Here is a 49,618-nt window from a genome sequence, read left to right on the forward strand (position 1 = left end):
GCGTCAGGCCATGCTCGTGCGGCGGCCCGATGCCGAAAACGAGACGGTAGAAGGCATCCTCGATGTCCTCGGCCGGCACGGCGCCCGGGATAGCCTCGCCACCGATGGCGACGGGAGGAACGGCCAGCGGTACCTGGATGCGCTCCTGCGCGGAGGCGGCGGCCTTGGAGCCGGTGCCAAACCACTTCCTGAAGAACCGGCCGATCACGCGGGAGCTCCCGGCATAAAGTTGGGGACGATGGACGGAGTATAAGCCGGCCGCCGCGCGGAAATTGCAGGAGCCGGCCCTGATGCACAATGCGGCGATGGACAGTCATTTGCCCGTAAGCCGCGTCTCGCTGCCGCCAGGCAGCTGGCCGACGGTGCTCGATTTCCTCTGTGAGCGCTTCCCGGCCGTGGGCCGGGAGGTGTGGCTGGAGCGCATGGCGCGCGGCGCGGTCAGCGTGGACGGCATCGCGGTGCAGCGACTGGCGCCGTACCGGCCGGGCGCCGTTGTGACGTATCGCAGGGAGGTTCCCGACGAGGCCCGCATTCCCTTCGAGGAAACCATCGTCCACATCGACGACGACCTCGTGGTGGCCGACAAGCCGCATTTCCTTCCGGTGATGCCCGCGGGCCGCCATGTGGAGGAGACCCTGTCGGTGCGCCTGGTGAGGCGGCTCGGCAATCCCGATCTGGTGGCGCTGCACCGGCTCGACCGTGCCACGGCGGGGCTGGTGGTGTTCTCGGCCCGGCGTTCCAGCCGCGATGCCTATACGCGACTGTTTCGCGAGCGCGCGATCGCAAAGATCTACGAAGCCGTGGCGCCGCCGCTGCCGGAGCGCGCCTTCCCGTTCGTGTACGAGAGTCGCCTCGAGCGCGGCGAGCCGTTCTTCCGCATGCGCGAGGTGGCGGGTAAGCCGAATGCACGTACGGCCATCGATGTGATCGAACGCGGGGACCGGCATTGGCTGTACCGGCTGGAGCCCGTCACGGGCCGCAAGCACCAGCTGCGCGTGCACATGTCGGCGCTTGGCGCGCCGATCCTGGGCGATCCGGTGTACCCCTCGCTTCGCGATGAGGCGCCCGGTTTCGCGGAGCCGCTGCGCCTGCTGGCACGGGAGCTGCGTTTCACCGATCCGCTGAGCGGAGCGGAACGCGTCTTCCGCAGCGGGCGGGAGGTAGCGCTCGACTAGCCGGTACGCCGCGGCCACGCGCTGCCCGGATATCGACCTTTCACACGGACGGGCGCAAACTATGCGCTTCCCCGTTGCCCGTCCCCGGATGAACGCCGCCCCAGGCTTCCGCACCGTTGCCCTGATCATCGCGAGCGCGATGTTCATGGAACAGTTGGACGGGACCATCCTCGCCACTGCCTTGCCCGCCATGTCGGAATCGTTCGACGTGTCGCCGCTGCACATGAGCGTGGCGCTCACGTCGTACATGCTCAGCCTCGCGGTGTTCATTCCTGCCAGCGGGGCCATCGCCGACCGCTACGGCTCACGCAACGTCTTCCGCGCCGCCATCGCGCTTTTCACGCTCGGCTCCGTGCTTTGCGGCATCTCAGGAAACCTGCCGCTGCTGGTGCTTTCGCGCCTGCTGCAGGGCATCGGCGGCGCGATGATGGTGCCGGTGGGGCGGCTGGTGCTGCTGCGCTCGGTGCCGAAGTCCGAGCTGGTGTCGGCCATGTCGTGGCTGCTGGTGCCGGCGCTGATCGGCCCTGTGGTCGGGCCGCCTCTCGGCGGCTTCATCGTCACCTGGGCCTCGTGGCGCTGGATCTTCTACATCAATGTGCCCATCGGCATCGCCGGCATGTGGCTCGCGTCGCGCTACGTGCCCGACATCCGCCTGCCGGACAAGGTGCGCTTCGACAAGCTGGGCTTCGTGCTGTCGGGTGTCTCGTTGTCGTGCCTGGTGTTCGGCCTGGAGATGGCGAGCCATGGCGCCACGTCGCTGCTCGGATCTACCGGCCTGGTTGTCGCGGGCCTCGTCACCGGCGCGCTCTATGTGTGGCATGCGCGCCGTGTCGAGAATCCCATCCTCGACCTCTCGCTGATGCGCTTCACCACCTTCCGCCTGTCGGTGGTGGCCGGTTCGCTCACGCGCATCACCGCCGGTGGCATGCCCTTTCTCCTGCCGCTGATGATGCAGTTGGGCTTCGGTCTCTCCGCCGCACACAGCGGCGTGGTCACGTTCGTTTCCGCGTTGGGGGCGATGTTGATGAAGGCCACGTCCTCGCCGGTGCTGCGGAAGTGGGGTTTTCGCAGCACGATGGTCTGGAACGGCGTGCTGTCGATGATCTGCGTGGGGCTCTGCGCGGCGTTCCGTCCCGACTGGCCGCTGTGGACGATCTACACCATCCTGCTGCTGAGCGGCTTCTTCCAGTCGCTGCAATTCAGTGCGTACAACACCGTGGCGTACGCGGACGTGCCGAGCGAGCGATTCTCCGCCGCCACCAGTTTCTATTCGACGTTCCAGCAGCTGATGCTTTCGCTGGGGATTTGCGTGGCCGCCGCTTCGTTGCAAGCCTCGGTGGCGTGGCATGGGTACGAGCGGGCGCAGCTGCCGGACTTCAGCGTGGCCTTCATCGTCATCACGCTCATTTCGCTGGTGGCGGCCCCGGTATGCCTGTTGTTCCCGCGGAACGCGGGCGCGGAAATGAGCGGGCATCGGGCGCGCTAGAAAAGTGATGATGGGTTCTATGTGGGAGCTGCTTCAGCAGCGATGGGTGCTTGCGGCAAGTTTGCCCGCTGGAGCGGGATGGCCGCTGAAGCGGCTCCCACAGTCAGGGCAGGGTTAGGGGATACTTTACCCATGGCCCGACGATGCCCGGCATCGCCGCCAGCTGGCGCGCTTTCGCCACGAACTCGCGGCGCGGAATTTCTATCGCGCCCATGCTCAGCAGGTGGTCATTGGTTACCTGCGCGTCGAGCAGCGGAAAACCCCAGCCGTGCAGCAGACCGCATAGCGCGGCGAGGGCCACCTTGGAACCGCCGGTGCGGGCGCTGAACATGGATTCCCCGCAGAACAACCGGCCTACCGCCACGCCGTAGATGCCGCCTACCAGCGAGCCCCGATCCCAAACCTCCACGCTGTGAGCGTGTCCACGCCGATGCAGTTCTTCATACGCGGCGATCATGTCCTCGCCGATCCACGTGCCCGGCTGTCCGTCGCGTGGGGCGGCGCATGCGCGCATCACGCGACTGAACGACGTGTCCGCGGTCACGCGCCAGGCAGAGCGGCGCAGTTGCTTGCGCAGGCTGCGGCTGATGTGCACGCCGTCGGTGCGGAAGACGCAACGCGGGTCCGGCGACCACCAGAGGATCGGTTCGTCCGCGTTGAACCAGGGAAAGATACCTTGGCTGTACGCCGCCAGCAGTCGCTCGGGCGACAGGTCGCCGCCCCATGCGAGCAAGCCGTTCGGCTCGTCCAGCGCGGCTTCCGGGTCAGGGAACAGCCCGAGGCGCGTACGATGCAGTTGCGGCAGCTGGATCATCGGTCGGCGTACGGCGAGTGGGCCATGAGTTCTTCGCGATAGGCCTCGCGATGCGCGGCCTCCTGTTGCAGCGCGTCGGCCACGGCGCGGCGGAAGCCTTCATGGGCGATGTAGTGGCGTGAATGCGTCAGCGTGGGCAGGAATCCGCGGGCGAGTTTGTGCTCGCCCTGCGCACCTGGCTCGAAACGCGAAAGCCCTTCGCGAATGGCGTAATCGATGCCGCGGTAGTAGCACAGTTCGAAATGCAGGCCGGACACTTCGACACTCGCTCCCCAATAGCGCCCGTAAAGTGCATCGCCGCTGCGCAGGAACAACGCCATGGCGACGATGTCGCTGGCGTCGCGAGCGAGCGCCACCTGCACATTCGGCCCCATGGTCCGGCCCAGGTATTGGAAGAACCGCGCGGTGAGCGCCGCGTGGTTGCCCTTCATGTCGAAAGTGAGCTCGTAGAGGGCGTGGATCTGCCGCCACTCGGCGTCCGAGAATTCGTCGCCGCCGCGCATTTCCAGCGTGAGACCCGACGCATGCGCATGCGTGCGTTCGTGCCGGATGTTCTTCCGCTTCTTCGCGGTGAGCGCGGCGAGGAACGCATCGAAATCAGCATAACCACGGTTATGCCAGTGAAACTGGTAGTCCGAACGGGCCAGCCAGCGATCGTCGAAGGCGTCGAGGTCGGCGTCGGCCAGGAAGTTCGCGTGCACTGAGGAAAGGCCTAGGCGGTCGGCTTCGTCGACGAGCGCGGCGGTGAGCCGGTTCCGCGTGACTTCGGCTTCGATGCCGTCGCGAACCAGAAGGCGCGGGCCGGGTACGGGCGAGTAGGGCGAGGCGACGAGCAGCTTCGGATAGTAGTCGCCCCCGGCGCGTTCCCAGGCGGCCGCCCAGCTCCAGTCGAACACGAACTCGCCGTGCGAATTGCCCTTGAGGTAGGTCGGGGCGGCACCGATGAGGCGGCCGCCCTCGAAGAGTGCCAGGTGGTGCGGCCGCCAGCCGTAGTCTTCGCGCAGGCAGCCTTTCGCTTCCATGCCGTGCAGGAAGGCATGCGACACGAACGGATTGCCGTCGGGCACGAGCGCGTCCCAGTCGGCGGCCGGAATGCCGCCGAGGCTGTCGAGGAAGCGCGTATCCGTCATGGCCTCACCAAGGTTGTAGGAAGCGCGCCAGCGCGCTTCCCACGTCAGGCGAGCAGGTGCTGCTGGTCGAGCCAGCGCTCGGCATCCAGGGCGGCCATGCACCCGAAGCCCGCCGAGGTGATGGCCTGGCGGTAGACATGGTCGGCCACGTCGCCCGCCGCGAACACGCCGGGCACCGAGGTGGCGGTGGCCATGCCGTTCAGGCCGGACTGGATCTGGATGTAACCGTCCTTCATCTCGAGCTGGCCTTCGAAGATGCCGGTGGCCGGGGTGTGGCCGATGGCCACGAAGAAGCCCTGTACCTCGAGGTCGCGCTTGGCGCCGGTGTTCACGTCCTTGACGCGCACGCCGTTCACGCCGCAATCGTCGCCCAGCACCTCATCCACATGGTGGTTCCAGAGGAGTTCGATCTTGCCGGCGGCGGCCTTCTCGAACACCTTGTCCTGCATGATCTTCTCGGCGCGCAGCTTGTCGCGGCGGTGCACCAGGTAGACCTTGCGGCAGATGTTGGACAGGTACAGCGCCTCTTCCACGGCCGTGTTGCCGCCGCCCACCACGACCACGTCCTGGTCGCGGAAGAAGAAGCCGTCGCAGGTGGCGCAGGCGGACACGCCGCGGCCCTTGAACTTCTCTTCCGAGGCGATGCCCAGGTACTTGGCGGTGGCGCCGGTGGTGATGATCAGCGCGTCGGCGGTGTATTCGCCGCTGTCGCCCTTCAGGCGGAAGGGGCGGTTGGACAGGTCCACGCTGTGGACGTGGTCGAAGACCATCTCCGTCTCGAAGCGCTCGGCGTGCTCGGCCATGCGGCGCATGAGGTCGGGACCCTGCACACCCTTCTCGTCACCCGGCCAGTTGTCCACTTCGGTGGTGGTCATGAGCTGGCCGCCCTGCTGGAGGCCCGTGATCATCGTCGGCTTCAGGTTGGCGCGGGCGGCGTACACCGCCGCGGTGTAGCCGGCGGGGCCGGAGCCGAGGATCAGCAGGCGGCTGTGCTTGGGGGTGCTCATGTATAATCCTTGGGTTTACTGCGGCGCGTTAAGTCGTATCAGTCCGCGAGGACGCTGTCGACCCGGAAGAATGGGGAAGACGCGGGTGCGATTCAAGCCATGCGCCTCAACGACGGCGGCCGGTCCGTCCCCACGGGCCGGCTTTATTCTGTACTTTCAGGATCCTCCATAAGATGCGCATCGGTATTCCCTCCGAAACCAAGACCCTCGAAGGCCGCGTTGCCCTCATCCCGGCGGCCGCCGCCGATCTCGTCCGCCGTGGCCACGAGGTCTTCATCCAGGCCGGTGCCGGCAGCAAGAGCGGCTACGCCGACGCCGACTACGCCGCGCTGGGCGTCACCGTGGTTCCCGACGCCGCCGCCGTCTACGAGAAGGGCGAGCTGATCGTCAAGGTCAAGGAGCCGATCGCCGGCGACCTCGCGCTGCTGAAGAAGCACCACCTCCTGTTCTGCTACCTGCACCTGGCCGCCGAACCGGCGCTCACCAAGAGCCTGCTCGACATCGGCCTTACCGGCGTGGCCTTCGAGTCCGTCGACGAGAACGGCGTGCTTCCGCTGCTGCTGCCCATGTCCGTCATCGCCGGCCGCATCGCAACCCAGATCGGCACCACGCTGCTGCACCAGCCGAATGGCGGCAAGGGCAAGCTCCTGGGCGGCATGGCGTCCACGCCGCGCGGCAAGGTGGTGGTGCTGGGCGCCGGCGCCGCCGGTGGCAACGCCGCCGCGCTGGCCGCTTCGGCCGGTGCCAACGTGGTGGTGTTCGACAAGCGTCCGGACCGCATGGCCGAAATGATGGCCCTGGGCCCGAACGTCACCGCCCTGTACGCCTACGAGTCGTCGGTGGCCGAGGAAGTGCGCAACGCCGACATCGTCGTCGGTGCCGTGCTGATCCCCAGCGCCAAGGCGCCGCGCGTGGTTACGGAAGACATGGTCAAGACGATGGAGAAGGGCTCGGTGCTCGTCGACATCTCGATCGACCAGGGTGGCTGCTTCGAGACCTCGCGTCCCACCACCTGGAAGGAGCCCACCTACGACGTGCACGGCGTGACGCATTTCTGCGTCACCAACATGCCGGGCGCCGTGCCGCAGACCTCGTCCACCGCCATTTCCGCCGCCATCCTGCCGTACGTGCAGCGCCTGGCCGCCGGTAACGAGTGGCGCGACTACGCCCCGCTCGCCGCGGGCATCAACATCGAGAACGGCAAGATCGTGCACCCGGCCCTCCAGGGCATGGCATGATGCCGAAAACCGGGACCGAGGTCGTTCGTTAGTGGCGCGAAGCGCGAAAGTCGTAAAGAGGCAAGCCAAGGCGCAGGTCAAGGCCCAGCGGGAGGGCTTGAGCGACGAGCTCAAGCGCCGCCTGCGTGAGGCCGGGGCGCTGCTCCTGCTGCCGCTCGCCCTTTACCTCCTCGTGTGCCTGCTGAGCTACAACGACCAGGACCCGAGCTGGGGCCACATGGGCGTCGCCGACCATGCCACCAATTTCGGTGGCGCGGTCGGCGCGAACATCGCCAACCTGCTCAGGTACATCTTCGGCCTGGTGTCGTACGGCTTCCCGTTACTGCTCCTCGCGCTGGGCATCCAGGTGCTCCGCCACCGCGGCGAGCGCAACGTGCAGCCCTGGGAGCCGTCGCTGCGGCTGATCGGTTTCGTTTTCTTCTTCATTACCGCGCCGGCGCTGGTCTACCTGAACGTCGATTCGACGGTGCTTCCTGAAGGCCCCGGCGGCATCGTCGGCAAGTGGGTGGGCCACGGCCTGCACAACGCCTTCGGCGACAAGGGCGCGCCGCTGCTGCTCCTGGCCGTGTGCCTCATCGCCATCACCCTCGCCACGGGGCTGTCCTGGTTCCGCCTGATGGACGCCACGGGCGAGCTGGTCATGCGCTTCGGCGGCTGGTTGGGCGGCAAGCTGCGCCGCGCCCCCGACGTCATGGCCGCACGGTCCGCCCGCGCCGAGCGCGAGGTGGTCAAGAAGGCCGAAGCGGTCAAGCAGGCCAAGCGCGAACCGGTGCGTATCGAAACCCCCACGCCGATGGTGGTGAAGAGCGATCGCGCCACGCGCGAAAACCAGATTCCGCTGTTCACCGGCGCGTCGATGGACGGCGAGGTCCCGCCGCTGTCGTTGCTCGACGAGGCACCGCCGCAGGGGCCGGGTTACTCCGAGGAAACCCTCGAGGTCCTTTCCCGCCAGGTGGAACTGAAGCTCAAGGACTTCCGCGTCGAAGCGCGCGTGGTCGGCGTCTATCCGGGCCCGGTCATCACCCGTTTCGAACTCGAACCCGCCGCCGGCGTGCGCGGCAGCCAGGTGTCCAGCCTGGACAAGGACATCGCGCGTGGCCTTTCGGTAGTCAGCGTGCGCGTGGTCGACGTCATTCCGGGCAAGAACGTCATCGGCCTGGAAATCCCGAACACCAAGAAGCAGATCGTCTACCTTTCCGAGATCCTGCGTTCGGAGCGCTACGACCAGGTGAAGTCGCCGCTGGCGCTCGCGCTGGGCAAGGATATCGGCGGCAAGGCCGTGGTCACCGACCTCGCCAAGATGCCCCACCTGCTGGTGGCGGGCACCACCGGCTCCGGTAAGTCCGTGGCGGTGAACGCCATGGTGCTGAGCCTGCTGTACAAGTCCAGCCCCAAAGACGTCCGGATGATCATGATCGATCCGAAGATGCTGGAGCTCTCGGTCTACGAGGGCATTCCGCACCTCCTGGCGCCCGTGGTCACCGACATGAAGGAAGCCGCCAACGCGCTGCGCTGGTGCGTGGCCGAGATGGAGCGCCGCTACAAGCTCATGGCGGCGGTGGGCGTGCGCAACCTGGGCGGCTTCAACAAGAAGGTGAAGGACGCCGAGAACAACGGCCAGCCGCTGCTTGATCCGCTGTTCCGCGCCAACCCGGACATGCCGGGCATGGTCGCCGAGCCGCTGGAGGCGCTGCCGCACATCGTCATCATCATCGACGAATTCGCCGACATGATGATGATCGTTGGCAAGAAGGTGGAAGAACTGATCGCGCGTCTCGCGCAGAAGGCGCGTGCCGCGGGCGTGCACCTCATCCTCGCCACGCAGCGTCCTTCCGTCGACGTCATCACCGGCCTCATCAAGGCGAACATTCCCACGCGCATCGCCTTCCAGGTGTCGTCGAAGATCGACTCCCGCACCATCCTCGACCAGTCCGGCGCCGAAGCGCTGCTGGGCCACGGCGACATGCTCTACCTGCCGCCGGGCACCGCCACGCCCGAGCGCGTGCATGGCGCCTTCGTGGACGACCACGAGGTGCACAACGTCGTGGAATGGCTGCGTGCCCAGGGCTCGCCGAACTACATCGAAGGCGTGCTTGAAGAAGTGCAGTCCACCGGCGACGGCAAGATCATCAACGACGCCGGCCTGCCGCAGGACGCCGACGGCGATGGCGACAGCGACAACGCGCTCTACGATCGCGCCGTGCGGGTGGTCACCGAGACTCGCCGCGCGTCCATCTCCGGCGTGCAGCGCCACCTGCGCATCGGCTACAACCGCGCCGCCCGCCTCGTCGAGCAGATGGAGCAGGACGGCATCGTCAGCGCGCCGCAGCACAACGGCAACCGCGAAGTGCTCGCGCCGCCGCCTCCGAAGGACTGATTCCGCATGAACGCCATGAAGCCGGGCGCGCTCCGCCAGCGTCCCTGGGGCCTGCTCGTCACCGGCGACCTCGCACCTTCCGCCGAGGTGCTGGACGAGGTCGAAAGCATCTTCGAGCTCAATCCCTCCATCCCGGGACTGGAGCTGCGCGCCGACGACGGCCGCGCCTGCTTCGTTACCCGCGACTATCCCAATGGCCATACCGCCGGGGTGGACGATGCGCTGGAAGTGATCTTCGCCGAGCAGCCTGAGATCGCCGAAATCGCCGTGCTGGGCCAGGAGGCCAGGCCCGTGCATACGGCCACGCGCGACGCCCCGTACTGGCACAAGGACGGCAAGGCCATCGCCGACATCAGCGAGAAGATGGAAGCCGGCGAGATCACGCCGTCCGAGGCCATCGACATGCTTAAGTCGCTGTTCGAAACCGATCGCTGACAATCGCGCCGACACCCACGGAATCCATGCCATGAAACGCTTCCTGCTTGCCGCGACGCTTGCCCTGCTGAGCCTGCCTGCCTTCGCCGCCGGCCCGGCCCGCGAGCGGCTGGACGCGTTCGCCAAGGGCATGCACTCGCTCACGGGGCGTTTCAGCCAGACCATGTCCAACGCCAACGGAGACCAGGGCAAGACCAGCTCGGGCACCATGGCCCTGCAGGCGCCGCGGCAATTCCGCTGGGAAACCACGGCGCCGTACAAGCAGACCATCGTGGCCGACGGCAGCCGCGTGTGGCTCTACGACCCGGACCTGGAACAGGTTACCGTGCGCAAGCAGAGCAGCGAGGAAGCGCAGAGTCCGCTTACGGTGCTGACCAACCTCGCGCTGCTCGACAGGGACTTCAAGGTGTCGGAGCAGGGCGAGCGCGACGGCCTGCAGTGGCTGCGCCTCACCTCCACCGGCAAGGACCCGCAGTTCGAATACGCCGACCTCGGCTTCGACGCCGGCGGCCTCGCGCGCATGGTGTTCCGCGACCAGCTCGGCAACACCACGCGGATCGACTTTGCGGGCTGGAAGCGCAACGCCGATCTGCCGCCGGAAACGTTCACCTTCGTGGCGCCGGAAGGCACCGACGTGATCGGCGACGCGCCGGTTATCGAGACGCAGCCGGCAAAGTAGGGCGCGTACCGACCGGACGATGAGCGGCCGAGCGCCGCCATCAGTCCACAAAATCCTGCGGTTCTGCCAGACTCCGCCGAACATCGGATGTGTCGGGGAGCAAGGGCATGTATCTGGTATGGGCAATTGTCGGTGCGATCATCGGCGCTTTCGTGGGCGAGGGCGTCGCCGGCGGCGTGGCCGGTTTCGCCATCGGCTTCCTCTGGGGACGCACGTCGCAGCTGCGGCGTGACCTCGACGATGCGCGACGGCTGATCGATCGCCTAGGGCCGGCGCAGGCCACCGAGCCTCTTGCTGCACCTGAACCGCCGCCACTTAGCGTGCAGCAGGCCCGTGCCGCCGCCCCTGAGCCTCTGCGGACGCAGGCGCCGGCTGCCACCGAATCCTTGCCACTCCCGCAGACGCCGGCGGCCGGTTTGCCGTCGCACGTGCCGGCAGAGGAACCTGGTTCCCCGTCGCCGCCGCGCATGCAGGAACCCACGGCACCCGCCGGCCCCACACTGGCCGACCGCCTTACGGCAGCCATCAAAGGCTGGTTCACCGAGGGCAACGTGCCGGTGAAGGTGGGTATGCTTGTGTTGTTCGCGGGCATTGCCGCCTTCCTCAAGTACGCCGCCGATACCGGATTGCTGCGCGTTCCGTTGTCCGTTCGCTTGAGCCTGGTCGCGCTGGCGGCCATTGCCGGCGTGGCGTTCGGCTGGTGGCAGCGGGAGAAGCGGCGCGCATTCGCCTTGTCCTTGCAGGGCGGGGCGATCGGCGTGCTGGTGATGACGGTGTTCGCGGCCTACAGGCTCTACGGCCTGCTGCCCGCAGGCTGGACCTTCGCCTTGCTGATCGTGTTCGTCGGCGCGCTCGGTGTGCTCGCTGTGATGCAGGACGCCCTGGCGCTCGCGGTGCTCGGCCTCGTCGCCGGCTTCGCCGCGCCCATCATCGCGTCGACCGGTGAAGGGAACCATGTCGCGCTGTTCTCGTACTACGCCGTGCTCAATATCGGCATCCTCGGTATCGCGTGGAAGCGCGCATGGCGCGTGCTCAACGTGCTGGGCTTCGTCGCCACGTTCGGCGTGGGTACGGCGTGGGGCGTATTGAGCTATCGGCCGGCATTGTTCGCCAGCACCGAGCCCTTCCTCATCCTGCATTTCCTCCTGTACCTCGCCGTGCCCTGGCTGCACGTGCTGCGTTCGCCGAAACGGGGGCGCGCGATCCTCGACGGCTGCCTGATGTTCGGCAACCCCATCGCCTGCCTGCTGCTGCAAGGCGCGCTGCTCGACTGGCGCCCGCTGCCGTTGGCTTTCTCCGCGCTCGTGGCCGCGACCATCTACGTGGCCATCGCCTTCGCCATCCGCCGGCGCGACGACTTCGCGCTGCTGCGCGAAACCTGGGCGGTGCTGGCCGTGGCGCTCGCCACCATCGCCGTGCCGCTCGCCTTGAGTGCGAGCGTGACCGCGAGCGTGTTCGCACTGGAAGGTGCCGGCCTGATCTGGCTCGGATTCCGCCAGGGCCGCCGCCTGCCGCGATGGGCCGGTGTCTTCCTGCAGATCGCCGCCGGTGCGGCGTGGACGTTCGCGTCGCTGTTCCACTCGCATCGCCTGGATACCCCATTGATCAACGCGGCCTTCATCGGTGCGCTGCTGCTTGTCGTCGGTGCCGCCGCCGGTGTGCGGCAGTTCGACCGGCATGGCACGTCGCGTGGCGTGTCCAGCGTGGCGCGCATCGGCCTGCTGGTGTGGGCGGTGCTCTGGTGGCTGGTGGCGTTCGCCAATGAGATCGACACCTTCGTGAACGAGCCGGCGCCGGAAGCGGCGTGCTGGCTCGCGTTGCTGTCGGTGACGGGACTGCTGCTCGCGCTGGCGTGTCCGCTGGCGCGCAAGCTCGACCTTGGCGTGGTGCTGGCTTTCTCTCTGCCGGTGTTCCTGTTCGGTGGGCTGGTGGTGATCCTGCAGGCAGCGAACGCGGGCATCCAGTGGCTGGCGGGCTGGCCGCTCGCGAGCGCGGCGATCATGGCCGTGGCGGGCTGGTTCGCGTTGCGTGGCGTGGTTGCGCACCGCGTCGCCGCGGTGGCGGCGAGCACCGTGTGGTGGGGACGCTGGCTGGCCGTGTTCACCGCGGCGATAGCCATTGCCCTCGACGCAGCGCCCCGGCTTGGCGAGGGCTGGCATCTGCTGGCGCAGTCGTTGCCGACGCTCGTGCTTGCCGCGCTGGTGCTCTGGGGCGTGCGCGTGCTGGCTTCGCCGTTGGCTGTGCATGCGCGCGATATCCGCTATGCCGTGGGTGCGGTGGCCGCGCTGGCCATGCTGGTGGTGGGCACCGTCGCGTTGGGCACGGCAGGAAGTGCCTCGCCGTTGCCATTCGTGCCCGTGCTCAATCCCGTGGATCTGTTGTTGGTGGCGGTGCTACTTTTCGTGGCACGCGCGCTTTCGGACGATGCCTTGCCGCGCGAGGTGCGTACGGCGCGTCCGGCGGCACTGGCCGCGCTGTTCTTCATCGCGGCCACCAGCATGACGTTGCGCGCCGTGCACCATCTGGGCGGCGTGCCCTGGGACGGTGCGATGGCGGGGTCGAGCCTCGCCGAACTGTCGCTCACGGTGGTGTGGAGCGTGATCGGCGTGGTGGCATGGGTGCTCGGTTCGAAGCGCGGTCAGCGCCTGCTCTGGCTCGCCGGCGCCGCAACCATGGCCCTGGTGTTGCTGAAGCTGCTGCTCGTGGATCGCGTGCACCTCGGCAACCTGTTCGGCATTGGTTCGTTCATCGCGTATGGCCTGCTGTGCACGGTCATCGGTTATCTCGCTCCCGCACCGCCCCGGCAGGTTGCGGTGGAACCCACGGAGTCTTCGCATGCGTCGTGAGTGGCCTACCTGCCTTCTGGTTCTCGGCCTCGCTGTCTTTTCCGCGCGGGCGGAAACTCCGCCGTCTTTCGCGGTGGCGTATGCGCTCGATGTGAAGCCGGGCGCCAAAGCCTATGTGGTGGAGTTGCCGCAGGACGCCTATGCGTGGGCCAGCCGCGATGCGGGCCTGGGCGATGTCGTGGTGGTGGACGCGCGCGATCGCCAGGTAGCCGCGGGCATGTACCTGCCCGCGACGCCCACGGCGCATCCGGCGACGCTGGACGCGCCACTGCTGGCCGTGCCGCCGAGCGTCGGTGGCGTTGCGGGTGCGCGAATCCAGCGCAGCACCAACGGCGACATCGTCATCGAGCCGGGCGCCGCCGCCACGGCGGGCGCGCCGACCGACTGGCTGTTCGATGCCCGCCAGCCGGTTGCCGCCGAGCGCCTGGAGTTCGCGCCGTTCGATCGCGACGCGGACCTCCGCGTCGATGTCGACGCCAGCACCGATCTGCAGGACTGGACCCCCCTGGTTCGCAGCGCCACCGTCGTCACGCTCGGCAAGGGCGACGGCGCGGTCGACGCAAGGGTGCTGAAACTCAAAGGCGAACCGGCACGCTATTACCGCGTGCACGTGACGCGTGGCGAGGCGCCCTGGGCAGCCGGCGCCACGGCGAGAGTGACGCTCTCCGGCACCGTGGAGGATGCGGCCGCGAAGGACGAGGCACCGCGCCGCTGGCTCGAACTCCCGGCCGCGGACACGACGCAGAGCGGGCAGGGTGTCGACTACGACTACCGCTTGCCGGCGGCGCTGCCGGTGACGGCGTTGCGCGCGAAGCTGGGGAAGGGCGATGCCGTGGCCCGCTTCGACGCCATCGCCCTCGAGGGCACGATGACCGGCCAGCAGCTGGGTACGTTGGTGGTGACGTCGTCGCAGGGCGGTAACGATGGGCATCCCCTGGAGGTGGCGCGCGCTCGGCGCGAGGTGCTGCGCCTGCATTCGGCGACACCGCTGCGCGAGGCGCCGCACCTGCTGGTGGAATGGCAGGCCGACCGCATCGTTTTCCTCCCGGAGGGCGATGCGCCGTATCGCTTGTTGGTGGGAAGCCATCTGGGCCGGCGTGCGGCATGGCCCATCGCCGACGCCATCGTGGCGCTGCGCAAGGATGCCGGTCCGGCCTGGCGTCCGGAGCCCGCGGGGACCGCCAGCGTGCAGGTCCTCGACGGCAGCAAGGCGCTGGACGCGTCCGCGGCGCCGTTCGACTGGACCCGGCCGCTGCTATGGGTGGTGCTCCTCCTTGGCGCGGCGGTCGTGGCCGCCATGGCCGCGAGCCTGCTGCGCAAGCCGAAGCCCTGATGGCCGTTGAGGCGCCATGCACGCCGAAAGGGCGATAATGGGCACTTGCCGACTGACCTGCGTCCCATGTCCTTCCCGTCTCCTGGCCTCTTCGCCGAACCCGAAGCCCTGAAGCCCCTGGCCGAGCGCATGCGCCCGCGCGCGCTCGACGAGATCGTGGGCCAGCAGCGCGTGGTGGGCGAGGGCAAGCCGCTGCGCCGTGCGCTCGAAGCCGGGCGGGTGCATTCGATGATCCTGTGGGGGCCGCCAGGCTGCGGCAAGACCACGCTTGCCCTGCTGGTCGCGCGCTACGCCGACGCCGACTTCCGCGCCATTTCGGCCGTGATGAGCGGCCTGCCGGACGTGCGCAAAGCATTGGCCGAGGCGGAGGGCAACTTCGCCCAGGGCCGTCGCACCGTGCTGTTCGTGGACGAGGTGCATCGCTTCAACAAGGCGCAACAGGACGCGTTCCTGCCGCATATCGAACGCGGCGTGATCATCTTCGTCGGCGCCACCACGGAAAATCCGTCGTTCGAACTCAACTCCGCGCTGCTCTCCCGCTGTCGCGTGCATGTGCTCGATGCCGTAGGGCCCGACGACATCGTGGCCGCGCTGCATCGCGCGCTGGCCGACAAGGAACGCGGCCTCGGTGATCTGGGTCTCTCCGTGGACGAAGGGTCGCTGAAGCTTATCGCGAGCGCAGCCGACGGCGACGTGCGCCGCGCGCTCACGCTGCTGGAAATTGCCGCCGAACTGGCCGAGGGCGGGCGCATCGACGACGCCACGCTCGAACAGGTGCTGGCCGACCGCACGCGCCGGTTCGACAAGAGCGGCGAACAGTTCTACGACCAGATCTCCGCGCTGCATAAGTCCGTGCGCTCGTCCGATCCGGATGCCGCCGTGTACTGGCTCACGCGCATGCTCGACGGCGGTTGCGATCCGCTCTACCTCGCCAGGCGGATGACCCGCATGGCGGTGGAAGACGTTGGCCTCGCCGAGCCGCGTGCCTGGCGCATGGCCCTGGACGCATGGGACACCTACGAGCGCCTCGGCAGCCCGGAAGGCGAACTCGGCCTGGCGCAGCTGGCCATCTGGCTGGCCATCTCGCCGAAGAGCAACGCTGCGTACATGGCCTATAACAAGGCCCGCGCCACCGTGAAGAAGATGGGCAGCCTCGACGTTCCCATGCACCTGCGCAACGCGCCCACCAAGCTCATGAAAGGCCTGGGCTACGGCAGCGGCTACCAGTACGACCACGACGTGGAAGGCGGCATCGCGCTCGACCAGCAATGCCTCCCGGACGAACTGGTGGGCACGACTTTCTACGATCCGGTCGACCGCGGCCTGGAGCTGAAGCTGCGCGAGAAGCTCGATGCGCTGCGTGCCGCCCGTGCCGCGGCCCGCGACCGCAAGGCGTGACGACGCGTTCGATGTGAAGGTGCCCGGAGGCGTGAAGGCCACGCGTCCGCCGTGCCGAGCGTGACGTCCGCCGCACTACGCACAGCCCGTCCGAAGAATCAGGATTTAGCCGATACGGCGCAAACGCGCCGCGACATACCGTGGCCGCTCCATCCACGGGGAGTAGTACCGCGATGTCGACGATCCTGAGCGAGTGGCTCCACGATTTCGTCACCCTGGGCGCCTGCCTTCCGCGTGAAAAGGGCAGGCGCCGACGTATCGGAACCATCGCCGAAGGCACCGGGAATCTCTGACGGCAGGACGCCTTGAGGCGGCCGCCGGGGGAGCCCGGCGGCCGGGGAGCCGGCGGCGCGCCGCCGGCTTGGGAGCAGACGAGGGTAGGGGGTCCAGGATGTATTCCCATGACCGCACCACCGCCATCCGTGGCGGTGGCTTCCGTTGTGTACCCGCGGCACGGCCTGTGGAGCGTGCCGCATGACGCGAGTCACCGTGCTTCTGGCCGATGAACAGGCCTTGCTGCGCGAAGGCGTGGCGTCGCTGCTTGCGAACTCGCCACGCTACGAGGTGATCGGCAGCACGGCCGACGGACGCGACTGCGTGCGCAGCGCACTGCGGTGCCAGCCCGGCCTCATCGTGTTCGATTGCGCAATGCGCGGCCTGAGCGGACTCGAAGCCGTTCGCCGCATCGCGCCGCGATGTCCGCACACAAGGCTTTTATGCCTATCCGCCTACGAAGACGCGCGCTGGGTGAAGGCGGCCTTCGACGCCGGCGCGCACGGCTACGTACTGAAGCGCGATGGGTTCGGTGTGCTGCACGAGGCGATAGAAAGCGTGATGCGCTCACGCTACTTCATAAGCCCCGACATCGCCCACCTCCTGGTGGGCGGCCTGCGCCGCAACGACGGCCCCGCCTTCGCACAAGGCGAAGCCCTGAGCGCCCGCGAACGCGAAGTGACGCAGCTGTTCGCCGAAGGCCTGAGCGCTCGCGACATCGCAGAGCGCCTGCACGTGAGCGTCAAGACGGTAGGCACGCACCGCGAACACATCATGGCGAAACTGGGCATCAGCGGCATCGCACAGCTGACCCGCTACGCCCTGCGCGAAGGGCTGACGACGCTGGAACCTTGAGTTTGCCGCGCGGGAAAACGCGCCGGGCAATCAGCAACCCAAAACAAAGTAATCAGCATTTCACCGATCCTCCCACGTTCGGCCCGAGCGGAAAGTACACCGGCCGGCGCCACCGCGCCGAAACAGGAGTGCACCGTAATGGCCGACTTCAACAGCTTCTTTCCCACGCTGCTCAAGCACGAGGGTGGCTTCGTCAACGATCCCGTCGATCCCGGTGGCGCGACCAACAAGGGCGTGACCATCGCCACGTTCCAGCAGTGCGCTCAGAGCCTGCTCGGTGTCGCGCCCACGCTCGACAACCTGCGCAACCTCACCGACGCGCAGGCCGCCACCATCTACAAGTCGCTCTACTGGGACAAGGTGTGCGGCGACAAACTCGAGCCCCAGGAACTTGCGAACATCGTGTTCGACTTCCAGGTGAACGCGGGCGCCAATGCGTCGCGCCTATTGCAACGCGTGCTCAACAACCTGGGCGCGAAGCCGCAGCTCGGCGTGGACGGCGTGATCGGCCCGGGCACGTTGGCCGCCGTGGCCGCCGCCGATCCGCAAAAGCTCTACAGCGCATACAAGCAAGGCCGCAAGGACTACTACACGAACCTCGTGGCCCAGCGACCGGCACTGAACAAGTTCCTGAGGGGCTGGCTCGCGCGGGTGGACTCCTTCCCCGATAGCGTGTCGACGGCGAAGGGAGGTGCGTGACCCATGGCCGCGCAGACCTCACTCAACACGCTGATCGAAGCCATCGCCGGCGCCGTGGTGGATGCACAGGATCGCATCGAGCAACACCAGATGGCCCGCCTCAGCGACTTCTTCGACGAGGACAACCGGCCGAAGAGCGTGGTGATCCGCATGCCGTCGCTGCACCCCAAGGCGGGGGAGGCCGACGAAGATCTTTACCGCGCACCGCTGCTGCCGCTGGTGTCGACCAACGTGCTGCGCATCAAGGACGTGGAGATCACCTTCGACGCGGACATCGGACCGCTGGTCGAAGGCGAGGTGCCCGCCGAGGAGCACGTCGATCCGAACTGGAAAGGCAAGCCGCCCGCGGCCCGCCCGCACCTGAGCGTAGACCCCAGCGCGGGCGGCAAGGACCGCCGCAGCGGCAACGTGCACGTGGTGCTTCGCGTGGAAGGAAGCGAACCCACCGACGGCGCCTCGCGCCTCATGAACCACCTGGCGCAGACGCAAGGGGTCTACAAGACGTTCACACCGGGCGACTGAGGGGTCGACCGTATTGAACCGCGGCGCGCACGTCGCCCGCCGCGTCAAACACCACAAGGAGTCACATCATGGCTGACGAACTCGTCAATCTATCCAGCCAGTTCAAGGGTCTGCCCATGGGCGACCTGATCGGCTCGCCGCTCAGTGCCGCCTGCGAAGCACAGGTGAAGCTGGCCCAGGCCACCGCGGATTTCATCAAGGTCATCGGCTTCATGCCGCCGGCCGCGAACGATCCCAATGGCGTGGGTGCCACGCGCACCGCGCAGTTCCGCTTCAAGCGTCCCGTCGACGATCCCACCAAGGCCGGTGGCATCGCCGAGGAAGACGTGGAACTCGAAGTGCCGCTGCTCGCCATCGTGAAGGTACCCAACCTCAGCGTCACGAAGGTGGACATCACCTTCGACATGGAAGTGAAGTCGTCCTTCAGCCAGGTGGAAAGCGAAGACAAGAAGGGTGAATTCGGCGCCGAGATGTCCATCGGCTGGGGCATCTTCAAGGCCACCGCGCACGTGTCCGGCTCGGTCGCGACGCACAAGGAAAACACCCGCACGTCCGACAACTCGGCCAAGTACCACGTGGAAGTGCACGCCGAAGACAACGGCATGCCGGAAGGCCTTGCCCGCGTCATGGACATCCTGCAGACCGCCTGCGCGCCCCGCCGGATCAGCCCGCCCACCCCGGTGCCGGCCATCGACACCAATCCGCCGGCCGGCGGCACTGGCGGTACCGGAGGTACTGGCGGTACCGGCGGTACCGGTGGCACGACGTAAGACGCGACCCGCTCCACGCACTCGTCGCGGCGTCCGTGAGGCCGTCGCGATTCTTTCCGGGAGAAGAGGATGTTCGACCTGACCGACGTGAAGTTCGTGAAACGCGTGGTTGTCGGTAGCGACAACCCGAATCAGATGAGCAGCGAGGCGCAGATCGAAGACGCGCGCAAGCTCCTCAACCGCTGTCTTACCGATACGCCCAAGGGCTGCATCATCGGTATCGAGAAATGCTTCAACGTGCTGCAGCTGGGCGAACACCAGGTGGTGATGCAGTGGCTTTGCTACCACGTGGGGTTCCCGCGCAAGCCCGTCTGGCTGGCGGAGGCCTAGGCGCCATGGCCTCCTGCACCTTCAACCAGTTGCTGTATGCATTGCGCGTGTCCGTTGAAGCGGCCAACGAAGCGCTGCGCCGACGCCGCCTCATGCAGTACGCCGTGGTCAACGCGGGCGGCGAGGCGCTGCACGTGGACGTGCCGCGCGATTCCGCCTTCGACGCACCGCTGGAATCCGTCGTGATCCCGCTGAACTGGTTCCGCGATCCGCACGTGCCGCTGGTGACCGAACTGTCCGTGGAATTCGATTGCCGCCTGCGCTACGAGCGCGGCAGCGCCGGTACCGGCGGTCTCGTGATCGACCTGCTGCCAGCGCCCCGCACGTGGTTCCGGAGGAGGGCACAGCACCGCATGCGCGTGGCCTTCCGCGCGAGCGACGCATGGCAACCGGACATATCGATCGACGGTCGCGTCGTGGCGTTGCCCATGGCGAGGAACGGCTGATGGAACGCCTGTCGCGCCTGCGCGTGTCGCCCGAATGGGAGTGCGCACTCATCGCCTGCCTCGACGTACCACCGAAGCGGCCGCGTTCCCGCCTGTTCTTGATCCTGGGCTCCGCGCTGCTTTTGCTCGTTTTCGCCGGCCTTGCCGGTATCGCGGTGTGGCTGCGCCTTCGGGCGTGACCGTGCCATCCACAACGTAAGGGAGACCACCATGTATACGCGTAACGTAAAGGCCTTCGGCGTCGCCGCCTTGATCTGCCTCCTGCTGCCTGCCGCGGCCTTCGCCAAGGATCCGGAAGGTGTGTGGGCGGGAACGCTGAAGCGCGAGAACCTCAATACCGTGGACGCGGAATTCCGCTTCAGCGAATCGAGCGTCCACTTCGGATCGCCATATCGCTGCAGTGTGCCGATTGAGCGCGGCAAGGAGTCGTCCAGCCTGACCTACACGTTCGGCACGTCCACCAGCGGCGGCATGTTCTGCCAGGGTCTGCAGGATGCGAAGTTCGTGCTGACGCCGGATGCCGACGGCAAGGTTCTCAGCATCGCCTTCGCCACGACCGGCACCATCGGCAAGGGCAACTGGTCCGGCAAGCTGAAGCCGGCTGCATCGCCCAGCCCATAAGGCCACGGCCATGGACTCCGTGCTTCTCTTCACCCGCTTCTGGCTCCTGCTGGCGGCAATCGGCGGCGCCTTCCTTCCCGTGGCGCTCGGCAACGAGCCTTCGCGCAAGCGCGCCGTGGTGCAGGTGGTGTGCGGCGCCATGCTGGCGATCTTCCTCGCACCCGCGCTGGAAGAACGCTTCCTTCCCGACTCGCCGGCGGAAGTGCACGCCGGCGTTTCGTTCCTCATCGGGTGCTTCGGCCTGCGTGTGACGATGATCCTGCAACGGCTCATCGACACGCAGGGCGAATCCCTGGCCAATCGCTTGATCGAACGATTTACCGGAGGCAATCGCCCATGAACGACGGCGCGTTCTATCTGTACGCAAACCTGGCGTGCAATGTGGTGGTGACGATAAGCGCCATGTGGCTGCTTACCGACCGCCGTTTCCATCGCCTGCTGCGCGCCTGCCACGCCTTGCTGGCTGCCGGCGCGTTGGTGAACGTGGCCGGCATGCTCGGAGCCATCTTCGGATTCCAGAACATGGACTACGGCCACGTGTGGCCCGGCGAGCTGGTAGCGAATTTCGGAACGGGCGGGTTGCTGGTGATCCGCATCTGGCAGACTTCGCGCATCCGCCGCGGGAAGTGTTCACCCGAAGGCGGGGAAGAGCCCTCGGCGACATAAGGGCCCCCTGCCAAAAGTCCGATACCGGCGAAAACCGCGCGGACGTACGCTCGGGCCACCATCCCGGGGAGGAGAGGACCATGCGTATCGCCATTGCGACACTGATCGGCGGTCTGGTGATGTTTTTCTGGGGTGCGTTCGCGCACATGGTGCTGCCGCTGGGCGAGCTTTCCATGCGCGCGCCGACCAACGAAGACACCGTGCTCGCCGCCCTTCGCGAAGGGCTTCCCGCCGAGCACGGCATATACGTCCTGCCGCACTTCGACCCGGCCATGCACGGCAACGACCAGGCGATGAAAACCTATTCGGAGAAGGCAAAAGCCAATCCCTACGCGTTCATCGTCTACACCCCGAACGGCAAGGACCCTCTCGCCATGGGGGGCAACCTGTTCCACCAGTGGCTCTCTGACACCCTGGCCGCATTGTTGATCGCCCTGGTATTGGTCCGCGCCGCCGGCCTCGGCGTGATGCGCGGCCTGTGCATCGGCCTGGCCTTCGGCGTCTTCTCCTGGCTGGCGCTGAGCGTGCCCTTCTGGAACTGGTATCGCTTCCCCGGCGCCTTCACCGCCGGCTACCTGGTGGAACAGGCCTTCGGCTGGCTGCTGGCCGGCGCGGCCATGGGCTGGTGGCTGGGGCGCAAGACGAACGCCACGATAAAGCCGATGTCCTGACCAACCCCACCGTCGTCCCCGCGAAGGCGGGGACCCAGCGGCTTCCGCCCCGTTTTGCGATAATCCCGCATTCGACACCCACGGAAGCCAAGACATGCTGGATCCCGCCCTCCTGCGCGGCCGCCTTGCCGAAACGGCAGAACGCCTCCGCGCCGCCCGGAACTTCGACCTCGACGTGGCCACGATCGAGCGCCTCGAATCCGAGCGCAAGGCGCTTTCCACCGAGACGCAGGAGCTGCAGAACCTGCGCAACACCCGCTCCAAGGCCATCGGCCAGGGCAAGGCCAAGGGCGAAGACGTGGCGCCCCTGATGGCCGAGGTGGCCGGTATCGGCGACAAGCTCAAGGCCAACGAACACGCCCTGGCTGAAGTGCAGGCCAAGCTGGCCGATATCGCCCTCGGCATCCCGAACCTGCCCGACGAATCCGTGCCCTTCGGCAAGGACGAGAACGACAACGTGGAACTGCTCCGCTGGGGCCATCCGCGTCCGTTCGACTTCGAAGTGAAGGACCACGTGGACCTCGGCGCCCGCCACGGCTGGCTCGACGCCGAAGCCGGCTCCAAGCTCTCCGGTGCCCGCTTCACCGTCCTCCGCGGCCAGCTCGCGCATCTGCACCGCGCACTCGCGCAGTTCATGCTCGACCTGCACACCACGCAGCACGGCTACCTCGAACACAACGTGCCGCTGATCGTGAACGCCGGCGCGATGGAAGGCACCAGCCAGCTGCCCAAGTTCGAGGAAGACCTCTTCGGCACCCAGGTGGGCGACAGCAAGCGCTACCTCATTCCCACGGCGGAAGTGGCCCTGACCAACCTCGTACGCGAGAGCATCGTCGAAGCCGACGAACTGCCCATGCGCATGACTGCCCACTCCATGTGTTTCCGCGCGGAAGCCGGCAGCTACGGCCGCGACACCCGCGGCATGATCCGCCAGCACCAGTTCGAGAAGGTGGAAATGGTGCAGATCGCCACCGCCGACACCAGCATGGCGCAGCTGGAGGAAATGGTGGGCCACGCCGAAGCCGTGCTTCAGGCACTGAAGCTGCCATATCGCAAGGTGCAGCTGTGCTCCGGCGACATGGGCTTCGCCGCCGCCAAGACCTACGACCTCGAGGTATGGCTGCCCAGCCAGAACACCTATCGCGAGATCAGCAGCTGCTCCAACTGCACGGATTTCCAGGCAAGACGCATGCAGGCCCGCTGGCGCAACCCGGCCACGGGCAAGCCGGAACTGGTGCACACCCTCAACGGCTCCGGCCTGGCCGTGGGCCGGACCCTGGTCGCCGTGATGGAGAATTTCCAGCAGCCGGACGGCACTATCGAGGTGCCGGAGGTGCTGCGGCCGTACATGGCGGGGCTCGAAGTCATCGCCTGAGGTACAATCGGGCGCGCCGGGGCAGGGGTCCTGGCGCGTTCGAAGCGGCAAACCGGGTGGGTGCAATGCCCAGACGGTGCGACAAATACGGAGAGATGGCCGAGTGGTTTAAGGCAGCAGTCTTGAAAACTGCCGTAGGTGTAAGCCTACCGTGGGTTCGAATCCCACTCTCTCCGCCAGCCTCGTCTCGCCCTTGTTTTTCAGGCTCTTAGAGAGTCTTCGAAAACGGCGTTTGGAATCTTCGGTTGGTCGCACTTTATAGGTGGCCTGTTGCTGGCATTTAAAGACCGATCAGTTCCATCCATGATTGTGTTCTGGGAAGGGACCCCCATCACCCTAACGTCATTCCTCGTTGGGTCTACGACGACGGTGAAACGATCATGAGCACTTGGCTCACCCGAAGAAACACCAAACTCCAATCTCTTTCTTGGTGCAGCATGTTGCAAGTCCTTCGTCGGTGGTTAGTGAGAAAGGTGGGCACCTCCCAAGCCTGGATCGTGCGCAGGGGAAACTAACCTAGTCAAAAAATTGAGCCTATCAAAGCTGGGGCGAGGGTATTGAGGCAGGGGTGATGTAGCCCCAATTGGCAATCGGGATTTGGGTTGGCAAGTCTGTCACCGCATCCGATCATCGAGCGTCCGCCACCGTCATATGCCCGTCAGGCGCGCGTGGCCCCCGCAGGTAAAAGTCCGATGGATAACAGGATCCCGTCATGACATCCACATGGAGCAGCGCCGATCTCCGCGCCCTCGACCTTAAATATGCCAAGGCGGGTGTGAAACCCCACGCCCGGCCCCTTAGGGCGGCGGTCGAGTTGCTTGGCGGCGACTTCTCGATGGGCGTGTTTGCCAACCCCGAGGTCAAGAAAATCACCGAGGCCTATAGGGCGCTATTCCCCCATGCGGATGAGACCTGGCCGGGAATGGGGATTGGATTAGTGGTGTCGGGGGACCAAGCGCGAAAGGTGACGTTGGGTGTGGCCTTCGGATCGTCGACGGTGACGCCATGGCAGGCAGTGGGGTTCAAAGACGAGGCCTCTTGGTGGTCGTGGTGCCAGGAGAACCCGCAGATCGCTGCGGGAACCGCTCTGGCCTTCGCTGACCTGCACGACTTCGCGAATGGTGTGGAGGTGTTGGCGTCCTCCCACGCTGGCGCTGCAGATCTCTGGCACATGGCAGCCTCGAACCTCTCCGACGTCGGCACGATCCTGCCTACGACGCCCGGCGTGGATAGCGTGCTGCAACCCATATGCCTCACCGCTGAGTTGTCGCTGAAAGGGACGTTGACTTACCTGGGCGAAAAGTATGCGTTTAAGCACCACCTTTCGGTGTTGTCAGCGTCCTTGGCGAAAGTAAAGCCCCATAGGGACGATGCTCTGATCTCCGAAGTCGTCAAGCGGTTTCCGGACTACGTGGACAGTCGGTATAAGGCGGAAGGGTTGACGCGTTTCGATGTCGTCAGACTTGCCCTGGCAGCCCAGTTTATTGCTGCTTCGTCGGTTCGCCGGCTGGGTTCGGTGGATCTCGCACAGACGATGGAAAATGACAGTTGGCCTGGGAAGCGGCAGCCGTTCTTATAGCGGCCAATCTTAGACCGTGCGACGGAAACATGAGCCAATGGCCCAACCGTCCGTTCGCGTCGTGACGGATGCTACCCCCGGTCATTCGGGATTGAAGATGGAGCCAGATCGTGGCGCGCACGGCTCATAGGCTCCGAACCGGAGGAACGTCAGGGCGACACGAGGAAAGGATGCGCTCGGGCGAAACGTGTTGAAGATGCCCCAATGCCCCTCCGTGGACTGGGCTGACGGGTCGAAGGTAGCACCCGTGGTTGTGGCGCCGGCCGGGCTCAGCTTCTGGGGAGGGGCCGGAGTGTTTGAGTCACCAAGGCGTCGCCCATCCCTCCTTGGCGAGCCGAAACTAAAATCGACCGCTCAAACGTAGGGTAAGCAAAAACACAAAGACTGTGTATTTGGTTATGCGTCATAGGGTTGGAGCCCGATCAGTTTCGGAGCAGGCCATGGCACCAGACAGTGAAGCCGACGGGGGGGCGCCAAAGTCGCACTATCGGCCGGAAAATCAGGCGTTCCTCGCCACACTTCGTGCCATCCGAACGCGTGCCGGGCTGACGCAGGGCGAGTTAGGGGAACGGCTTGGCCGGACTCAGAACTACGTGACGGCGGCCGAACGGGGCGTGGTCCGGCTAGACGGGTTCCAACTCCAGGATTGGTGCCAGGCCTGTAGCACGGATCTGGTCACTTGGGCCACCGGAGATCGAACAGGCGCTTGCCGGTCGGCCAGGCTCAAGCACAAGCGAGCAAAATTGGGCCAGTCAGTCCGACGCAGGGGGGAGCCATGAAGTTCCAGGAAGCGCTGTCACGCATTACAGGTTCAGTGTTCCGGCCTTTGGAATCCAGTGGACCCCTCCTGAGGCGGAGCGCGCCGCAGCACGTCGCGTGCTGGCGTTCCTGGAGGATCGTCGGGTGCTCTATGTCCCGTCGGAAATGGAAGTGCCGTCCCACGGAGTTCAATCGGTGCTCCGCATCCGAGAGTTTCTGACCGGCGAACTGGGGAAGCGGACCGGTGACGGACAGCTGACGCAAAGCCTTCGTGCGATGCGAGCCGCATGCCGGAAGTTTCTCGATGCAGTGGGCCCGGAAGACGGCGCTGTTGTCCGACACGGTTTCGACCATGGGCACTACGCGAGTTGGGAGTTCAGCCAGGCCCTGGGAGAACTGCGGGGCGTGTTCGGCATCTACGTTGCCATTCTGGCCGCAACGCATGGGCTCGATATCGAGGCGGGATTGGCGGCGATCGTGCCGGGCAAGGATGAGGAAGGGGATGCCACCGCCGAGCGCCGATAACATCGGCGCCCGTCGCTGGCTAAGGTTTTTACCGTCGGTGCTGGGGTTGCACCCCGTTTGGAGCGAACGTGTCGGATATCAACTCGCGGGAACGCCGTAAACTCGAACAACTGCTCGACATGGGCAGCGGCTACGTCCTGAATTTCTCGGACCGGACGTTCCACGAGTTCTTTGATGAGTTCGTGGGCAAGGACATTGACCAGCCGAAGTATCGGTCCATGGGCACCTCGAAGGCGAACCGTCTCCGCAGTTTCTGGGCGCAGGAGCCGAACGGTGTCGTGGCGTTATGCCTGAACGCTTTGCTGGATCACGCTGCGGACGCAAAGATCCTCAGTAAGGATGCGCATCTGGTCGAAGACGTCCGTGCCATCATTTCGCGCCTATCGCTCGACCAACCGGTTGTCGACCTCGACGCGATCAGTGCGCCCACCGACGACCGCGATTTTGAAGCGGTTGCGAAATCGGCACGGGACAGCATCGAGAAGAACCAACCAGAGATGGGCCTCGATCGCCTGCACACGTTCCTGGTCAAGTATGTAAGGACGTTGTGCGAGGGCCGCCAGATCAGCGTCGACCGCAGTGTTCCATTGAATGGTCTCTTTGGTGCTTACGTCAAAGCACTTCGCGCCCAGGGTCTAATCGGATCGGACATGGCGGAACGCATCCTGAAATCGAGCATCGCCAACCTCGAAGCTTTCAACCACGTGCGCAACCAACATTCCCTGGCGCATGACAACGCCATTTTGAGCTACGACGAGGCGTTGCTGATTTTTAACCATGTGGCGAGCACGGTCCGCTTCGTAAAGGCGGTGGAGGATCGGCTGAAGCGGATGCCGGTAGCGACATCCGCCTCCTCGGATGAGGACGATATTCCGTTTTGAGCGTTGGCCTAAGTCACATTCCAAGCGCATTGACCGCGCCATTGACGGATGGCCAGCGGACATTGCCTCTGGCACCATCCTGAAGACTTCGGTCATCAAGCGTTTGGCCATAGTGAGTTTGGCAAGTTCTTTGGCATGAAGCGCCCGGTGCACGAGGCGTGGGAAAGGGTGCCATCACGTGCGGGGACTAGTCGTCGAAGGCTTTTGCCAGACACTGCGGCTTTGTGCTGCCTCAACCCGACGTCGGAAAGCTGGGCTTCCCTTCGTTCCGGAAAACCGTCATCCAGCCGCTGCAGGCTGTCGGTGTCACCGAACTGCGTGCTGCATATGTTGGCCATGAACTCGACGATGAGCACCACACGTCGTACGGTATGGACGCGCCGAAACAGCAGGTGCTCGACGCCATCGGAAAGCTGGACTACCTCGTCGCGCCAGACCCCGATGCTTTTGCCTAGAGGGGCAGCCCTGCCAGCGAGGCAGCCCACGGACGTCGGTGCGGCAACGTCGGATGGGTGGCAAAGTTTTCGTTGCCCACTTGACGAACTGGCATTTTGCGTTAGCTCTGTATCTTTGACGGAAGCATCGAATGGCCAGGACGCGAAGGGAACTGGCCGACGCAATCGTGGCCTCGGGCAGGCGGTTGGAAGCGGCCGCTGCTGAAGCAGGAAGGACGAGGCTGCGTTGGAAGATGGTTCATGTGGCCAGCAACAGCACGACCTCGAGCCGCCTCCGGCTAGGTGGCGTCGAGGAGATGTAACGGGAGCGCCGTCGGGTCCAGCGAATGATGGACTTCTGCGCTCGCGTTACTGCTCGCTGGCATGAAAGCGGAGAGGGGCGGTGAGCTACCTGCTCTGAGCGGCGTGGACCTGCAGGCGGAACGCGTGATGGATCCATCTGCAGGTGACCTTCAATGCCGCGCGGCAACCAGCGCGAAAACGACAATGAGCACGACAACCACCGCGCCGAGAATCCACCAGGCACGACGTCCCCCCACCTGGCCGACGTAGTCGGTGACGAGGCCGGCAAGGAAAGCGAAGAACTCCCCCATTTTTCTAGATTCCGGCCGACGCCAGCTCGATGGCGCTGCGCCAGTTGAGCGCTGCGGCAGTGACGCACGTCTTGTACACCCGGTCAGACGACACGCCGGTGATGTATGCAACGACCGACAGGGCACTCTTTGCGATGTACGACCAGCCCGGGACCCAGCCGACGGGCTTGGGCACGAGACTGAAGGCGGCGGAGCATTCCATGATTTCATGAGTTACCGTGCCGAGGATGTCACCGACTTCGGCATTCATGTCCCAGCTCGATGCGAGGCTCTGGCCCCAGATGGAAGCAGCGACCTTGCGCAGCTCCACCTGATCTTCGGCCGTGGGCGAATCGGCAAGGGTGACGATGTCGGGTGCCTGCACATGGGCTCGCGTTTGCGTCGATGCGGGGAGGACCTCAATGGTCGGGCCGAAGCGCCGTGCCCAGACCACGATCGCCGGATGGACCGGGCCATCACCAACGTAGGTGATGTGGCCCGTCTCCTCATCGAACCATGCGGCGAAGGTGCGCCCGTCCGGATAGTGGATGAACGCGGCGGCATGGGCGAGGGGCGCGCCGCTCCGCCAGCCGTCGATGAAGAGGCCGCCATCTTTCAACAGCACCGGGTTGGCGGTCTGGGTAAAGTTGCGCTCGAACGTCGCGTATCGGTTTCCGAGCAGGTGGCGGAGGTCTTCCTCGGCGCCAATGACCCGGGCGCTTTCACTGGCTGTCTGGGCGGGGGAGGCGGAAACCGGGGACAGGGATCCAAACGCGAGGGTAAGCGACAGGGCGAAGGTGGCTGTCGCCATGAGGGAAGAGAGGCTGGGTATGCGCATCTGACAACTCCTTGTATGGAAGGCAAGACATCAGTTGCCGGGCGGTCTCGCCCGGCGTCGCGGTGATAAGCGAACCATGCGGCGGCAGCAAGGATGGTGGTGAGAAACCGTGACCCACGGCGGAGTTTGCGAGCATTCCTTACGCTCCGATACACGCACCCGGACCTTTGGTCAATGAGACAATTCTCATTCAGGGCGGGTGGCGGCACCGACGGTCTAAAGAGCCACATGCATCTGCCGTATGGCGGGGCCGGAGATGGGGCCCAGCCGTTGATCTCGACGGGCTTCGATCCATTTCCCGGACGGTGAAGCGCGTGCAGACTGACGCGCCTTCGCCGTTGTCAGTTCTGGCGGGGCAGGTTGTTCAAGCTTTTCCGAAGCCGCTTTAGGGCGAGGCTCTACAGTATCCCATGAACAAGGATGGCAAATTGCCCTGTCACTCGACGTGGAAACCTCTCACGATGGACGTGTTGTTGCCCAACCGCGAAAAGTTCAAGCAAGACCCTGCTGGCTATGCGGCCCTCGCATGGACGCGCTGGGCAACCCTCCAAGAGATTAACGGAGGACAAGCTGACCCTACCAAGCCGCCTTCACCGGAGGACTTAAAGGCGCCGATGCTGTGGTTGTCACAGGCACAGGCGCTTACCGAGGCCGCCATCACAGTGATTCGCACTGAGCCATCCTTTGACACGATGCCCTTCGAAGTGCGCGGCATTTGCGATAGTCAATATTGCGCGGTCGCGCTGATGCTCGTTGGCTACAGCCTGGAAGTGGCTCTTAAGGCAATGACGATCATCCGTTTGGGTGTCGACGAGTTCATGGTGCGCGAGCGTGCGTTTCGTAGCCATGATCTAAACGCGTTGGCCGAGTTCATCCCAGACCTGTCGGAAAAGGATCGCGCCGTTCTGCAGGTGCTGACCCACTTCGTGGTGTGGGCGGGGCGATATCCCGATCCCGGGACAAAGGCGCATGCGCATCAGGAAGATGTTTTTACGCTTTCCGAGAAGCACGAAATCGCAGGGCGTGATGTCTTTAATCTTGCGGGTCGCATCATGGCTCATGTCCATACGTTGGTGCCCAACGATTGAGTTTGTCAGGATGGCACGGCGCTGACTAACGGATGGGCGCCCCCACCCGTTTCTCCCGTGGAATTGAATTGGCGACGCAAGCGAATGGACCGCATACAATGGAAATCCCTTTACCTGAGCTCAACCGCTCCGGTAACGCTGATGAAGTCGGTTTGACCTTCTTCCTCCGGCGTCATAAAGAGCAGGTGAACCGGGATCTCCACCGCCACCTGGGCCAAGTGACTCCGGACTTGGAAAGCTTCGTTGTCCGAGGTATAGATCACAAGCAGATCAATGTCGCTCACGGGTCGTTTACTCGTGAGGATGGACCCAAACAGGAACCACCGCACTGACGGTATGCTCGCTCTCGCCCTGGCAATGGCGTCAAGCAACGGTGTCGCGAACGCATCACATCGAAACGTTCTCATAGCGAGTTCAGGTGACTAAGAAGCTCGCCCCACATCAGAATCTCGGCTGACAGTTGGCCTGCGACGTTGATCGCCGACGTGGTCGGTCGCCCATTTGGATTGGTCTTCACCACGATTGAGAATGGCCCGTATCGATCGCGGGCTGAGCGAACGTGATCAGCCGTCATCTCGTATTCGTTTAACATCACCGCCATCACTTCAGACTGATCCTCGTTGCGAAGTCGGATCCGGTAAAGCCGATCGTGGACACGATCAAATCCTGCAATGCGACGGTGCTGACGCAGGCCTCGCTCGATAAAAGCGGTTTCAGACGGCACAAAGCTGCGGACATCAGCAAGCGAAAGCACGCGCAGTAGGTCGCCAAACGCACCTGTGGCGATCTGATGCTGGCGAGCCAGCGAGAGGGCGCCGCCCGTCCAGAACGCACCTTTGGGAACATTTGCGATGATTTCGACAGCGTGCTTGCCGCCGACCAATGGTTCGATATGCTCACTGTCAACCCTCATTTCCCCCACGATTCCCGCGAGAAACGGAGGGCGCTCCGATCGAGAGACTTGGATGACATTCGCCGCGAGAACAGTGACGCCCGTGACGTCTTTGGCATCTTTCAGACGCTCGGCTACCCATGTGGCTATGGTCATGATTATGGAGCCCTTCGTAGCGCTAATCGAACAAATCACGTAGAGCGGTAGGAAATCGGCTTGCCGGAGCGTTGCCGCCGGCGACGTGCTTGGCCTCTAGATCGTCCACGTGTTGACGGAACGCCTCAACCGACCCGTATTCGTCCGCCGATAAATGGTGACGATTGGCGTCCGCAATTGCGAGGATTTTTCGGTTGTTGGGCAGAATCACAGACAACATCTTGCGTTGCCAGACCGAGGCTAGTTCGCTCTCGGGATCGTAATGGTAGTCGTTGTCCGGTCCGAGCTGTTCGAAGACATGGCGATTCTGGCGCAGCAAGGGTTCTATTGCATTTCGCGCATGGGCGCGGTCGTGATACGGCAGGAGTCCGAATGCCTGCTGGATCCGCTCGTGATGGACTTGCTTCCACTCTTGGACTCGCGCGTCTGGAAAGTCGTCGGGCGCCTTGTCGATGACGGTGTGGCAGTTGGCGCAAAGAAGAATCAAGTTCTCAAATGCACCTCGTTCTGCGGCAGCCAGCCCGGGGTTCGTTCGCGGACCGCCGTCGACTGCCGCGATGATGTGGGCCATTTCTGCGAAGTGGACCGTGGCGGATCCCGTCTCGGCAAACAACGGGCTCAGGCAATTGGGATTCTGGCAATGGCCCGCTGAGCTCGCGAACAGCCGAAGGCTGGTGGCGCGATCGGGGTGGGCGGCGCCGCGGCTACAGGGCATGGGCGTAGGTGATTGGCATGGGTCCGAACAAGGTAAAACCTCGTGCTCGGACGTTCAACATAGCAGTGGGAGACCCTCGGGCGGTGGCCGAAGGCCGTAGCGGCCCGCTCGTTGATATGCGAGCTCTGACGGCACGCCCTGCAGCGGCCGAGGTGTTCACACGTTTCTTTGGACCAGAGAGCGGCGTGGTCTTAGCTGGGTAGGACGGTTCGCTTTACTGAGAGCTTTGATATGACGATTTTTGGCCGCAAGGTCTGCCGTGTCCATCGACGTTTCTTGCGGTCACTTGGGAGGAGAGCGCTCTCCGTTTAACGGTGACCAATACAGGATGGGCCTCATCGGTCGATATCATCGTCGAAGACGCGTTTCCTGAGTCGTCACCGGACGCCGTGCGCTCGATAGAAGTCATGCTGGAAATCAGTGCGAAAGGGGAGCTGGAAGTCGCCAGTCTCGCCGAGTCCCGTGTCCTGTCACTTCGACCAGGGCGTTACCGGGTCAGGTCCGAGTATGTGCAGGCCACACGTGGCGAGCCACCCCGGTTCACCCTTGCCCTCGTGCCTGTGGTCCAGTCCGTTCGCTGACGCCCTTCAGGGCACATGTACCGACTTGCCATGTCGGAGGCGCCTGCCCACACGCCCATGGCCGGAGCCCCCTTTGCGACCAGTTGGCTTCGATGAGCACGGCCGTTCGCACTTCCGGTTGCTCGAGGAATGGATTACCCAGTGGAGTCGCCCACGGTGAGGGAAGCGATCTGGATGGAATGGGTCAGAACATCCACCAGCCCATCGCCAGTAGGGTGGGCTCACCACCGCTCACAATAAGGATGGGGGCGTCGTCGTCGATGAGCTCGATGAGAGCCTTCATCGCATCGACCCGCCATCTATCGTTGACCTCGCGCGGTGGCTGCGAGCACATCAGGCAAAAGGAGTTGCAGCGCTCTGTGGCAAAGAGCACGTTGCCCTTGGCACCCCTCTGGTAGCGCCGTGCGAGCTTGCTGCGTGCAGGGTCGACTTCGACGACATCGCCTGCACCGAGCTCGATACCGAGGCCCTGTGCAGATATCCAGGGCAGGGGTGAGGCCTCCGGTACGTTGTCCGTCAGGAGGCCGGCGAAGGGCAGTGTCGACAGCGTGGCAACGTGGGGTTCGACCCGTGGGTCGCGGACGTCGAGCACAAGGTGTTCGAGCGGAATGCGGGATGTGGCAAACCCGGCAAGGTCAACGATCTTGTAGAGACCCGTGGCAGAGAATCCCTCCATCCGGGCTCGACTATCGAGGCGCGCAGTCATGCGGCCTCCGTTGCCAAGGGTGCGAGCGCCCAGGACTCGAGCATGGCACGCATGCTCTGGCTGCCGGATTCCAACTGCTCGATGAAGAGGTCGAATAGCCCCATCTGGCGAGTGCAGAAGGCGCTTGTCGGACGATGGCCCAGTTCATTGCCTTGGCGGGCGAAGTGGTCGATGGGGTCGGCGCCGCAGAGGGGCACGTAGGCGCAGTCGGCGCAGGTAGGCAGGGATTCGGCAACACCGGCCTTCAGGATGCGGCCCATGGCAGGAGACGAAAGCCAGGTCCCGATATCTTGTTTGACGGTGCCGATGGCAAACCCGCGCTCACCCATGGCAGCGAGCATTCGCGCCTCGTCGGAGGGGTAGACCTGGCCGTCGAAGTCGTAGAGTCTCGCGCATCCTGCCGAAATCATCGACGAATACCGTCGTCGGGGCTTTCACGCCATTTCGCTTCGCCCGCTCAGCCATTACGGCTTTGCAGCGAGGACGAAGGCGCGCAGCGGCTAACCGATGGAGGACTTCGTCTATTTTTACCGTGCGGCCCTCGACCACCTCCTTGCTGTAAACGAGGGCGCTTACCCGCTCGTGGAGACTTACGGCCAGCTCCTGCTCTCCCAACTGATGACGCCGTTCTCCCACGGTTACGTTGACCTTCGCTCGCCTACCGGAGCGGGTTTCGGCGCGGTGGTCTTCCGCGTGAGCGTGGTGAGTGCCGAGACGGCATCGTCGCCAAGCGCCCTCCGGCCCCGTTCGATGCCTTCGAGGGTGCGCCGGTGGGAATCCTTCTCCGGCCGTGGCCGGTTGGCGTTGTGCAGCCATTCCGGGCCGTCCAGGGAAGTCGACAGGGCGAAGCCGTGTTCCCGCATGAAGGCGAGCTGGTCGTCGGTCAGATCGTGCAAGGTCGAGGCAATGACAAACCTCAGCGTACGGCCCTCGGTCTTGTTCCGTTCAACGATGGCTTCCGTGAGGTGGCGGACGCGGTCGAAGTGCAGCAATGGCTCACCGCCCTGGAACTCGACCGTTAGTTCCTTGGATGGCCACTCGAAGAGTCGCTCGACGGCAAGCTCGCCGGCACCTGTTGCCATGTCAAAGCCGCTGCCCTCGACCGGGGCGCGGGACACTTGGCAATAGGTGCAGGTGTGGTGGCAGCGCAGCGAGACGACGAAGATGTGCAGTTTCGGCCCCCCGGCAAGGTACGCCTTCCTGGTCCGCATCTGGCTGATGAGCGGGGCGAAACTTGTGCGCTCCGCGTCCCCGGCAATCAACGACCGCGCGAGGGCATCCGCAATTAGGGGATGGGCGGGGTCGAGTTTTCCATTGACGAGGGCGGTGAGATCGTCAGCCCGGCAGATCAGCCAGTCGCCGGCGAGGTTTGTGACGACCATCCTTTCCCGGTCGAACGGCAGCCGTCGGAAGCGGAACGGGAGCAGGGCATAGGGCGCCGTGTTGCCGAAAGCATCAGCGGCCTGGAATTTCACGGACGGGCGGCCTGTACGCCAGCGTAGGCGGCACGGACAAGGGTGTCGTGGACTACCTGGGTGCGTTCGCGCACCGTCTCCCGGAGCGCCTCATCGAGCACGGCGTCGTGGAGCGCATCCTCGACCCCACGCAGTGGCTCACCGCGCGGGGTGAGGGTGACGATGGCAATGTCGTCGTTACGTTCGATGCGCACGCTGTACGCACCCGTAAAGCGGTGGGATGCTGCGATGACGGCGGTCGGCGGGAACATGCCGAGGTCGAACCGGGCAGTGATGGTGGCCATGGCATCCCCTGTCTCGCACTGATGACCCATTATCGGCCATGTTTCGCAGGAACTTGAACGGAATCAGGGTCAGGTCCGTCAGGAGCTACCCACCGCCGGTCCGTCCATTCAATCGAACCAACATTCCAGCGGATTAACCAAGAGGAGCTAGTCGGGGACGATTCGCAATATCCGAGCGCCTAACGGAGCAAACCGCGGGCCCTTTGCGTCGTGCGCCTAGAGCAGGAATTCGGCTGCCGACGACTCCACCAGCGTCAAGGTTCCCGCATGCTCCGGAGCGCTATACCAAACGGCCATCAGATTTTTGACTCGTGAAGGGGCTTGGTCAGAGACTTCCGCGGGATCCCAGTGAAGAGCCATGCCCGATAAAGGTTCCGGCACCGCCATTTGCGGAGGCCCCATCTCCAGGGCAAACACGATTCTTCGAGAAGTGCCAAGCGAGAAGTCGCCAATCGTCGTGCTGTGGTCGGGCAACGCCATCACCTCGCCAATGGGCCCGGCGTAGACGTTCAGATGCACGCTCCCTATGCCGCCCCAAGCCTCGAACAACATTTTGACCCGGTCGTCGCGGGGCAATGAAGCGCGTTGCCGATTGAGATCGTAGATCATGCGCATGAGATGGACCGGCCTTGTCCCTTCCGCTTCCGGTGCGCGCCAAGCGTGCTCCCTCTCTTCCTTCGCACCCGGGGAATCTCGAGCCTTGATGTGGCAGAACCCGGAGCCATGAAAACTGATCTTGAGCCATCCGCTCATGGAGGCCCGATTGGCGTATAGGCACCCCTGTTTATTGTTGCCATAGAAAGACCAGACCTCGGAGTGACGTTCCGTGAGAGTCTGAATCGCGAAGCGGAAAAACGAGGGCATCGAAGCAGTCCATGGACGGTGATCTCGGGTGTCGAATATACCGTGCGTTCGGTGGAGTGGACGCTGAAACACACCGCATTGGACGCTAGCTGTACCGTTCCGCGGACAACTTGGTCATGCAGGTTCGTGAGGGCAATGCGCATATTCGGCACGAGGATTCGCGAAAGTGCTTGTAGGTGGGGGCCGTCATAAGGGCCTTAATTCGATCGATTCGCAAACTATTGCGCTTCATGTCGCCATGGTCGTATAACCCGCGACACAGAGTACGGAATGAGATCGGACGGTTTCGTCTCGACCAGCAGTTCGACAGGGGATGGCGAATGGGGGCTTTCTGGCAGTCGCGTGCTCGCGATGCGATGCTCGGCATGGCCGTGACAGGGGAGACTACGGTGAGTTCGACGTGGTGTTCGCGCACGACCGTGCGTTTTCTTGGTCTGTTCTTCGGACTGTTGATGGCGACCGGTCGGCTGCATGCCGCAGAGGTGGTCACGTATTACTACACCAGCCCGGAAGGGACCGTGTTAGCGACAACCGATGCTGCTGGCACTGTGTTGTCGACGGCTGATTATCGGCCTTACGGCAGCCAAGTAGCTGGTGCGCCGGAGCAAGGGCCAGGATACACGGGACATGTTAACGACGTAGATACGGGGCTGATATATATGCAAGCTCGATACTACGATCCAATACTAGGGCGTTTCTTATCGGTCGATCCACTTGGATCTGCGGCAGGTGACGCTTTTAGCTTTGCCCGCTATAGCTATGCGAACTTGAATCCCGTGGCGAACATCGATCCAAGCGGAAAGGCAGCATGCCCGGGGCAGAAGGCATCCGTATGCCTGCAAGCGGATCTTTCGCCAGCGCAGGCGGCTCGCCAAGGTGACAGGAACATCACATTGTCCCCAGCGCTGGGTACGCTTGTGGTCGACAACAAGTCGATGGTTGCGGTGCGCAAGGGTGAGCCTCAGGTTGAGAAGCTTGGTTTTGTCGTTGTCAATAGCGATGGGCAGGCAACCGCGCAACGTGCAGCGAATGCGACGACAACTCAATCGGCGACAAAGGACACCGCCTCGGCCAAGGTGCCGGAAGGTGCAGTGGCCGTTATGCATGGGCATATCGATGGCAGATCGGACGGAGTGGTTAGCGATACGAAAGGAATTGGTGACTTCGGTCCGCTTATGAGTCCCGGGATTCCGAATGTCGTAGTGAGCCTTGGTAGGGTCGGAGTAAGCGAACTGGCATCTGGTAATCTACAGTTTCGAATGATCGAAGGTTCGATGACCCCACGTGAGGTGCGCCTGCAACAAGAAAATCTGAATCGAAACATCGAGAATTTCTTGAACTCCTCGTCGCCTTAGGTCTCATGAAACCTTTATCGGTCCTGTTTTTCTGTATGTTTGCGATGGGTTGCTCTGCCGAGCAACTGTTGGCTCCTCCTTCATCTCTACCTCTTGTAACACCGTCTCAGCTCTTGGCGGATCCGGGGAGATTCAATGGACGCGTCGTCACGGTCGAGGGATATGTAGACGTTGGATTTGAGCGTCGTTTTCTTTTGGAAAAAATGCCTGGTAAAGACAATGACGCCGGCAATGCGTGTATTACGTTGTTGTCTGCGGGGCGCATCATGAAAGATGTCAACCGATACGATAGGAAGCGGGTACGTCTGACCGGTACGTTTGTCGAAGACTACGGTAAGCTCGGAATCGTTCACCTAGGATCCTGCAGCCTCCGCTCCCTTGATCTGGACAACTCGTACCAGTTGCAAGTTATGTGACGCCGCGGAAGCTGCTCGATGATGCGGCGGAGCCAGGCCCGGAGGGTGTCGAAGCAATCAAAAGCGCTTGATGGGTTCAATTCCGAAGAAGTCCGGTTGCTTATGGGAATGCTTCACCGTGTCCACGCCAACGTAGCGGGGATTGATCCTCGCGCCTATGGGCTCTCGGTGTGGCACTAACGAACTAGTCCAGCTACAGGGAACCGGGGGGCCGGGTGGAGTGGAGCATGGTTTTTTGCCAGAGCCTTCCTCAATCAGATTCGTGATCTGTACATGGGGTCGTCAACTCAGCAGTTTGGCGGCCCTCTTGCGGATGGAAGTCCAGGAGCAAAGCCGTGACCAAGGGTTCTGGGATTTCATATGAGGCACTCAAGACGTTCTGCTTGGTCCTTGTCGACTCATTGCTGGACATTCGGGGGCTTCCCGCAGAAGACCATCCGGCTGCAGTTCTTGAGCGCTGGGAGGCCAAGAGCGCGTCTGACGCCATGAAGTCTGTGACGCAAGGAATTTCCGACTTGTTATCGTTCTTGAAAGGCGCCTCTCCCGAACGTAGACAGGAAGTTGATCGCAAGCTTGCCGAGGCTGGTGCGCCATCTGTCGCTTTGGTGAGCGCTTGGATGTCTCGAAAAAACGGGAAGGTTCTAAAGCGAGGATTTATCGAGACCGACGAGGAATTTGAGCGTGTAGCCGCTTTGCGCGACGATAGAACCCTGAACGATGAAGAGAGGGCAATTTTTCAGCGTCTTCTTGATGATTATGAGTTTGGAAAGTAATTTGGTCTCCGCTCGGGACTTGGGCGGAGGTCTATGGCTGAAGAATTTTCCTTCTGGATGACTCGGGGCTCGATCAGTCGTCACGGAGCTGGGCATTGTAGATGTCTAAGCGAACCCGCGTGATGTCAAGCCAACTGCCTGGAAAAAAATGCAGATAACGGAAAGGTCTGCACGTGCAGCCCCTTCCGTTTTTCGTACTTCTACACAATCTTAGTGGCGACTTCTGTTTGGCATCTCTAGGATGCGACAAATGATGCTTAAGCTGATGTTTGCGATGGCTTCCGTTTGCGCGACCGCGATTCCATTCAATGCATTTGCAGTAGATCAAGCGCAGTCACGGAGTGGATATTCTGGCCGTAACGGTGAACCTTCTTTCGCCGCGAGATACCATAGCGCGCCTGACCTGCCGACTTCCCGCGGCAACTTCGAACGGTTTGCCCGAAGCGTAGGCCTGACAGTTGCCCAGGATTTGCCGGGGGCAGGCGCGTGCATCGATCAAACGACCGAGCGGCCGCCTGGGCCTGTTCCTGCGGCATGCAACTCCGTCGGAAAACTCGAGACGAATAGTCGAGTGCGAGAAGCGTATGTGGTGTTCTACGATCATCGTGCAATGGCGCATGCAGTGATGACTCACTACGAGTACACAGGACCATAGATTCCATACGTGTCAGTATTTCGGGCGGCGATTCGTCGTTCCCGGGATTACGCTTTGCCGAGCCATAGTTCAACCACAAGGAATCAAGGAACCCGCGCGGAGCGGAGCATGGCTTTCGCCAGAGCCTTCCCCAAGTAAAGGCGGTCGGTGCGGCAGACGTCGAATCCCGTAATCGTCAATGGCGCCATCCCGCGATAAGTGACCGAGAGGTCTTCCTTGCATGCCTCTGTGTCATCGAAGCGGACGGCGGCTTGGCCGCTTCTTCCGCCGATCAATGGGCCACCTAGATCAAGGGCATGCCAACGGTGCGTCCCTGCGGGAGCGGCCTCGATGGACGTCACCGTCCGGTCCGAATCGTTGATGAAAGTTACGAAGTGCGGCGCTGCCTGCACGGACGTGGCAAACAGCACGCCAAGGAACAGGAAGGTCGGTTGCGCCCATGAGCGCGTGAGGTGGCGGCGCGTGCGATCGTGCTGGTCCATCGATATGACCTCCCTCTGTGGTGTCATGCGGCAGCATGACGCTGTGTTGGAGCGACGAGCGCCGTCGAACAGGCGCGCGTCCTCGGCAGACCTGTACGCTAGGGATCGTGGGTGGCGATTTTGAGGCGACTAACTGACGGGGCGGCGAGGCTGTATGTCAGTTGCCTGTAAACTCACTGGCTATCGGCCTCCGCGCACGGGAAGCTTCGCTTCATTCATTCGGGCCAAATGCGGATCAAATCCAACGCTGCAGGTCAGGCGCCAGCTCCGGTGGATTCGGTCGCCGCTCCGACCCCGGTTGCCGTTGCGCCGCCGGCATCCGCAGCACCGAGGGCTGACTTGGCGACAGCCGTTCTGTCTACGCAGAAGATGTCCGAACGGCTTGGCTGTGGCGACGTCCACAGTGGAACGGCCCCAGACGAGTTCATCGCGGAGTGCTCGGACCATAAGGTGCTGATTTCTTGCTCGGTAACCGAATGCCGCCCGGTGCGGACCACCCACTAGGGGGATCGCTGTGCCGATGACTGACTCACCCAGACAATATAAGCAGGTAGGTTCGGATTGCGCATTTTACTGACCCTTGAAGCACGCCTTGCTTAGTGGGTAACTCATGAAAGTCATTGCGTGAGCGGCCGCCTCATCAAGTGTGGCGAACGTACCGAAGGTGGCAGTTGAGGAGAATTCGCTTTTCTGCGCTTCGATGGAGAACCCAAAGATCGCGAGATCTGCATCCCGGTCTCCGATCCATAGCCAGCTGCGGTCCTCGGGAACGATAAGAAAGCGGTGTGACACGTCATATGGAGACAAGAACGCCCGCTGCTGATTGTCGTGGGTCAGGAATGACAGGATGTCCTTCGGATCGTCCGCGCCCGTGGCGGTCAATCCTCCAAAGGAGCCGGACTCAGTAAGATATTCTGAGGGATCGGGAATGGTGAAGAACATGGCGAACGGTCTAAGCTCGTGTTTCGCGGACCAGGACCGAGCTGCGTCTATGGTTTCAGCCAAAAATAGGGCGGAATAGTCCGAATAAGCGAAGCACGCGAATTTGCGTCCGACTTCAGCCTCAAACGGAAGCCTCGGATCGTCGCCAGCTAGCGCTGCCCACCGAAGTATTTCTGTGCTGTCGACAATAGGTTGCATCATGCTCGTTAAGGCCCTGGATTCTGATCAAAGCGAAACTTAGCGACTGGCGAAAGACAAGATCTCAAAACCATTCTCGAGGAAAACGATGCGCCAGGACTATAACGATGCATCACTAGAGGCATTGCGAGAATTGCTTCGCGCAGTTTTAGTGCGTGATGTTCCAAAGCTAGCCGATCTTCGTCGGATTGAGCAGCTACGCAGGAGTATGGAACACCAGGATGATCCCGGATTCTTCCCAATACGCGCCGCGGTATCCGACCTGGATACGGTGCTGGATGAGGGTCGTCGCGAACTGTTTTCAGAGCAGCTTTTGAAGAAGCAGGATGAGGAATGTGCGGCCTATCTGGAGGCGGCCCGGGACGACCTGCGGAAGGGAGCATCGGCGTTACTTCATTCTAGCTCGCTCGCTATCTCCTGAAGCTCGGAACCGCATTGGCGGGGCGCGCATCGCCTTGCGGCCGGGGAGGGCATGGTGCCGAAAGAACTCAAACGCAATCAAACAACGCCATAAACCCAAAATCCATATGCAACTGCATATGACAATGAAACAGCGACAACCACCGCTGATCGGCAACGAAGTCCACCTCCATGGTTTGATAACCCCCCAACATGGCGACATCCTTGATCACCCCGCCTGTCGGTTGCCCCGCGATGCGAGTGATCTCGAAACTGTGCCGATGCAGGTGCATCGGGTGGATGTCGTCGCTGGCGTTGTGCATCCGTAACCGATAGCGTCGGCCGTGGTGCAGCTGGAACTGGGGTTTCATCGCCTTCATGTCGAAGGCCACGTCGTTGATCGTCCACCGGTTGAAACCGCCCAGGGCAGCATTCTGTTTGGCGAACGTCATCTCGATGATCTCGTCCGGTTCTGCGGCGCGGGCATCGGGCTTGGCGAATCGCCGATAGTCCCAGGCGAAGGGTTTCGGTTTTTCCCAACGGGGTTTGCCGTGTTGGCCTGCGTATTCCACGACGACACCCATACCGCGCTCGCGGTCGTCATCGGCCAGATCGCCCATCACCCACACCCCGGGGTGTTTCATTTCGACGAGCGCACTGATGCGCTCGGCGGTGCCCAGCCATAACACCGGCACTTCGGCAGGCCGCGGCACGGGGTTGCCGTCCAGTGCCACCACCTTGAAGGTGTGGCCGGGCAGGGCAAGGCTGCGGATCTCGGTGGCGCTGCCATTGATGATGTGGAACATCACCCGCTCGCCGGGTTTCACTCGAATCGGATCGCCGTGGCCCAGCATGCGCCCGTTGATGGCGAACGCCTGATAGCCCACCTCGTAACCGTGTGCCCCGCCACTGGCCATTGACTGTTTCATCGCCGTCTCGCCACGTTCTTCCAGGGCGTGTTCGCGGGTGGCGGGCTGCAGGAAGTGCATGTCCATGTCGCCGCCCTTGCTGAAGAACGGGTCAAACTCCTTGAGCACCAGGAACACTTCGCGATCGAAGGCACCAGGGTCCTGCCTCGGCTCGATGTACACCGCGCCGACCTGGCCGCTGTATTGGCCTAGCGACAGGTCGCTGCCGGCCACTACATGCGTGTGATAGAAGCGCAGCCCGGCGGGCCCTGGAGTGAACGCCAGGCGCCGCATGCCGTGCGGTGGAATGAAGGGAGTGCCTTCCTCGGCGGCGCCATCCACGTCCGCGGGCACCGTTTGTCCATGCAAGTGGAGTTGTTCGGGTGTATCGGTGTCGTTGTAGACATCGAGCACAACGGGCTGGCCTTCCTTGAACCGCAGAAGCGGGCCGGGAAACTGGCCGTTATAGGTTGTCGTGGAAACGATGTGATCTGGCGCGAGCTCGACAAGGCTTCGGGCAATCCGAAGGGTGTGATCCGGTGGAGTGGACGGCACCGGGCTCGGGGTGCTGGCTGGAAGGGAGAGCGCGCGTTCCAGGGGAAGGACAGTGCCGCCCAGCGTGGCCAGGCCGCTCAGTTGCAAGAAATCTCGCCGCTTCATGGTCAGTCACCATCGCCGAGGGTGGGATCACCCTATCCGATTATGATCGTCTGCAAGTGCGGCCGTGACCACGCTTCCATCCTGGTGCCTGACTGTAAGGATTAACTAAGAGGCCTTCCGTCAGGCGTGCCGTTCGCTGGGAAAAAACACCATGGTCGGTTCATCCGTCTTGGCTATCTCTACGGTTACGTGCACCAGTTCTTCATGTACCGCCAGATATCCACGCACTACCGCCGGCGTGAGCGGCCGGTCCGTGACCAGGCAGAGAATGCAGGCATAACGGCCTTTACCTACGCGCCAGACGTGCAGGTCGGTGATGGCCGCGCCGGGTAGTTTTTCTGCGACCACTTCGCGGACTTCTTCGACCACCGGGGCATCCATGTCGGCATCGAGCAGGATGCGCCCCGATTGCTTGATCAGGCTCACGGCCCATTGCGCGACGAGCACAGCGCCGACGATGCCCATGACGGGATCCAGCCAGCCGATGTTGAGGAACTTGCCGCCCAACAGCGCCATGATGGCCAGCACCGACGTGGCGGCATCGGCCACCACATGCAGGTAAGCCGAGCGGAGATTGAGATCATGGTGGTGGTGGCCATGGCCTGCGTGTGCATGACCGTGACCGTGACCGTGATCGTGATCGTGTCCATGGTCGTGACTGTGATGATGGCCGTCCTTCAACAACCAGGCGCAGACCAGGTTCACCAGCAGGCCGATCACCGCGATCGGGATGGCCTGGTTGTAGTGAATGGGCGCGGGGTGCACCAGGTGCTCCACGGACTGCACGAGCATGAGCACCGCCACCACACCCAACAGGAGGGCGCTGCTGTATCCGCCCAGCACCTCGATCTTCCACGTGCCAAAGGCAAAGCGCCGGTCGGTGGCCAAGCGGCGGGCGAGGGCGTAGGCCCCCGCAGACACCCCCAGCGCCACGGCATGGGAACTCATGTGCCAGCCGTCGGCCAGGAGCGCCATGGAGTTGAGCGCGTAACCGGCAACGATCTCCACCACCATCATGATCGCCGTGATGACGACCGCCCGCAGGGTGTTCTTCTCGGCCAGCGGATTGCCCTCGTTGAACTGATGGGAGTGCTGGAACGGTTTGGGGTCGAGGGTGGTCACGGGAGCTAACTCATAGGAGGTATACCCCCCTATACTATGCGTATTGCCAGGAGATCGCCATGTCCCACACCATCCAGAACAAGAAGGCCCTGATCACCCGGGTGCGCCGGATCGGCGGCCAGGTCGCCTCGTTGGAAAAGGCCTTGGAGGCCGATGCGGACTGCGACGCGGTGTTGCAGCAGGCAGCCTCGATCCGCGGGGCGGTCCAGGGGCTCATGAGCCTGCTGCTGGAAGACCACCTGCGCGAGCACGTGGCGGCCAGCAACCCGAAGGCCATGAAAGAGCTGGAGCCTGTCATGGCCGTGTTGCGCAGCTACCTGCGGTAACTCCGCCTCGGGACGCAGTTATCTGCTTCTATGAAGCCCTGCCGGCTCTTCCCTGGTACCACCCGTCCCACACATCCAGCATCGCGGTGCCACAGCAATCCCGTTTCTCTGCCATTTTTTTCAGGAGCCGGCGCGTGCCCGCCCAGGATCTGGCGATCAACCGGATGGGTATGGCCCCCAAGAGCACGCCTGCGCCGATCCTAGCAAACCCGCTTTCTGACGTGGATCTGTTGGGTCTTTGCCCTGGCGATACATGTGCCCGGTCAGGCTCGGCACCCCCGCCGCAAGACTATGAGCGACGCGGATTGGAAGTTCGTAATGTGACGTATGCTCCGAATCCCTACAGCCCTAGGTCGCTCGGAATGCTGGGGTACGTTGCACAATTTGGCGACGCTATAGCAGTTCAAGCGCGGCGGATCTTTAGATGCACAGGTCCAATATGGTGGTACGCCTGCCTATGCGAACTATGTGCATGGCGTTTACCTTGGTGCAGCAGGGTGGAACTTTCCAGAGATCCTAAGTTCTGCGGACGCGTACGGGAAGGCTCGCTCGGTGTATCCGCCGAATCGGCAAATGGGCAAGGATTATCCCCATATTCCCCAGATGAATGTCACAACATCGCGCGCGGCTTCAGCGACCAGAAAACAGGAAACCTATGCACCGTCCAGTGAAAATTCGGAAATTGGCCACTGTTCTTGCTGATTGTATCAAGCCGCGCTTTTTCCTCCTGATCCTTGGTGCTTCACTCACGGGCTGCAGTGATGACTCCGCAGTGGTTTGGCAGAAAGACCTTCGCTCCCTCGACGGAGACAGTATCGTGGTGGCAAAGACAGCCCAGTACAGCGGGCCTGGCACAGCTGCTGTATTCACGACGGTGGATTTTGTTCGCGCAGATGGTGAAGGTAAGCCGGTTCAGATTCTGGTCTTTGAAGATCCTGCCGCACAAAATCCGTCCGCAATCACGGTAGACATGTCCTGGGTTGATACGACGCACCTCGACATTGCCTACCCAAAGAGCGCAAAGCTTGGCTTTCGGGCAGATCTCTACGGCGATATCAACATAAGGTCCCATCCCCGCCGATAATCCCGGTGGTTACCTAAATGCCTGGCTCGAGCTCATCCCTTTTCTCAATAAGCGTCCGGCGCGCCGCACTTTGGATGAGTCCGGGGGCTGCAATGGAAGAAGAGCTGCGATTGCAGCCTTCTTCTTCGCTCGATCTCTCGCCGGCGCCTACGCCACTCGGCTAGCCTTCGCGCAGCCCGGAGCCTGCTGATTGACCGGCTGACCGGGATCTCGAGCAATGACATCTGCTGCGCGGAAGGTCGCCGGTACGACGAGGCTGGGTTGGTGGACTGGCTCTGGCGGCACTAATACAAGGCGTCGGTTGACGCAGGCGAGCGAGCGCCATTGCGGGAGAGCATCGCCCTGCCGTCTCGTCGCGTGACGGGCTTGACGCAACGCTGGATTTCCACGCGTGTAGGCGCATGCCGCGCTTCGGTGTAGGGGTTTTCCTACATTGGGCGGTTGCAGCAAGGAAGGACGTATCGACTGAAACAGATCGTTTCGGCTGCTCTCTCGCGAAAGTACTTGTGGACCCGTTGCCGGAGGCGCCCGCACGGTCGTCAATTGCTGCACCGCAGCTCACTGCGTCGTGTCCGGTATGCGTCAGAGACCCGGTTGACTGATTGACAGCGAAAGGCCCCGGTCATATTTTCTGGCGACGATCGGCGCAAGGCCGTGAACAAGGGGAAGGGGATGCCTGTTGTTTCTGCGGCCGGCGGGCGCCGTGCTGACCGTTTGCGGCGCGCATGGATGCTTTGCCGTGTTCTCTTCATGGTGTTTGTCGGGACCCTTTCGCTTGTGCCGGCAGGTGCCCGCGCAGCGAAGGAGGTGACGTATTACTACGCCGATCCTGCGGGCACTATCCTCGCAACGACCGATGCAGCGGGCAACCTGACGGGCTCCCAGGAGTCGACGCCCTACGGGACCATCCTGGGCGACATTGCGATCGGTAATGTCAGATACACCGGAAGCGTGGTCGATGGCGCGCCGGGATATGTGTACATGGCTGCACGCTACTACGACCCCGAGGTTGGCCGCTTCATCAGTGCGGATCCAATTCTCCCTGGTGTCGGGAACGTCTTCAACTTCAACCGCTTTGCCTACGCAAACAACAATCCAATATCAAATATCGACCGCACCGGCATGGCGTGCGGAGCAGTGGGTGAGGTCAGTGCGCCAGTGCAGCGGATGCGTGACGCATCCGATGGCTGCAATAACCAGCCAGTCGGCAATGACGGCGGCATATCATTGCCGATCTCGGCTGCCGAACGAGCGGCCGCTGCGGGAGGAAACAGGGCGCTGTTTTGGAGTCTTCGCTTCCACCGTTCGCCGCGTGACCCATGGTCGGCTGATGGTATGGCGTTGTGGAATCCTGGTGGTCTGGACAACAGCTGGGCGTCCACTCAAATGAAGGCGCTCGCATGGGTGAATCTCCAGCGGCTCAATGACGCAATCGCACTCCGTGACGGTACGTGGTCATTCTTCTCGGACAACGTCAACCAGACAGAGCTAAACAGCATTGGCAACGATGTGATGAATCAGTACGTCAGGCAAGTTGACCGGAACAGGGGAACGATCCCGACGCTCACTCAATCGGCCGACTTCCATTATCAGGTTTTTACCGCGCACCGACTCTCCAGCGGTGTCTATGGCGGAACGCCATTTGGCTATGGCCCGACGGGCGGATGGAAGTCCTGGGGCGATTTTCAGGCGAAAGCAACAAATGCCATTTTCAGTTACTGCACGCCGGGGTGCCAGCCATGATGTCAAAAGTAGCCAATGCCCGCGTCGCAATTTTGCTTTGCGGACTCCTCGTAGCTGGCTGTGAGTCACCACCTCCGGGGGTTGTCGATGATCGGGCCACAACGGCGACGGTAGGGTTCACAGTCGATTCAAGCCAGACGCAGAGTCAGGCGCTTGTGACTTCATCTCCCGCTGACCAGACTTACAGGAACTGGAGCAGTCTTCAGCCGTATCTGGCGAACTCCGGCAAGCGTCAGGTCATCTACAAAGAGTTCGAAGTGATCAATGGGCCTGAGCATCTTGTCATCCTGGTCCCGCCTGCATCGTGGGAGACCAAGGGATGGGTCATGGTGTGTGAGGAAGCTACGTACAGGCAAAGCCATGGCGCCTGCGATACGGAAGGCATGGTGGGTAACGCGGTTGTGCACGTGACCGGATGGACCAGCGACATTGAAGTATTTAGAGCCATTGTGAGGAGTGCTTCGCGTGCCGTCACGGAAGCAGGTCTCGGAGTGCCCGTAAACCAGGCGAGAACCTCCCAGTAGGGTCTGCGTCCTTCACGTCGAGGTTCACTTGCCCAAGAAAGAACCTCAACCCGCTTATAGAGCCATCCTGCTTTGCCACAGCTTGGCACGATCCGCTCGGTGCCAATCGTCGGGTTGGCTGCCATTGTTTCCGATCGCGCGTACCACTTTTCGATAATTCCTCGGTCCTTACGTACACATTTGGCGGGACGCCCAGTGCCGATCATGAAAATGACACCATTCGCCTTCGCCCGTCGCATTGCGTTCGGGATGCTCCTGCTGTCTGCGGTCGAACTCAGTCACGCGCAGACGACAAATCCCGAGGATGAATATAAGAAGCTGGTGAAGGTCAATGACCAGCTCACTCCACTTGGTGACACTCCCTTCGGCGAGCAAATCGACCTGCACGATGGGTCGATCACGTTTTCAGCTGTCGACATAACGATTCCCGGCAATGGACCTCTCATTCAGATTACCCGCACGTTCAAGGCCGACGGCGACGCTGATATCCGCAAGGACAATGCATCGTTCGGGGACTGGGATATCGAGTTGCCGCGTCTCTCGACAGTCGTCTCCGACCAGCACACCCTGACGGATGGGGATTCCCACAAGGGCTGGCTCGTCAACTCCATCGCGATGACCGACCGGTGCACGAACTTTCGGGAGCCGCCGTCGATGACGTTGGGCCGCCCGGGCTCCGAGCCGCTCGAATCCGATCAGTGGTGGAACGAGGGTTACCTGCTTCGGATCCCGGGCGAGGAAAACCAGGATATGCTGGCAGTCGCACCCAACGGGCTGCCCTCGCCATCGATGGGCAAAACGTTCGTCGGCGTCTCGAAAGGCAACTGGCAGCTCGCCTGTCTGCCGTCCACGTCAAACGGCGCGCCTGGCGAGGCATTTCTAGCGATCGGGCCGGACGGGACGCAGTACTCGCTCGATTATCTCTACTACCGGCCTGCGCGGCCTTACATTATTGGCCGGCAAATCGGATTCATGTTTGCAACACGTGTCGTCGACCGCTTCGGCCGGGGTGTAACGTACAACTACGACGCCGGAAGAATCAGCAGCATCGTGGGCGATGACCAGAGGCGCGTCGACTTCCAGTATTCGGGCGACGCCAAACAGATTACCCAGATAATTGTGTCGGCTGATGGCAAGACCCGTGTGTGGGCCTACAGCTATCAGCCGAGCGCAACAGGCCAGACCCTGACCGGTGTGACGCTGCCGGATGGAACCACCTGGGGTTACGCGCTTTCCGACCTGACTTTCGACGTGAAGAGTACAGCGTCCATTGGTCATTGCCTTGACCCCTCCGCGCCCGATGAAAGTATTGCCAAGGTCGGCACTGTCACCACGCCGTCGGGGCTGGTCGGAACCTTTACTGCGCGCCCGACCCGTCATGCGCGTTCGGATGTCTTTGAGTATTGCAGCGCAAACGGTCCCACAGCCAATGGTTTTGAGAATGCTCCGCGCTATTACAACAACCTGGCCCTGCGCAGCAAACATGTAACGGGCGCTGGACTTGATGCACAGGATTGGAGCTATAGCTACCCGTTGGCTCAGGCGAGCTGGAAGCAGCAATGCCAGTCGGGCGGTTGTACCTACACCTCGTACACCGATGTCGTCGACCCTGGCTCGAACCTCACGCGCTATTACTTCAGCAACCGGGCAAATGCGACCGAGGGCAAGGGTCTTTCGACAGAGTATTATGCCGGACTTGGCGGAAGTCCTTTGCGTGTCGAGACGATGGATTATGCGCTGACCGGTCCCTGGCCCGCTAAATACGGCTACAACTTCAACATCTATGCCAACGTCGACCTCGCGACAAGCGAGGCGCCCTTGTCGCGCAGAACGATTACCGAAGGAGCGGATGCTTACACTTGGCAGGCACTCGCGTTCGACAGCTTCGCCCGGCCGTCATGGACCCGCCGCTCGAATACGGTCTCGCTCACCGTCGGCGGCGAAGCTGTTCCCAACGCTGTCGATGAGCAGTTCACGTATATGGATGACCTCTCTCACTGGGTCATTGGCCTTCCTGCCACGAGGTCAACGCTCGTCCCTGCCAACGAATCGCCCACGGGGCAAAGCCACTGGGAGACGGTATCGAGGAACGTCTACAACCCCTCAGACGCAACGATGGCGTCTCGGGAGGAATATGGGCAGACGGTCATGACCTACACGTTCGACCATGGGCAACTGACAAGTTTCACGGATGCCCGGCAGAAGACGACACAGGTTGGGGGATACACGCGGGGCATCCCGACCTTGATTCAGTTCCCGGACGGGGGGAAGCGAACGTTCGTCGTCGACGGCTTTGGTCAGGTGACGAGCGAGGTGGACCAGCTCGGCCAGACCATTTCGTACACCTACGACGCAGGTGGGCGCCTTGCCTCCACGAGTTATTCGCAGGATACGGACGGCACGGTCTGGTCGCCCCGGTATGAAACGTATGCCGTCGTCGACGAGGCGGAGCGAGGCATCAGCGGCCGGCACTGGCGCAAGACAGTGAATGAAGGTGACCGCAGTCAGGTGACTT

Annotated in this window: 51 protein-coding genes, 1 tRNA gene and 1 pseudogene (1 of these 53 cut by a window edge); 35 read left to right on the forward strand and 18 right to left on the reverse strand. The window is 63.1% G+C overall.

The genetic code is table 11. The features are described 5' to 3' along the window. Positions 1–208: the beginning of an HDOD domain-containing protein gene (locus ACPYOD_RS03120; RefSeq protein ID WP_481300272.1), read on the reverse strand. The gene continues 839 nt to the left of window position 1, outside the view; the window shows 208 of its 1,047 coding nt (coding positions 1–208); its start codon is at positions 206–208; the stop codon falls past the left edge of the window. 82 nt (positions 209–290) lie between these two features. On the opposite strand from ACPYOD_RS03120, the gene ACPYOD_RS03125 reads away from it, so the two are divergent. Both ACPYOD_RS03125 and ACPYOD_RS03130 read left to right on the forward strand, forming a co-directional pair. Beyond that, positions 291–1,175, forward strand: a complete 885-nt coding sequence (locus ACPYOD_RS03125; protein ID WP_481300273.1) for a pseudouridine synthase — start codon at positions 291–293, stop codon at positions 1,173–1,175. Positions 1,176–1,263: 88 nt separating this feature from the next. Then, the gene (locus tag ACPYOD_RS03130; RefSeq protein ID WP_481300274.1) at positions 1,264–2,661 is read left to right on the forward strand and encodes a DHA2 family efflux MFS transporter permease subunit; all 1,398 of its coding nucleotides are present in this window, start codon (positions 1,264–1,266) and stop codon (positions 2,659–2,661) included. Positions 2,662–2,764: 103 nt separating this feature from the next. Here the strand turns inward: ACPYOD_RS03130 and aat are convergent, their stop codons facing one another. From aat to trxB, 3 genes are read right to left on the reverse strand one after another with little or no spacing between them, the layout of a single operon-like run. Continuing rightward, a complete protein-coding gene (aat, locus tag ACPYOD_RS03135; protein WP_481300275.1) occupies positions 2,765–3,475 on the reverse strand; it encodes a leucyl/phenylalanyl-tRNA--protein transferase in 711 nt (236 codons plus the stop codon). Further along, positions 3,472–4,605 (reverse strand): GNAT family N-acetyltransferase, encoded by a 1,134-nt coding sequence (locus ACPYOD_RS03140; protein WP_481300276.1) that lies wholly within the window; start codon positions 4,603–4,605, stop codon positions 3,472–3,474. The genes aat and ACPYOD_RS03140 overlap by 4 nt, the downstream gene beginning before the upstream one ends. Positions 4,606–4,649: 44 nt before the next feature. Continuing rightward, positions 4,650–5,612 (reverse strand): thioredoxin-disulfide reductase, encoded by a 963-nt coding sequence (trxB, locus tag ACPYOD_RS03145; RefSeq protein WP_481300277.1) that lies wholly within the window; start codon positions 5,610–5,612, stop codon positions 4,650–4,652. A 173-nt stretch (positions 5,613–5,785) separates the two neighbouring features. Between trxB and ACPYOD_RS03150 the strand changes: the two genes are divergently transcribed. The 25 genes and pseudogenes from ACPYOD_RS03150 to ACPYOD_RS03270 all read left to right on the forward strand — a co-directional run bounded on the left by ACPYOD_RS03150 (position 5,786) and on the right by ACPYOD_RS03270 (position 27,345). Continuing rightward, positions 5,786–6,850 carry an alanine dehydrogenase gene (locus tag ACPYOD_RS03150; RefSeq protein WP_481300278.1) on the forward strand — a complete coding sequence of 355 codons (1,065 nt, stop codon included), beginning with the start codon at positions 5,786–5,788 and terminating at the stop codon, positions 6,848–6,850. 31 nt (positions 6,851–6,881) lie between these two features. Next, positions 6,882–9,227, forward strand: a complete 2,346-nt coding sequence (locus tag ACPYOD_RS03155; RefSeq protein ID WP_481300279.1) for a DNA translocase FtsK — start codon at positions 6,882–6,884, stop codon at positions 9,225–9,227. 6 nt (positions 9,228–9,233) lie between these two features. Beyond that, a complete protein-coding gene (locus ACPYOD_RS03160; RefSeq protein ID WP_481300280.1) occupies positions 9,234–9,662 on the forward strand; it encodes a hypothetical protein in 429 nt (142 codons plus the stop codon). A gap of 31 nt (positions 9,663–9,693) precedes the next feature. Beyond that, positions 9,694–10,341 (forward strand): outer membrane lipoprotein periplasmic chaperone LolA, encoded by a 648-nt coding sequence (gene lolA, locus ACPYOD_RS03165; RefSeq protein WP_481300281.1) that lies wholly within the window; start codon positions 9,694–9,696, stop codon positions 10,339–10,341. A gap of 107 nt (positions 10,342–10,448) precedes the next feature. Then, positions 10,449–13,187 carry a DUF2339 domain-containing protein gene (locus ACPYOD_RS03170; RefSeq protein WP_481300282.1) on the forward strand — a complete coding sequence of 913 codons (2,739 nt, stop codon included), beginning with the start codon at positions 10,449–10,451 and terminating at the stop codon, positions 13,185–13,187. Continuing rightward, a complete protein-coding gene (locus ACPYOD_RS03175) occupies positions 13,177–14,520 on the forward strand; it encodes a DUF3999 family protein (RefSeq protein ID WP_481300283.1) in 1,344 nt (447 codons plus the stop codon). Before ACPYOD_RS03170 ends, ACPYOD_RS03175 begins: the two co-directional genes overlap by 11 nt. A 66-nt stretch (positions 14,521–14,586) precedes the next feature. Further along, positions 14,587–15,918, forward strand: coding sequence for a replication-associated recombination protein A (locus ACPYOD_RS03180; protein WP_481300284.1), 1,332 nt, complete (start codon positions 14,587–14,589; stop codon positions 15,916–15,918). 474 nt (positions 15,919–16,392) lie between these two features. Beyond that, entirely contained in the window at positions 16,393–17,046 is a 654-nt protein-coding gene (locus ACPYOD_RS03185) for a response regulator (protein WP_481300285.1), read from the forward strand. A gap of 138 nt (positions 17,047–17,184) precedes the next feature. Next, complete coding sequence (locus ACPYOD_RS03190; protein ID WP_481300286.1) at positions 17,185–17,745, forward strand: glycoside hydrolase family 108 protein; 561 nt, start codon at positions 17,185–17,187, stop codon at positions 17,743–17,745. A 3-nt stretch (positions 17,746–17,748) separates the two neighbouring features. Then, entirely contained in the window at positions 17,749–18,267 is a 519-nt protein-coding gene (locus ACPYOD_RS03195; protein WP_481300287.1) for a DUF2589 domain-containing protein, read from the forward strand. 68 nt (positions 18,268–18,335) lie between these two features. Next, positions 18,336–18,953, forward strand: a pseudogene (locus ACPYOD_RS03200) (DUF2589 domain-containing protein); the annotation flags it as partial. Between the two features lie 153 nt (positions 18,954–19,106). Further along, positions 19,107–19,367 (forward strand): hypothetical protein, encoded by a 261-nt coding sequence (locus ACPYOD_RS03205; protein ID WP_481300288.1) that lies wholly within the window; start codon positions 19,107–19,109, stop codon positions 19,365–19,367. Between the two features lie 5 nt (positions 19,368–19,372). Further along, complete coding sequence (locus tag ACPYOD_RS03210; protein ID WP_481300289.1) at positions 19,373–19,813, forward strand: hypothetical protein; 441 nt, start codon at positions 19,373–19,375, stop codon at positions 19,811–19,813. Further along, a complete protein-coding gene (locus tag ACPYOD_RS03215) occupies positions 19,813–19,992 on the forward strand; it encodes a hypothetical protein (RefSeq protein WP_481300290.1) in 180 nt (59 codons plus the stop codon). The genes ACPYOD_RS03210 and ACPYOD_RS03215 overlap by 1 nt, the downstream gene beginning before the upstream one ends. Positions 19,993–20,023: 31 nt before the next feature. Then, positions 20,024–20,434, forward strand: a complete 411-nt coding sequence (locus ACPYOD_RS03220; protein WP_481300291.1) for a hypothetical protein — start codon at positions 20,024–20,026, stop codon at positions 20,432–20,434. A gap of 10 nt (positions 20,435–20,444) precedes the next feature. Then, complete coding sequence (locus ACPYOD_RS03225; protein ID WP_481300292.1) at positions 20,445–20,774, forward strand: hypothetical protein; 330 nt, start codon at positions 20,445–20,447, stop codon at positions 20,772–20,774. After that, entirely contained in the window at positions 20,771–21,100 is a 330-nt protein-coding gene (locus ACPYOD_RS03230) for a hypothetical protein (RefSeq protein WP_481300293.1), read from the forward strand. The genes ACPYOD_RS03225 and ACPYOD_RS03230 overlap by 4 nt, the downstream gene beginning before the upstream one ends. Positions 21,101–21,180: 80 nt before the next feature. Then, positions 21,181–21,771, forward strand: coding sequence for a hypothetical protein (locus ACPYOD_RS03235; protein WP_481300294.1), 591 nt, complete (start codon positions 21,181–21,183; stop codon positions 21,769–21,771). 94 nt (positions 21,772–21,865) lie between these two features. After that, positions 21,866–23,146, forward strand: a complete 1,281-nt coding sequence (serS, locus tag ACPYOD_RS03240) for a serine--tRNA ligase (protein WP_481300295.1) — start codon at positions 21,866–21,868, stop codon at positions 23,144–23,146. Between the two features lie 89 nt (positions 23,147–23,235). Beyond that, a tRNA-Ser gene (locus tag ACPYOD_RS03245) sits at positions 23,236–23,325 on the forward strand. A gap of 533 nt (positions 23,326–23,858) precedes the next feature. Continuing rightward, on the forward strand, positions 23,859–24,725 hold the full coding sequence (locus ACPYOD_RS03250) for a HEPN domain-containing protein (RefSeq protein ID WP_481300296.1): 867 nt from the start codon (positions 23,859–23,861) through the stop codon (positions 24,723–24,725). A 440-nt stretch (positions 24,726–25,165) separates the two neighbouring features. After that, positions 25,166–25,504 (forward strand): helix-turn-helix domain-containing protein, encoded by a 339-nt coding sequence (locus tag ACPYOD_RS03255; RefSeq protein WP_481300297.1) that lies wholly within the window; start codon positions 25,166–25,168, stop codon positions 25,502–25,504. Beyond that, the gene (locus ACPYOD_RS03260) at positions 25,419–26,009 is read left to right on the forward strand and encodes a DUF6650 family protein (RefSeq protein ID WP_481300322.1); all 591 of its coding nucleotides are present in this window, start codon (positions 25,419–25,421) and stop codon (positions 26,007–26,009) included. Before ACPYOD_RS03255 ends, ACPYOD_RS03260 begins: the two co-directional genes overlap by 86 nt. 68 nt (positions 26,010–26,077) lie before the next feature. Then, positions 26,078–26,890: an abortive infection family protein gene (locus tag ACPYOD_RS03265; RefSeq protein WP_481300298.1), complete on the forward strand. Its 813-nt coding sequence runs from the start codon at positions 26,078–26,080 to the stop codon at positions 26,888–26,890. A 224-nt stretch (positions 26,891–27,114) separates the two neighbouring features. Continuing rightward, positions 27,115–27,345: a hypothetical protein gene (locus ACPYOD_RS03270; protein WP_481300299.1), complete on the forward strand. Its 231-nt coding sequence runs from the start codon at positions 27,115–27,117 to the stop codon at positions 27,343–27,345. A gap of 452 nt (positions 27,346–27,797) precedes the next feature. On the opposite strand, the gene ACPYOD_RS03275 is transcribed toward ACPYOD_RS03270, so the two are convergent. Then, a complete protein-coding gene (locus ACPYOD_RS03275) occupies positions 27,798–27,938 on the reverse strand; it encodes a hypothetical protein (protein WP_481300300.1) in 141 nt (46 codons plus the stop codon). 4 nt (positions 27,939–27,942) lie between these two features. Beyond that, positions 27,943–28,755 (reverse strand): hypothetical protein, encoded by an 813-nt coding sequence (locus ACPYOD_RS03280; RefSeq protein ID WP_481300301.1) that lies wholly within the window; start codon positions 28,753–28,755, stop codon positions 27,943–27,945. 461 nt (positions 28,756–29,216) lie between these two features. Here ACPYOD_RS03280 and ACPYOD_RS03285 point away from each other — a divergent pair, with 461 nt between their 5' ends. Then, entirely contained in the window at positions 29,217–29,843 is a 627-nt protein-coding gene (locus tag ACPYOD_RS03285; RefSeq protein WP_481300302.1) for a hypothetical protein, read from the forward strand. Between the two features lie 110 nt (positions 29,844–29,953). Here the strand turns inward: ACPYOD_RS03285 and ACPYOD_RS03290 are convergent, their stop codons facing one another. The 8 genes from ACPYOD_RS03290 to ACPYOD_RS03325 all read right to left on the reverse strand — a co-directional run bounded on the left by ACPYOD_RS03290 (position 29,954) and on the right by ACPYOD_RS03325 (position 35,405). Next, a complete protein-coding gene (locus ACPYOD_RS03290; protein ID WP_481300303.1) occupies positions 29,954–30,250 on the reverse strand; it encodes a nucleotidyltransferase domain-containing protein in 297 nt (98 codons plus the stop codon). Then, on the reverse strand, positions 30,247–30,891 hold the full coding sequence (locus ACPYOD_RS03295; protein WP_481300304.1) for a hypothetical protein: 645 nt from the start codon (positions 30,889–30,891) through the stop codon (positions 30,247–30,249). The genes ACPYOD_RS03290 and ACPYOD_RS03295 overlap by 4 nt, the downstream gene beginning before the upstream one ends. A 22-nt stretch (positions 30,892–30,913) precedes the next feature. Further along, the gene (locus tag ACPYOD_RS03300; protein WP_481300305.1) at positions 30,914–31,462 is read right to left on the reverse strand and encodes a hypothetical protein; all 549 of its coding nucleotides are present in this window, start codon (positions 31,460–31,462) and stop codon (positions 30,914–30,916) included. A gap of 909 nt (positions 31,463–32,371) precedes the next feature. Beyond that, entirely contained in the window at positions 32,372–32,893 is a 522-nt protein-coding gene (locus tag ACPYOD_RS03305; protein WP_481300306.1) for a hypothetical protein, read from the reverse strand. Further along, the gene (locus tag ACPYOD_RS03310; RefSeq protein WP_481300307.1) at positions 32,890–33,303 is read right to left on the reverse strand and encodes a hypothetical protein; all 414 of its coding nucleotides are present in this window, start codon (positions 33,301–33,303) and stop codon (positions 32,890–32,892) included. Before ACPYOD_RS03310 ends, ACPYOD_RS03305 begins: the two co-directional genes overlap by 4 nt. 228 nt (positions 33,304–33,531) lie before the next feature. Then, complete coding sequence (locus tag ACPYOD_RS03315; RefSeq protein WP_481300308.1) at positions 33,532–34,368, reverse strand: radical SAM protein; 837 nt, start codon at positions 34,366–34,368, stop codon at positions 33,532–33,534. Further along, the gene (locus tag ACPYOD_RS03320; protein ID WP_481300309.1) at positions 34,365–34,652 is read right to left on the reverse strand and encodes a hypothetical protein; all 288 of its coding nucleotides are present in this window, start codon (positions 34,650–34,652) and stop codon (positions 34,365–34,367) included. The genes ACPYOD_RS03315 and ACPYOD_RS03320 overlap by 4 nt, the downstream gene beginning before the upstream one ends. A 216-nt stretch (positions 34,653–34,868) precedes the next feature. Beyond that, positions 34,869–35,405: a hypothetical protein gene (locus ACPYOD_RS03325; RefSeq protein ID WP_481300310.1), complete on the reverse strand. Its 537-nt coding sequence runs from the start codon at positions 35,403–35,405 to the stop codon at positions 34,869–34,871. A 431-nt stretch (positions 35,406–35,836) separates the two neighbouring features. Between ACPYOD_RS03325 and ACPYOD_RS03330 the strand changes: the two genes are divergently transcribed. Together ACPYOD_RS03330 and ACPYOD_RS03335 are read left to right on the forward strand one after the other, a co-directional pair. After that, complete coding sequence (locus ACPYOD_RS03330; RefSeq protein WP_481300311.1) at positions 35,837–36,871, forward strand: RHS repeat-associated core domain-containing protein; 1,035 nt, start codon at positions 35,837–35,839, stop codon at positions 36,869–36,871. A 751-nt stretch (positions 36,872–37,622) separates the two neighbouring features. Continuing rightward, positions 37,623–38,060: a hypothetical protein gene (locus ACPYOD_RS03335; RefSeq protein WP_481300312.1), complete on the forward strand. Its 438-nt coding sequence runs from the start codon at positions 37,623–37,625 to the stop codon at positions 38,058–38,060. A 738-nt stretch (positions 38,061–38,798) separates the two neighbouring features. On the opposite strand, the gene ACPYOD_RS03340 is transcribed toward ACPYOD_RS03335, so the two are convergent. After that, entirely contained in the window at positions 38,799–39,197 is a 399-nt protein-coding gene (locus ACPYOD_RS03340; RefSeq protein ID WP_481300313.1) for a hypothetical protein, read from the reverse strand. Positions 39,198–39,767: 570 nt separating this feature from the next. Further along, positions 39,768–40,139, reverse strand: coding sequence for a hypothetical protein (locus ACPYOD_RS03345; RefSeq protein ID WP_481300314.1), 372 nt, complete (start codon positions 40,137–40,139; stop codon positions 39,768–39,770). Between the two features lie 286 nt (positions 40,140–40,425). Between ACPYOD_RS03345 and ACPYOD_RS03350 the strand changes: the two genes are divergently transcribed. Beyond that, positions 40,426–40,758 (forward strand): hypothetical protein, encoded by a 333-nt coding sequence (locus tag ACPYOD_RS03350; protein ID WP_481300315.1) that lies wholly within the window; start codon positions 40,426–40,428, stop codon positions 40,756–40,758. A gap of 67 nt (positions 40,759–40,825) precedes the next feature. Here the strand turns inward: ACPYOD_RS03350 and ACPYOD_RS03355 are convergent, their stop codons facing one another. Together ACPYOD_RS03355 and dmeF are read right to left on the reverse strand one after the other, a co-directional pair. Further along, entirely contained in the window at positions 40,826–42,304 is a 1,479-nt protein-coding gene (locus ACPYOD_RS03355; protein ID WP_481300316.1) for a multicopper oxidase family protein, read from the reverse strand. Between the two features lie 120 nt (positions 42,305–42,424). Beyond that, positions 42,425–43,426: a CDF family Co(II)/Ni(II) efflux transporter DmeF gene (gene dmeF / locus ACPYOD_RS03360; protein ID WP_481300317.1), complete on the reverse strand. Its 1,002-nt coding sequence runs from the start codon at positions 43,424–43,426 to the stop codon at positions 42,425–42,427. A gap of 59 nt (positions 43,427–43,485) precedes the next feature. Here dmeF and ACPYOD_RS03365 point away from each other — a divergent pair, with 59 nt between their 5' ends. From ACPYOD_RS03365 to ACPYOD_RS03380, 4 genes are all read left to right on the forward strand, one after another. Beyond that, positions 43,486–43,752 carry a metal/formaldehyde-sensitive transcriptional repressor gene (locus tag ACPYOD_RS03365; RefSeq protein WP_481300318.1) on the forward strand — a complete coding sequence of 89 codons (267 nt, stop codon included), beginning with the start codon at positions 43,486–43,488 and terminating at the stop codon, positions 43,750–43,752. Between the two features lie 655 nt (positions 43,753–44,407). Further along, positions 44,408–44,836: a hypothetical protein gene (locus ACPYOD_RS03370; protein ID WP_481300319.1), complete on the forward strand. Its 429-nt coding sequence runs from the start codon at positions 44,408–44,410 to the stop codon at positions 44,834–44,836. A 654-nt stretch (positions 44,837–45,490) separates the two neighbouring features. Continuing rightward, a complete protein-coding gene (locus ACPYOD_RS03375) occupies positions 45,491–46,579 on the forward strand; it encodes an RHS repeat-associated core domain-containing protein (protein ID WP_481300320.1) in 1,089 nt (362 codons plus the stop codon). Between the two features lie 728 nt (positions 46,580–47,307). After that, positions 47,308–49,618 (forward strand): RHS repeat domain-containing protein (locus ACPYOD_RS03380; protein WP_481300321.1); only part of this gene is annotated, 2,311 nt, incomplete at its 3' end.

The organism is Luteibacter sp. HAY1-4A (assembly GCF_056755355.1).

What these genes read in the sequence shown, in the direction of transcription:
- ACPYOD_RS03125 (WP_481300273.1), top strand. Translation starts at nt 291, where the DNA reads ATGCACAATGCGGCGATGGACAGTCATTTGCCCGTAAGCCGCGTCTCG.
- ACPYOD_RS03130 (WP_481300274.1), top strand. Translation starts at nt 1,264, where the DNA reads ATGAACGCCGCCCCAGGCTTCCGCACCGTTGCCCTGATCATCGCGAGC.
- aat (WP_481300275.1), bottom strand. Translation starts at nt 3,475, where the DNA reads ATGATCCAGCTGCCGCAACTGCATCGTACGCGCCTCGGGCTGTTCCCT.
- ACPYOD_RS03140 (WP_481300276.1), bottom strand. Translation starts at nt 4,605, where the DNA reads ATGACGGATACGCGCTTCCTCGACAGCCTCGGCGGCATTCCGGCCGCC.
- trxB (WP_481300277.1), bottom strand. Translation starts at nt 5,612, where the DNA reads ATGAGCACCCCCAAGCACAGCCGCCTGCTGATCCTCGGCTCCGGCCCC.
- ACPYOD_RS03150 (WP_481300278.1), top strand. Translation starts at nt 5,786, where the DNA reads ATGCGCATCGGTATTCCCTCCGAAACCAAGACCCTCGAAGGCCGCGTT.
- ACPYOD_RS03160 (WP_481300280.1), top strand. Translation starts at nt 9,234, where the DNA reads ATGAACGCCATGAAGCCGGGCGCGCTCCGCCAGCGTCCCTGGGGCCTG.
- lolA (WP_481300281.1), top strand. Translation starts at nt 9,694, where the DNA reads ATGAAACGCTTCCTGCTTGCCGCGACGCTTGCCCTGCTGAGCCTGCCT.
- ACPYOD_RS03170 (WP_481300282.1), top strand. Translation starts at nt 10,449, where the DNA reads ATGTATCTGGTATGGGCAATTGTCGGTGCGATCATCGGCGCTTTCGTG.
- ACPYOD_RS03175 (WP_481300283.1), top strand. Translation starts at nt 13,177, where the DNA reads ATGCGTCGTGAGTGGCCTACCTGCCTTCTGGTTCTCGGCCTCGCTGTC.
- ACPYOD_RS03180 (WP_481300284.1), top strand. Translation starts at nt 14,587, where the DNA reads ATGTCCTTCCCGTCTCCTGGCCTCTTCGCCGAACCCGAAGCCCTGAAG.
- ACPYOD_RS03185 (WP_481300285.1), top strand. Translation starts at nt 16,393, where the DNA reads ATGACGCGAGTCACCGTGCTTCTGGCCGATGAACAGGCCTTGCTGCGC.
- ACPYOD_RS03190 (WP_481300286.1), top strand. Translation starts at nt 17,185, where the DNA reads ATGGCCGACTTCAACAGCTTCTTTCCCACGCTGCTCAAGCACGAGGGT.
- ACPYOD_RS03195 (WP_481300287.1), top strand. Translation starts at nt 17,749, where the DNA reads ATGGCCGCGCAGACCTCACTCAACACGCTGATCGAAGCCATCGCCGGC.
- ACPYOD_RS03205 (WP_481300288.1), top strand. Translation starts at nt 19,107, where the DNA reads ATGTTCGACCTGACCGACGTGAAGTTCGTGAAACGCGTGGTTGTCGGT.
- ACPYOD_RS03210 (WP_481300289.1), top strand. Translation starts at nt 19,373, where the DNA reads ATGGCCTCCTGCACCTTCAACCAGTTGCTGTATGCATTGCGCGTGTCC.
- ACPYOD_RS03215 (WP_481300290.1), top strand. Translation starts at nt 19,813, where the DNA reads ATGGAACGCCTGTCGCGCCTGCGCGTGTCGCCCGAATGGGAGTGCGCA.
- ACPYOD_RS03220 (WP_481300291.1), top strand. Translation starts at nt 20,024, where the DNA reads ATGTATACGCGTAACGTAAAGGCCTTCGGCGTCGCCGCCTTGATCTGC.
- ACPYOD_RS03225 (WP_481300292.1), top strand. Translation starts at nt 20,445, where the DNA reads ATGGACTCCGTGCTTCTCTTCACCCGCTTCTGGCTCCTGCTGGCGGCA.
- ACPYOD_RS03230 (WP_481300293.1), top strand. Translation starts at nt 20,771, where the DNA reads ATGAACGACGGCGCGTTCTATCTGTACGCAAACCTGGCGTGCAATGTG.
- ACPYOD_RS03235 (WP_481300294.1), top strand. Translation starts at nt 21,181, where the DNA reads ATGCGTATCGCCATTGCGACACTGATCGGCGGTCTGGTGATGTTTTTC.
- serS (WP_481300295.1), top strand. Translation starts at nt 21,866, where the DNA reads ATGCTGGATCCCGCCCTCCTGCGCGGCCGCCTTGCCGAAACGGCAGAA.
- ACPYOD_RS03250 (WP_481300296.1), top strand. Translation starts at nt 23,859, where the DNA reads ATGACATCCACATGGAGCAGCGCCGATCTCCGCGCCCTCGACCTTAAA.
- ACPYOD_RS03255 (WP_481300297.1), top strand. Translation starts at nt 25,166, where the DNA reads ATGGCACCAGACAGTGAAGCCGACGGGGGGGCGCCAAAGTCGCACTAT.
- ACPYOD_RS03275 (WP_481300300.1), bottom strand. Translation starts at nt 27,938, where the DNA reads ATGGGGGAGTTCTTCGCTTTCCTTGCCGGCCTCGTCACCGACTACGTC.
- ACPYOD_RS03280 (WP_481300301.1), bottom strand. Translation starts at nt 28,755, where the DNA reads ATGCGCATACCCAGCCTCTCTTCCCTCATGGCGACAGCCACCTTCGCC.
- ACPYOD_RS03285 (WP_481300302.1), top strand. Translation starts at nt 29,217, where the DNA reads ATGGACGTGTTGTTGCCCAACCGCGAAAAGTTCAAGCAAGACCCTGCT.
- ACPYOD_RS03290 (WP_481300303.1), bottom strand. Translation starts at nt 30,250, where the DNA reads ATGAGAACGTTTCGATGTGATGCGTTCGCGACACCGTTGCTTGACGCC.
- ACPYOD_RS03295 (WP_481300304.1), bottom strand. Translation starts at nt 30,891, where the DNA reads ATGACCATAGCCACATGGGTAGCCGAGCGTCTGAAAGATGCCAAAGAC.
- ACPYOD_RS03300 (WP_481300305.1), bottom strand. Translation starts at nt 31,462, where the DNA reads ATGGCCCACATCATCGCGGCAGTCGACGGCGGTCCGCGAACGAACCCC.
- ACPYOD_RS03305 (WP_481300306.1), bottom strand. Translation starts at nt 32,893, where the DNA reads ATGACTGCGCGCCTCGATAGTCGAGCCCGGATGGAGGGATTCTCTGCC.
- ACPYOD_RS03310 (WP_481300307.1), bottom strand. Translation starts at nt 33,303, where the DNA reads ATGATTTCGGCAGGATGCGCGAGACTCTACGACTTCGACGGCCAGGTC.
- ACPYOD_RS03320 (WP_481300309.1), bottom strand. Translation starts at nt 34,652, where the DNA reads ATGGCCACCATCACTGCCCGGTTCGACCTCGGCATGTTCCCGCCGACC.
- ACPYOD_RS03325 (WP_481300310.1), bottom strand. Translation starts at nt 35,405, where the DNA reads ATGAGCGGATGGCTCAAGATCAGTTTTCATGGCTCCGGGTTCTGCCAC.
- ACPYOD_RS03330 (WP_481300311.1), top strand. Translation starts at nt 35,837, where the DNA reads ATGGGGGCTTTCTGGCAGTCGCGTGCTCGCGATGCGATGCTCGGCATG.
- ACPYOD_RS03340 (WP_481300313.1), bottom strand. Translation starts at nt 39,197, where the DNA reads ATGGACCAGCACGATCGCACGCGCCGCCACCTCACGCGCTCATGGGCG.
- ACPYOD_RS03345 (WP_481300314.1), bottom strand. Translation starts at nt 40,139, where the DNA reads ATGTTCTTCACCATTCCCGATCCCTCAGAATATCTTACTGAGTCCGGC.
- ACPYOD_RS03350 (WP_481300315.1), top strand. Translation starts at nt 40,426, where the DNA reads ATGCGCCAGGACTATAACGATGCATCACTAGAGGCATTGCGAGAATTG.
- ACPYOD_RS03355 (WP_481300316.1), bottom strand. Translation starts at nt 42,304, where the DNA reads ATGAAGCGGCGAGATTTCTTGCAACTGAGCGGCCTGGCCACGCTGGGC.
- ACPYOD_RS03365 (WP_481300318.1), top strand. Translation starts at nt 43,486, where the DNA reads ATGTCCCACACCATCCAGAACAAGAAGGCCCTGATCACCCGGGTGCGC.
- ACPYOD_RS03370 (WP_481300319.1), top strand. Translation starts at nt 44,408, where the DNA reads ATGCACCGTCCAGTGAAAATTCGGAAATTGGCCACTGTTCTTGCTGAT.